Source organism: Burkholderia sp. LA-2-3-30-S1-D2, from assembly GCF_001523915.2.
GTDB classification, from domain to species: Bacteria; Pseudomonadota; Gammaproteobacteria; order Burkholderiales; family Burkholderiaceae; genus Burkholderia; species Burkholderia diffusa.
Genome location: NZ_CP013384.1, coordinates 3143064 through 3199144, shown reverse-complemented (window position 1 = coordinate 3199144; position 56081 = coordinate 3143064). Strand labels below are relative to the sequence as shown.

The 56081-nt window shown below is 67.8% G+C and carries 54 protein-coding genes (2 of these 54 cut by a window edge); 25 read left to right on the top strand and 29 right to left on the bottom strand.

The features are described from left to right. The 8 genes from bioD to aceK form a co-directional block, all read right to left on the bottom strand. Positions 1 to 66, bottom strand: the start of a protein-coding gene (gene bioD / locus WS66_RS27830; RefSeq protein WP_059600005.1) for a dethiobiotin synthase. 654 nt of this gene lie to the left of the window's left edge; 66 of the gene's 720 nt are visible here — the first part of the coding sequence; it begins with the start codon at positions 64 to 66; its stop codon lies beyond the left edge, outside the window. Further along, a complete protein-coding gene (bioF, locus tag WS66_RS27825) occupies positions 63 to 1295 on the bottom strand; it encodes an 8-amino-7-oxononanoate synthase (RefSeq protein ID WP_059600006.1) in 1233 nt (410 codons plus the stop codon). Before bioF ends, bioD begins: the two co-directional genes overlap by 4 nt. Positions 1296 to 1318: 23 nt before the next feature. Beyond that, positions 1319 to 2665 (bottom strand): adenosylmethionine--8-amino-7-oxononanoate transaminase, encoded by a 1347-nt coding sequence (gene bioA / locus WS66_RS27820; RefSeq protein ID WP_059600007.1) that lies wholly within the window; start codon positions 2663 to 2665, stop codon positions 1319 to 1321. 549 nt (positions 2666 to 3214) lie between these two features. Continuing rightward, positions 3215 to 4462 carry a dienelactone hydrolase family protein gene (locus WS66_RS27810; RefSeq protein ID WP_059600008.1) on the bottom strand — a complete coding sequence of 416 codons (1248 nt, stop codon included), beginning with the start codon at positions 4460 to 4462 and terminating at the stop codon, positions 3215 to 3217. 107 nt (positions 4463 to 4569) lie between these two features. Next, a complete protein-coding gene (locus tag WS66_RS27805; RefSeq protein WP_059600009.1) occupies positions 4570 to 5007 on the bottom strand; it encodes a YchJ family protein in 438 nt (145 codons plus the stop codon). Positions 5008 to 5046: 39 nt separating this feature from the next. Further along, on the bottom strand, positions 5047 to 5724 hold the full coding sequence (locus WS66_RS27800) for an SDR family oxidoreductase (protein ID WP_059600010.1): 678 nt from the start codon (positions 5722 to 5724) through the stop codon (positions 5047 to 5049). Positions 5725 to 5859: 135 nt separating this feature from the next. After that, on the bottom strand, positions 5860 to 6627 hold the full coding sequence (can, locus tag WS66_RS27795; RefSeq protein WP_059600043.1) for a carbonate dehydratase: 768 nt from the start codon (positions 6625 to 6627) through the stop codon (positions 5860 to 5862). A 67-nt stretch (positions 6628 to 6694) separates the two neighbouring features. Beyond that, positions 6695 to 8524, bottom strand: a complete 1830-nt coding sequence (aceK, locus tag WS66_RS27790; protein WP_059600011.1) for a bifunctional isocitrate dehydrogenase kinase/phosphatase — start codon at positions 8522 to 8524, stop codon at positions 6695 to 6697. A gap of 326 nt (positions 8525 to 8850) precedes the next feature. Between aceK and WS66_RS27780 the strand changes: the two genes are divergently transcribed. Further along, a complete protein-coding gene (locus WS66_RS27780) occupies positions 8851 to 9930 on the top strand; it encodes an MBL fold metallo-hydrolase (RefSeq protein WP_059600012.1) in 1080 nt (359 codons plus the stop codon). Between the two features lie 16 nt (positions 9931 to 9946). Here the strand turns inward: WS66_RS27780 and WS66_RS27775 are convergent, their stop codons facing one another. From WS66_RS27775 to argS, 7 genes are all read right to left on the bottom strand, one after another. Then, complete coding sequence (locus WS66_RS27775) at positions 9947 to 11587, bottom strand: ABC-F family ATP-binding cassette domain-containing protein (protein WP_059600013.1); 1641 nt, start codon at positions 11585 to 11587, stop codon at positions 9947 to 9949. A gap of 190 nt (positions 11588 to 11777) precedes the next feature. Further along, positions 11778 to 13373: an ABC transporter substrate-binding protein gene (locus WS66_RS27770; RefSeq protein WP_059600014.1), complete on the bottom strand. Its 1596-nt coding sequence runs from the start codon at positions 13371 to 13373 to the stop codon at positions 11778 to 11780. A 98-nt stretch (positions 13374 to 13471) separates the two neighbouring features. Then, on the bottom strand, positions 13472 to 13789 hold the full coding sequence (locus WS66_RS33820; RefSeq protein WP_159086589.1) for a hypothetical protein: 318 nt from the start codon (positions 13787 to 13789) through the stop codon (positions 13472 to 13474). Between the two features lie 131 nt (positions 13790 to 13920). Beyond that, complete coding sequence (locus WS66_RS27760) at positions 13921 to 14694, bottom strand: SDR family oxidoreductase (protein ID WP_044846187.1); 774 nt, start codon at positions 14692 to 14694, stop codon at positions 13921 to 13923. A gap of 19 nt (positions 14695 to 14713) precedes the next feature. Further along, entirely contained in the window at positions 14714 to 15355 is a 642-nt protein-coding gene (locus WS66_RS27755) for a thiol:disulfide interchange protein DsbA/DsbL (RefSeq protein ID WP_059523964.1), read from the bottom strand. Between the two features lie 69 nt (positions 15356 to 15424). Then, positions 15425 to 16324: an SPOR domain-containing protein gene (locus tag WS66_RS27750; protein ID WP_059600016.1), complete on the bottom strand. Its 900-nt coding sequence runs from the start codon at positions 16322 to 16324 to the stop codon at positions 15425 to 15427. 89 nt (positions 16325 to 16413) lie between these two features. Next, positions 16414 to 18195, bottom strand: coding sequence for an arginine--tRNA ligase (argS, locus tag WS66_RS27745; protein WP_059600017.1), 1782 nt, complete (start codon positions 18193 to 18195; stop codon positions 16414 to 16416). A 201-nt stretch (positions 18196 to 18396) separates the two neighbouring features. Here argS and WS66_RS27740 point away from each other — a divergent pair, with 201 nt between their 5' ends. Then, on the top strand, positions 18397 to 18720 hold the full coding sequence (locus WS66_RS27740; protein ID WP_044846191.1) for a DUF1840 domain-containing protein: 324 nt from the start codon (positions 18397 to 18399) through the stop codon (positions 18718 to 18720). Between the two features lie 117 nt (positions 18721 to 18837). Here WS66_RS27740 and metH read toward each other — a convergent pair whose 3' ends face one another. The 5 genes from metH to WS66_RS27710 form a co-directional block, all read right to left on the bottom strand. Next, positions 18838 to 21555: a methionine synthase gene (gene metH / locus WS66_RS27735; RefSeq protein ID WP_059600018.1), complete on the bottom strand. Its 2718-nt coding sequence runs from the start codon at positions 21553 to 21555 to the stop codon at positions 18838 to 18840. A 46-nt stretch (positions 21556 to 21601) separates the two neighbouring features. Further along, positions 21602 to 22669, bottom strand: coding sequence for a homocysteine S-methyltransferase family protein (locus tag WS66_RS27730; RefSeq protein ID WP_059600019.1), 1068 nt, complete (start codon positions 22667 to 22669; stop codon positions 21602 to 21604). A 177-nt stretch (positions 22670 to 22846) separates the two neighbouring features. After that, positions 22847 to 23104, bottom strand: coding sequence for a BTH_I0359 family protein (locus WS66_RS27725; RefSeq protein WP_006477667.1), 258 nt, complete (start codon positions 23102 to 23104; stop codon positions 22847 to 22849). 245 nt (positions 23105 to 23349) lie between these two features. Continuing rightward, positions 23350 to 24627: a DUF3108 domain-containing protein gene (locus WS66_RS27715; protein WP_059600020.1), complete on the bottom strand. Its 1278-nt coding sequence runs from the start codon at positions 24625 to 24627 to the stop codon at positions 23350 to 23352. 117 nt (positions 24628 to 24744) lie between these two features. Next, entirely contained in the window at positions 24745 to 25620 is an 876-nt protein-coding gene (locus WS66_RS27710) for an IclR family transcriptional regulator (protein ID WP_059523979.1), read from the bottom strand. 126 nt (positions 25621 to 25746) lie between these two features. On the opposite strand from WS66_RS27710, the gene WS66_RS27705 reads away from it, so the two are divergent. The 6 genes from WS66_RS27705 (at position 25747) to rfaE2 (ending at position 31792) form a co-directional block, all read left to right on the top strand. Then, positions 25747 to 26739 carry a fumarylacetoacetate hydrolase family protein gene (locus tag WS66_RS27705; RefSeq protein ID WP_059600021.1) on the top strand — a complete coding sequence of 331 codons (993 nt, stop codon included), beginning with the start codon at positions 25747 to 25749 and terminating at the stop codon, positions 26737 to 26739. 118 nt (positions 26740 to 26857) lie between these two features. Beyond that, positions 26858 to 27685 carry an enoyl-CoA hydratase/isomerase family protein gene (locus WS66_RS27700; protein WP_059600022.1) on the top strand — a complete coding sequence of 276 codons (828 nt, stop codon included), beginning with the start codon at positions 26858 to 26860 and terminating at the stop codon, positions 27683 to 27685. Between the two features lie 79 nt (positions 27686 to 27764). Next, entirely contained in the window at positions 27765 to 28529 is a 765-nt protein-coding gene (locus WS66_RS27695) for a PhaM family polyhydroxyalkanoate granule multifunctional regulatory protein (protein ID WP_059600023.1), read from the top strand. A gap of 24 nt (positions 28530 to 28553) precedes the next feature. Then, positions 28554 to 29780, top strand: coding sequence for a patatin-like phospholipase family protein (locus WS66_RS27690; protein WP_059600024.1), 1227 nt, complete (start codon positions 28554 to 28556; stop codon positions 29778 to 29780). Between the two features lie 485 nt (positions 29781 to 30265). Beyond that, a complete protein-coding gene (locus tag WS66_RS27680; protein WP_059451551.1) occupies positions 30266 to 31144 on the top strand; it encodes a ferritin in 879 nt (292 codons plus the stop codon). A gap of 162 nt (positions 31145 to 31306) precedes the next feature. Then, a complete protein-coding gene (gene rfaE2 / locus WS66_RS27675; RefSeq protein ID WP_059600025.1) occupies positions 31307 to 31792 on the top strand; it encodes a D-glycero-beta-D-manno-heptose 1-phosphate adenylyltransferase in 486 nt (161 codons plus the stop codon). 16 nt (positions 31793 to 31808) lie between these two features. Here the strand turns inward: rfaE2 and WS66_RS27670 are convergent, their stop codons facing one another. From WS66_RS27670 to WS66_RS27650, 5 genes are all read right to left on the bottom strand, one after another. Further along, the gene (locus WS66_RS27670; protein ID WP_059600026.1) at positions 31809 to 32051 is read right to left on the bottom strand and encodes a hypothetical protein; all 243 of its coding nucleotides are present in this window, start codon (positions 32049 to 32051) and stop codon (positions 31809 to 31811) included. A gap of 238 nt (positions 32052 to 32289) precedes the next feature. Then, entirely contained in the window at positions 32290 to 33078 is a 789-nt protein-coding gene (locus tag WS66_RS27665; RefSeq protein ID WP_059600027.1) for a type III pantothenate kinase, read from the bottom strand. After that, complete coding sequence (locus WS66_RS27660) at positions 33075 to 33995, bottom strand: biotin--[acetyl-CoA-carboxylase] ligase (RefSeq protein ID WP_059600028.1); 921 nt, start codon at positions 33993 to 33995, stop codon at positions 33075 to 33077. Before WS66_RS27660 ends, WS66_RS27665 begins: the two co-directional genes overlap by 4 nt. Positions 33996 to 34098: 103 nt before the next feature. Further along, entirely contained in the window at positions 34099 to 34944 is an 846-nt protein-coding gene (locus WS66_RS27655; protein ID WP_059600029.1) for a tetratricopeptide repeat protein, read from the bottom strand. A 14-nt stretch (positions 34945 to 34958) separates the two neighbouring features. Next, positions 34959 to 37022, bottom strand: coding sequence for a bifunctional 2',3'-cyclic-nucleotide 2'-phosphodiesterase/3'-nucleotidase (locus tag WS66_RS27650; RefSeq protein WP_059600030.1), 2064 nt, complete (start codon positions 37020 to 37022; stop codon positions 34959 to 34961). A 319-nt stretch (positions 37023 to 37341) separates the two neighbouring features. On the opposite strand from WS66_RS27650, the gene WS66_RS27645 reads away from it, so the two are divergent. The 10 genes from WS66_RS27645 to WS66_RS27595 all read left to right on the top strand — a co-directional run bounded on the left by WS66_RS27645 (position 37342) and on the right by WS66_RS27595 (position 46479). Beyond that, on the top strand, positions 37342 to 38466 hold the full coding sequence (locus tag WS66_RS27645; protein WP_059600031.1) for an MlaE family ABC transporter permease: 1125 nt from the start codon (positions 37342 to 37344) through the stop codon (positions 38464 to 38466). After that, complete coding sequence (locus tag WS66_RS27640; protein WP_059600032.1) at positions 38463 to 39407, top strand: ABC transporter ATP-binding protein; 945 nt, start codon at positions 38463 to 38465, stop codon at positions 39405 to 39407. Before WS66_RS27645 ends, WS66_RS27640 begins: the two co-directional genes overlap by 4 nt. A gap of 27 nt (positions 39408 to 39434) precedes the next feature. Then, on the top strand, positions 39435 to 40370 hold the full coding sequence (locus WS66_RS27635) for an MlaD family protein (protein ID WP_059600033.1): 936 nt from the start codon (positions 39435 to 39437) through the stop codon (positions 40368 to 40370). Between the two features lie 95 nt (positions 40371 to 40465). Further along, positions 40466 to 41089, top strand: a complete 624-nt coding sequence (locus tag WS66_RS27630) for an ABC-type transport auxiliary lipoprotein family protein (protein ID WP_059600044.1) — start codon at positions 40466 to 40468, stop codon at positions 41087 to 41089. 19 nt (positions 41090 to 41108) lie between these two features. Then, positions 41109 to 42260 (top strand): VanZ family protein, encoded by a 1152-nt coding sequence (locus WS66_RS27625; protein ID WP_059600034.1) that lies wholly within the window; start codon positions 41109 to 41111, stop codon positions 42258 to 42260. A gap of 159 nt (positions 42261 to 42419) precedes the next feature. Further along, positions 42420 to 42737: a (2Fe-2S) ferredoxin domain-containing protein gene (locus WS66_RS27615; RefSeq protein ID WP_006485233.1), complete on the top strand. Its 318-nt coding sequence runs from the start codon at positions 42420 to 42422 to the stop codon at positions 42735 to 42737. 13 nt (positions 42738 to 42750) lie between these two features. Next, positions 42751 to 43395 carry an alpha/beta hydrolase gene (locus WS66_RS27610; protein WP_059524004.1) on the top strand — a complete coding sequence of 215 codons (645 nt, stop codon included), beginning with the start codon at positions 42751 to 42753 and terminating at the stop codon, positions 43393 to 43395. A gap of 484 nt (positions 43396 to 43879) precedes the next feature. Continuing rightward, entirely contained in the window at positions 43880 to 45196 is a 1317-nt protein-coding gene (locus WS66_RS27605; RefSeq protein ID WP_059600036.1) for a D-alanyl-D-alanine carboxypeptidase family protein, read from the top strand. Between the two features lie 48 nt (positions 45197 to 45244). After that, positions 45245 to 46171, top strand: a complete 927-nt coding sequence (locus WS66_RS27600) for a D-amino acid aminotransferase (protein WP_059600037.1) — start codon at positions 45245 to 45247, stop codon at positions 46169 to 46171. Further along, positions 46171 to 46479 (top strand): HP0495 family protein, encoded by a 309-nt coding sequence (locus WS66_RS27595; RefSeq protein WP_057928637.1) that lies wholly within the window; start codon positions 46171 to 46173, stop codon positions 46477 to 46479. Before WS66_RS27600 ends, WS66_RS27595 begins: the two co-directional genes overlap by 1 nt. Here the strand turns inward: WS66_RS27595 and WS66_RS27590 are convergent. After that, positions 46463 to 47452 carry a transcriptional regulator GcvA gene (locus WS66_RS27590; protein WP_059600038.1) on the bottom strand — a complete coding sequence of 330 codons (990 nt, stop codon included), beginning with the start codon at positions 47450 to 47452 and terminating at the stop codon, positions 46463 to 46465. The genes WS66_RS27595 and WS66_RS27590 overlap by 17 nt on opposite strands. 102 nt (positions 47453 to 47554) lie before the next feature. Here WS66_RS27590 and WS66_RS27585 point away from each other — a divergent pair, with 102 nt between their 5' ends. From WS66_RS27585 to WS66_RS27570, 4 genes are all read left to right on the top strand, one after another. Beyond that, entirely contained in the window at positions 47555 to 47881 is a 327-nt protein-coding gene (locus WS66_RS27585) for a DUF2917 domain-containing protein (protein WP_059600045.1), read from the top strand. An 83-nt stretch (positions 47882 to 47964) separates the two neighbouring features. Beyond that, on the top strand, positions 47965 to 48720 hold the full coding sequence (lipB, locus tag WS66_RS27580) for a lipoyl(octanoyl) transferase LipB (protein WP_059600039.1): 756 nt from the start codon (positions 47965 to 47967) through the stop codon (positions 48718 to 48720). Continuing rightward, entirely contained in the window at positions 48713 to 49705 is a 993-nt protein-coding gene (lipA, locus tag WS66_RS27575; RefSeq protein ID WP_059600040.1) for a lipoyl synthase, read from the top strand. Before lipB ends, lipA begins: the two co-directional genes overlap by 8 nt. Before the next feature lie 147 nt (positions 49706 to 49852). After that, positions 49853 to 51175, top strand: coding sequence for an IS4 family transposase (locus WS66_RS27570; RefSeq protein ID WP_108064754.1), 1323 nt, complete (start codon positions 49853 to 49855; stop codon positions 51173 to 51175). A gap of 69 nt (positions 51176 to 51244) precedes the next feature. Here the strand turns inward: WS66_RS27570 and icmH are convergent, their stop codons facing one another. The 3 genes from icmH to tssJ form a co-directional block, all read right to left on the bottom strand. Continuing rightward, positions 51245 to 52027 carry a type IVB secretion system protein IcmH/DotU gene (icmH, locus tag WS66_RS27565; RefSeq protein ID WP_059607861.1) on the bottom strand — a complete coding sequence of 261 codons (783 nt, stop codon included), beginning with the start codon at positions 52025 to 52027 and terminating at the stop codon, positions 51245 to 51247. Then, the gene (tssK, locus tag WS66_RS27560; protein WP_059607862.1) at positions 52024 to 53370 is read right to left on the bottom strand and encodes a type VI secretion system baseplate subunit TssK; all 1347 of its coding nucleotides are present in this window, start codon (positions 53368 to 53370) and stop codon (positions 52024 to 52026) included. Before tssK ends, icmH begins: the two co-directional genes overlap by 4 nt. Before the next feature lie 103 nt (positions 53371 to 53473). Next, positions 53474 to 54085, bottom strand: a complete 612-nt coding sequence (gene tssJ / locus WS66_RS27555; protein ID WP_059607863.1) for a type VI secretion system lipoprotein TssJ — start codon at positions 54083 to 54085, stop codon at positions 53474 to 53476. Positions 54086 to 54462: 377 nt separating this feature from the next. Here tssJ and WS66_RS27550 point away from each other — a divergent pair, with 377 nt between their 5' ends. The 3 genes in view from WS66_RS27550 to tssC are tightly spaced (at most 44 nt apart) and all read left to right on the top strand, a layout consistent with a single transcriptional unit that may run on beyond the window. Beyond that, positions 54463 to 55098 carry a tetratricopeptide repeat protein gene (locus WS66_RS27550; protein ID WP_059607864.1) on the top strand — a complete coding sequence of 212 codons (636 nt, stop codon included), beginning with the start codon at positions 54463 to 54465 and terminating at the stop codon, positions 55096 to 55098. Positions 55099 to 55142: 44 nt separating this feature from the next. Then, complete coding sequence (tssB, locus tag WS66_RS27545; RefSeq protein ID WP_044845930.1) at positions 55143 to 55658, top strand: type VI secretion system contractile sheath small subunit; 516 nt, start codon at positions 55143 to 55145, stop codon at positions 55656 to 55658. Positions 55659 to 55673: 15 nt separating this feature from the next. Then, positions 55674 to 56081, top strand: the beginning of a protein-coding gene (gene tssC, locus WS66_RS27540; RefSeq protein ID WP_039320274.1) for a type VI secretion system contractile sheath large subunit. It continues 1083 nt past the right edge of the window; only the first 408 of its 1491 coding nucleotides appear in the window; its start codon is at positions 55674 to 55676; its stop codon lies off the right edge, out of view.

The window sequence follows — 56081 nt, the reverse complement described above, 5'->3', positions numbered from 1 at the left end:
CGACACGAAGGTCTTGCCGATCTCGGTGTCGGTGCCGGTGACGAAGAGGGAAAGCGGGGCCGTCATGCTGCAGCCTCATCGGGGGGCAGCGAACGCGCGTGAGCGTCGGGGTGGTCCGCTCCTTCGCTGGCTTCGATCAGCGCGGTTTCGAGCCGCGCGAGATCGTCGAACGAATGCGCGGCCGACAGCGAGATGCGCAGCCGCGACGTGCCGGCGGGCACCGTCGGCGGCCGGATCGCGGGCACCCACAGGCCGTGCGCGTCGAGCGAGCGCATCGCCGCGAGCGTCGCGTCGTTGCTGCCGATCACGAGCGGCTGCACGGCCGTGTGCGAGTCGACCGGCTGCCAGCGCGTCATGCGCAGCAGCGCGCGCGTGCGCTCGATCAGCGCTGCGAGGTGTGCGCGTCGCGCATCGCCTTCGTCACCGGCGATGACTTTCAGGCTCGCCGAGACGGCATGCGCGACGGCCGGCGGCGCGGCCGTCGTGAAGATGTAGCTGCGCGCGCGCTGGATCATCCATTCGATCACGGTCTCGTGCGAGATGACGAATGCACCCGCGACGCCGGCGGCCTTGCCCAGCGTGCCGACGTACACAAGGTTCGGCGAGCGTAGCGCGGCGGCCGCGAGCGTGCCGCGGCCTTGCGGGCCGAGCACGCCGAAGCCATGCGCGTCGTCGACGACGAGCCACGCGCCGTGGCGTTCGGCCAGCGCGACGAGTTCGGCGAGCGGCGCGATGTCGCCGTCCATGCTGAACACGGTGTCGCTGACGATCAGTTTCGTTTCGGCCTCCGACGCATCGAGCAGCGCCGCGAGCGCGGCCATGTCCGCATGCGGGTAGACCTGCACGGTCGCGCGCGACAGCCGGATCCCGTCGATCAGCGAAGCGTGATTCAGCGCGTCCGAGAAGATCGTCGCGTGCTTGCCCGCAAGTGCCGTCATCGCGGCGAGGTTCGCCATGTAGCCGGTGCTGAAGTACAGCGCGCGCGGTGCATCGGAGAAGCCGCCCGCGAAGGCGGCGAGTTCGTCCTCGAGCGTCGCGTGCGCGCGCGAATGGCCGCCGAGCAGATGCGAGCCGCCGCTGCCGGAGCCGTAGCGCTGCGCGCCTTCGGCGAACGCGGCGACGAGCGCGGGATGCGCGGCGAGGCCGAGGTAATCGTTGCTCGCGAAGCCGACGATGTCGCGGCCGTCGACGCGCATGTGCGCGTCGCACGCGGTGTCGGCGGTGCGGCGCACGCGTCGCAGGCCCTGCGCATCGAGTTCGGCGAGGCCGCGCTGTAGCGTGTCGAGCAGGGGCATGGTCGTTTCCCGTGAGGATTGCTTCATCGCGCCACCTCCGCGAGCGTCGCGTCGAGCGTGTCGCGCGTGCGTTGCGCGAGCCACGCGATGTCGTCGTCGCTCATCACGTACGGCGGCATCAGGTACACGGTCGTGCCGATCGGGCGCAGCAGCAGCTCGCGTTCCAGCGCGCGTTCGAAGAAGCGCCGCGAGAAGCCGCGTGCCGCGTCGCCGTCGAGCGCGACGTCAAAGGCGAACAGCGTGCCGCGCTCGCGCAGGTGACGCACCTGCGGGTGCGCGTCGAGCGGAGCGAGCGCCGCGCGCATCGCGGCCGACTTGCGCGCGTTGCTCGCGAGCACGTCGTCGCGGGCGAACAGGTCGAGCGTCGCGACCGCCGCGCGGCACGCGAGCGGGTTGCCGGTGTACGAATGCGAATGCAGGAAGCCGCGCGTCGTGTCGTCGTCGTAGAAGGCCGCGAACACGTCGTCGCGCGTGAGCACGAGCGACAGCGGCAGGTACCCGCCGCTGATGCCCTTCGACAGGCACAGGAAATCGGGCCACACGCCTGCCTGCTCGCATGCGAAGAAGGTGCCGGTGCGGCCGCAGCCGACCGCGATCTCGTCGGCGATCAGGTGCACGCCGAATTCGTCGCACAGCGCGCGCAGCCCGCGCACGTACGACGGATCGTGCATCGCCATGCCGGCCGCGCATTGCACGAGCGGCTCGACGATCAACGCGGCGATCCGGTCGGCGCGTTCGGTGAACAGGCGCCGCACGTCGTCGAGCGCGTGGCCCGCGACGTCGGCGGCCGTCTCGCCCGGCAGCGCGCCGCGTGCGTCGGGCGACGCGACCACGTGCGCGTGGCGGATCAACGGGTCGTACGCGTCCTTGAACAGCGCGACGTCGGTCACGCCGAGCGCGCCGATGGTCTCGCCGTGATAGCTGTTTGCAACGCACACGAATTCGCGCTTGTCCGCGCGGCCGCGGTTGCGCCACGCATGGAAGCTCATCTTCAGCGCGATCTCGACCGCCGACGCGCCGTCCGACGCGAAGAACGCATGGCCGAGCGTGCGCGCGGTGAGCGCATGCAGCCGCTCGGCGAGCTCGATCGCCGGCTCGTGCGTGCAGCCGGCGAGCATCGCGTGCTCGAGCGTGTCGAGCTGGTCCTTCAGCGCCGCGTTGATGTCCGGGTTCGCATGGCCGAACAGGTTCACCCACCACGAGCTGATCGCGTCGAAGTAGCGGCGCCCGTCGCGGTCGTACAGCCACAGGCCCGCGCCGCGCGCGACGGGAATGAGCGGCATGCGCTCGTGGTGCTTCATCTGGGTGCAGGGATGCCAGACCGCGCGCAGGCTGCGCGCGACCCAGTCGTCGGTGGCTGGCGTACTCAAGGCAACTCCGGGGGTAAAACGGCGGCGGGCATCGAACGGGATGCCGCGCGGCGACAGACGGAAAACGCGGTGAGATTAGCGTGTTCCGCCGCACGTTGCACTACCGGTTACAAACACCGCAAAGCCTTGCTGGACGGGAGTTCGGCGCAGATACGGGGTGCTCGGGACGGTACGCGCCAGATGCCCAGAAATGACCGCAGATGACGACGTTCGAGTGACACCCCCCGACAGAAAAAAATCGCGGCGCTGGCGGTTGCCGACGGGCGAAAAATCGGGGCGCGAATAAAAAGGGGCGGAAGCGCGATGCGATGTGCGCGGTCGTAGGCGAATGGCGTGCGGACTCAGGCGCGGCCGCGGTTCAGGAAAGACCGGAAAGCGACCCCGGAGGGCGTGGCGGGCGGGGCGCTCTTCGGCGGCTCATGCGGCCGCCTGAACGGGCGTGGAACGGGCGTGCGAACGCCGCCACGGGCCGCGCGAGCGTTCACGAAACGGAGAAGGGAGAAGGGCAGACGCAGGCCGCGCCCGCCCCGGAGCGCCGCGGCTCGCGCGTCAGCGCGAAGCGAGTGCGCGCGAGTTGGCGTTGCCGTCGTCGGCCGTCTGCGTCGCGTTCCACACGACGCGGTCGTTGACCGCATACAGCCGGCATGCGCCCGCACCCTGCTTCGAGCAGTTGTCGAGCGCGAGCGCCATCGGATCGTCGCCGCCTTCGGCCCACGACCACGCGCCTTCGGCGGACACCGCGAAGGCACGGCTCGGATGCTGGTTCAGGAAGCGGCGATAGCCTTCGCGGCCGGCCTCGTCGAGGAACGGCACCGCGTCGATCGCATCGATCGACGCATAGCCGGTCGCCTTCGGTTCGTGCGGGTTGGCGACCGCGTAGCGCACCGAGGTCGGCAGGTTCAGTTCCGCGAGGAACGCGTTGACGGCCGGCCACCACACGGGCACGCCGTCGCGATCGACGATCAGCCGGTGCGCGTCGTCCTTGTAGCGGCCGAAATCGATGAACTGCGCCTGCGTGCCGTGCGACACGTACGCGTCGTGCATCTGCGCGACGAGCGCGGGGGTCCACACCGAATCGTTGTCGCCGTACAGCCACAGCGAACGTACGGCCGTATGCGCGCCGTACTGGTCGAACGCATCGACGAGATTGCGCTGCCAGCCGTCGCAAAGATCCTGGCGCAGCCCGCCGGAGAAGTTGATGATGCCGCGCACGCCGGGCGCCGCTTCGGTGCCGTACGCGACCGACACGAGGCCGCCGTGCGACGTGCCCGCGACGACGATGCGCGACGCATCGATGTACGACTGACGCGACATGTAGCGGACCGTCGCGTCGACGTCGGCGGCCTGCGTGAGCCCGTTCTTGCCGACGTTGCAGCCTTCCTGCTGGTACGAGCCGCCCGACCCGGCGAAGCCCTGGCGGTTCGGTGCGATCACCGCATAGCCGCGGCGCACGAATTCGCGCGCGAACGCGAGCGGCCGGCTGCGCGGCTGCTGATGGAGGTCACCGGTGTTCTTGCCGTGGTTGAAGACGACGAGCGGGAAGGGGCCGGGGCCGTTCGGCTTGAACAGCGTGGCCTCGAGCATCACGGAACCCGACGCATCGGCCGGAATGCTGACGATTTGTTCGTTGAGGTTCGCGGCGACTTGCGGGAGGCCCGAATCGCCGTAATCGAAGCGCTCGGCGTGGGCGAGCGAACCGCTTGCCGTGGCCGCGCCGACGTTCGGCAGCGCACCGGCCTGAGCGGCCGACAGCGCACAGGCCGCCATCCATCCCACCAATACCTTGCTGAACGCCATTCGTAAGCCCTGCCATGCAACATGACCAATCTGAGGGCCATCCTAGCCCGACAAATTCAGGTTGTGCAATGCGGGAATTACCCGGCGTCTGACACAGCAACTATTTGTCAGCGTTCACTTACTTCACCGTCGACATAGCGCCAGAACCCGTGCTCGTCGCGGGTGAACCGGCTCGTCTCGTGGAGCTGGTAAGCGCGCCCGCCGACCTTGTAGCGGGCCACGAATTCAACCTCCGCGTGCCGTTCGTCGAGCGGCGCATGGCGCTTGATCGCGAGGCCGAGCCAGCGCGGCGCGTCGGGCGCATCCGGGTCCGCATCGAGATCGGCCGGGCAGGTGCGCGCGTCCCAGGTCGCGCGCAGGTAGTCGGTCGCGCCGAGCACGTACGCGCTGTACCGCGAGCGCATCAACTCGAGCGCGGTCGGCGCGGCTTCGCCGCCGTCGATGAAGCGGCCGCAGCAGGCCGCATAGCGCGGTGCCGGGGCTTTGCCGGCAGGCGCGGGGGACGCGCCGCCGCACGGGCACGCGTCAGGTCGGTTCAAAATCATGCGAATCGTGAATTAACGACGCCGGGTTGTGATGTCGGCTCACCAGCTGAGCTCGACGCCGTCGTACTGGAAGAAACGGCCGTTGGACCGCGACACGTCCGCGCCGGCTTCCGCGATCACGCGGCGCATGCCGGTCACGCTGGTTTCCGGATCGATCGCGGCCTGCGCGCCGCCCATGTCGGTGCGCACCCAGCCGGGATGGAGCGAAATGCATGCGGCGTGGCGCGTCTGCAGCGACGCGATGCGCAGCACGTCGTTCAGCGCGGCCTTGCTCGCGCGGTACAGCCAGCCGGTCGTGCCGGTCGCCTCGGCGATGCTGCCCATCCGGCTCGAGACGACGGCGAGCACGCCGCGCGCGTCCTCGACGAGCGGCAGCAGGATCGGCAGCAACTGCATCGGCCCGCGCACGTTCGTATGCATCACCGCGTCGAAATCCTCGGCGCCGATCGTTTCGACGCCTTCGGTGCGCGGCCCGTACACGCCCGACACGAGCACCGCGGCGTCGAGCCGTTCGCCGTCGAGCTTCCAGCCGAGCGCCGCGATCTGTTCGGGCCGCGCGATGTCGAGCGCGTGCGCGTGGGCGCCGAGTTCGCGCAGCGCGGCGAGCGACGCGTCGTCGCGCGCGGTCGCGATCACGTTCCAGCCGTCGCGCCGGTATTGCCGGACGAATTCGCGTCCGAGGCCGCGCGATGCGCCGACGATCAATACGGTTTTCATGTTCGCCGCTCCTTCTCAGTGCACCGCCGTCGCGGCAGTGTCGGTGTCAGATCAGTGCGATGCCCGTCGCGGCCAGGCGCGTGATGCGTCTTCGGCCTGGCGCCGCGCGGCGCGTGCGCGCCGCGCCGGCGGACGTTACTTCGCGTCGCCGCAGGGCTTCAGCGTGTCGGCGACCGCCTGCGCGACGTCGTCGAGCCGCGCGGCATCCGCCGCGACCATGTCGTTGTCGGGCGCGTGCTGGCCACGCGCGGTCAGCGCCGCGACGCAGCGCTTGTAGGTCGCATCGAGCGCGTCGAAGTTCGACACGGACATCCCGAGGTTGCGCATCCGCCCGTCGTGCACGCCATACACGAGCCCGTGCACGGTGAGCGACTGGCCGCGCGCCCAGGCGTCGTTGACGATCGTCGTGCGGCATACGTTGACGACCTGCTCGATCGAGTTCAGCTCGATCAGGCGGCGATAGCGCGCCTCCCCGACCGGCCAGTCGTCGAGCAGCGCCGCGTGGCGCTCGCGCACGTCCTGCACGTGATGCAGCCAGTTGTCCGCGAGGCCGACGCGGCGGTTGTGGAGCGCCGCGTTCACGCCCGAGCAGCCGTAGTGGCCGACGACCATGATGTGCTTCACGCGCAGGATGTCGACCGCGAACTGGATGACCGACAGGCAGTTCAGGTCGCTATGGACGACGACGTTCGCGATGTTGCGGTGCACGAACACTTCGCCCGGCGGCAGGCCGATGATCTGGTTCGCGGGCACGCGCGAATCCGAGCAGCCGATCCACAGATATTCCGGCGCCTGCTGATCGGCGAGACGCGCGAAGAAGTCGGGATCTTCGGCGAGCTGGCGCTTGACCCAGGCGTCGTTGTTGTCGAACAGATGTGAAAGCGGATTGTCTTGGGTATTCATCGGTGTGGATTCCGTTGGCGGAAAGCGGGTCGATAACGGGTTCGATTCGATCGGATCCGGTCGCGCGTCAGGCGGCGCGCTGCGCGTCGCCTGCATCGTCACCGGCGTCATCGGCGCCCGGCGTCGCGTCGAAGCGCGCGGGGTAGCGCACGCTGAAGCGCAGCGACGCGTCGTACGGGAAAAAATCGGGCAACTCGCCCTGCAGCAGCTTGTCCTTGCTGGACTGCCACAGCGCGGGGTCGAAAAAGTCCGCGTGATGCTTCATGAAGACCGTCCGCACGCGCGGGTCGCCGAGCAGGAACGGTCCGTAGGTTTCCGGAAAGATGTCGTGCGGGCCGACGGTATACCACGGCTCGCCGGACAGTTCGTCTTCCTCGTTGCGCGGCGGCGGCACGCGCCGCACGTTGCAGTCGGTCAGGTACTCGATCTCGTCGTAGTCGTAGAACACGACGCGGCCGTGGCGCGTGACGCCGAAGTTCTTGTACAGCATGTCGCCCGGGAAGATGTTGGCCTTCATCAGCTCTTTCACCGCGTTGCCGTATTCCTTCACGCCGTGTTCGATGTCCGCGTCGGTGCCGTTCTGCAGGTACAGGTTGAGCGGCGTCATCCGGCGCTCGATGTACAGGTGCTTGATCACGAGATTGTCGTCCTCGTATTCGAGCAGCGACGGCACTTCCTTCTCCAGCTCGCGCACGAGCGCATGGTCGAGCCGCGACAGCGGCAGCGCGACACTCGAATACTCGAGCGTGTCGGCCATCCGCCCGAGACGGTCGTGGCGCTTCACGAGCTGGTACTTCTCCATGATCTGCGCGCGCGTCGTTTCCTTCGGCGGCGGGAAGTGATCCTTGATGATCTTGAACACGTACGGGAACGACGGCAGCGTGAACACGAGCATCACGAGGCCCTTGATGCCGGGCGCGATGATGAAGCGGTCGCTCGAATGCGACAGATGGTGCAGCAGGTCGCGGTAGAACAGGTTCTTGCCCTGCTTCTGCAAGCCGACCGACGTGTAGATCTCGGCCTTCGGCTTGCCCGGCATGATCGTGCAGAGGAAGTCCACGTACGCGGACGGCACGCCCATGTCGACGAGGAAATACGAATGCGAGAAGCTGAAGATGATCTGCAGCTGCTCGCGGCGCAGCAGCACGGTGTCGAGCGCGAGCAGGCCCGGGCGCACGTGGCGGATCGGCACCGCGAACGGCAGCACGCGATCGGCGTTGATGATGCGGCCGACGATGTACGCGCTCTTGTTGCGGAAGAAGAGCGACGACAGCACGTGGATCTGGAAATTCGGCGCGGCGTCGAACTCGCCGAATTCGTCGGTGATCGACTGCATCACGCAGCCGATGTCGCGCGTGAGATCCTCGAACGGCGGCTCGAGCTGGAAGTTCGTGACGATGCGCTCGAGCGTGGCCGCGAGCCCGTCGGTGCCCGGGTAGTACGCGCGATAGGTCGGCTTCGCGGCCGGCTCGTCGTTCTCGAGGTATTCGGTCGAGATCGCGGGCCGCACGAAGATGAAATCGTTGCTGAAATACGAGCGGTGCAGGATCTTGCAGCACACCGAATTGAAGAACGTCTCCGCGCACTCGGGCTGGCGGTGCGACGTGAGCAGGCCGATGTAGTGCAGCTTGATCTGCTGCCACACCTCGTCGTCGATGTTCTCCGCGTCGTATTCGTCCTCCAGCACCTCGACGCATTCCTGCACGCGATCGTCGTACGACGTGATCCGCTCGCGCGCCAGCCGCTGCAGGCCGTGCCAGTCGGTGCGCTCGTATAGCGTCTTCGCCTCGACGGCGGCTTCCCGGAAGATCCGGTAGTGGCGGTCGAAGTATTCGAGCATCGTCTGTGCGACGTCGAAACCGATCTGCGACGACAGCAGTTTGGGGAAGTGATTCATCGCGTGCAGGCTCGTTCGAGAGGGACTGTAAGCACTCGCCATTTTAGCGCCCAAGTCGGCGTTTCAATGACTTTCGGAGCCGGCGCCCAAGCGCCGTCAATGCGCGGGTTGTGCGCCGTTACATGCCGTTCGGTGCATCTTCGCGTAAAGATACGGGTACGGAATTGATTCTGGCACGAACTTTTTTTGCCCGTACGGCGCCGGCGCGGGCGCGCGTTTCGCGCGACGGCGATAGAATCGACGCGATCCCCGCGCGGCCTGCAGCCCGCGCGCGCCTGCCCCGCATTCGCACTTGCCTGCCCTGATAACGACGAGACGCCCCACCGATGAACGCACTGGAACACCAACTCGACTATCCCTTCGCCGACACGCTGCCCGCCGCGGGCGACACGTTCGAGGTCGCGCCCGGCGTGCGCTGGCTGCGCATGCCGCTGCCGTTTTCGCTGGATCACATCAACCTCTGGCTGCTGCGCGACGAGATCGACGGACAGGCCGGCTGGACGATCGTCGACTGCGGGATCTCGTCGGACGCGATCCGTACGCACTGGGAACAGATTTTCGACACGCATCTCGACGGGCTGCCGGTGCTGCGCGTGCTCGTCACGCATTGCCATCCCGATCACTTCGGCCTCGCGAACTGGCTCTGCGAAGGCGGCGACAAGGGCCGCTGGAACGTGCGGCTGTGGATGACGCTCGGCGAATACATGTTCGGCTGCCTGATGGCGGCCGGCAACGGTTCGAACGCCGGCGGCGCGGCCGCGGCCGATCATTTCGCGCGCCACGGCCTGACCGACCCGGTCGCGCTCGAGAAGCTGCGCAGCCGCCGCAGCTACTACTCGGACCTCGTGCCGGCCGTGCCGCCGCGCTACCGGCGCCTGCGCGAAGGCGACGCGGTGAAGATCGGCGCGCGCACGTGGCGGGTCGTTACCGGCTACGGTCATTCGCCTGAACATTGCGCGCTCCACAGCGAAGCGGACGGCGTGCTGATTTCCGGCGACATGGTGCTGCCGCGCATCTCGACCAACGTGTCCGTGTTCGATCTCGAACCGGAAGCGAACCCGCTCGCGCTGTACCTGGAATCGCTCGGCCGCTACGAGACGATGGCGCCCGACACGCTCGTGCTGCCGTCGCACGGCAAGCCGTTCCGCGGCGTGCGCACGCGCATCGCGCAACTGCGCGCGCACCACGACGCGCGGCTCGACGAAGTGCGCGTCGCCTGCGCGGAGAAGCCGGCGAGCGCGGCCGACATCGTGCCGATCATGTTCCGCCGCCGCGAGCTCGACATCCACCAGATGACGTTCGCGCTCGGCGAGGCGCTCGCCCACCTGAACCTGCTGTGGCTCGCGGGCGAACTCGTGCGCGAGCAGGGTGACGACGGCGTGCTGCGTTTCCGTACCGCGCGCTGAGCGCGCATCGTCACCGTCACGCGACGGGTTCGTAACGCCACCCGTCGCGCTGCCATTGCATCGTGTGCGTCGGTGCGAGCGCCGCGAGAAACGCGGCGTCGTGCGACGCGACCACGATCGCGCCGGGGAAGCCGGCCAGCGCGGCTTCGATCGCGCGCACCGATTCCAGATCGAGGTGATTGGTCGGCTCGTCGAGCAGCAGCAGCTGCGCGGGCGTGCCGCGCCACAGCGCGCATGCGAGCGCGGCCTTCAGCCGTTCGCCGCCGCTCAGGCGGTGCACCGGCTGCGTCGCGCGCGCGGCATCGAGCTGCAGCAGCGCGAGCCGGCTGCGCAGTTCGCCTTCGGAGAGCGGCGTATCGAGGAGTCCCAACTGCTCGACGATCGAGCGTTCAGGATCGAGCAGCGCGAGCCGCTGGTCGAGATACGCAGCGCTCACGTGCGTCGTGCAGGTCCCGGCGCGCGGAGCGAGTTCGCCGGCGAGCATGCGCAGCAGCGTCGATTTTCCGCAGCCGTTCGGGCCCGTCAGCGCGATGCGCACGGGGCCGCTGGCCGACCAGGTGATCGCGTCCGTGCGGCCCGCGGTGCGCCACGGCAATTGCGCGCGCTCGAGCGCGAACAGATGGCGGCGCGCGCTCACCTCGGTGCCCGGCAGCGATACGAGCACCGGCGCGTCGGCTGCGACGCGCGCGGCTGCTTCCTGCACGCGCGCATCGAGCGTCGCCTTGAATTCGCTCTGGTGACGGCGGACCGTCCCCATGATGCTGCGTGCCGCTCCCTTGCGGCTCTGTTTTGCCATCGACGACAGGTTGGCCGTCTTCGCATCGCGCAGCGAGCCGGCCGCATGACGCTGGATCGTGTCGTGTTCCTGTTCGAGCCGACGCCGCGCGCGTCCGCGCTCGGTGCGCGCATGCTCGAGCGCGGCCTGCGCGGCATCGTGCTCCGCGTCGCGCTGCGCGCGGTACAGCGCGTAGTTGCCGCCATACGTGCGCACGCCGTGCGGCGTCAGTTCGACGATGCGCTGCACGTGCGCGAGCAACGCGCGGTCATGGCTGACGACGACGACACCGCCGCGCCAGCCGTCGAGCGCCGCGCGCAGCCACGCACGGCCCGGCGCATCGAGGTGGTTGGTCGGTTCGTCGAGCACCAGCAGCCCGGCTTCCGACAGCAGGGCGCCGATCAGCGCGACGCGCGCGAGCTGGCCACCGCTCAGCGCGTGCGCCGGCGTGTCGGCGCGCACGTCGTGCAGGCCGGCTGCGTCGAGCGCCGCGCGCAGCCGCTCGGCGAGGTCCCAGCGATCGCCGATCAGGTCGAAGTCGTGCGCGTGCGCGCGGCCGTCGGCGAGGCGCGCCAGGGCCGCGAGCGGCCCATCCAGCGCGGCGATTTCCGCGACGGTCCGCGTGCCGGCCGGCGCGTCGTCGTGCTGCTGCGCGACGTAGACGACCGGCGTCTGCCGGTCGATCGTGCCCGCGCTCGGCGCGCGCCGGCCCGCGATCAGTTGCGCGAGCAGGCTCTTGCCGGCGCCGTTGCGGCCGACGATGCCCGTCGGCGTGCGATCGATGGACAGGTCGAGCGAGTCGAACAGCGTGACGCCGTCGTCGAAGCGGATGGAAACGTGATGAAGCGCGACGAGCGCGCCGGTCGGCGTGGCAGCAGCCATAAGCACCTCCGAAAATGCGTGAAACCCTTCGCGCGGCGTGCGTGGCACGGCGGCGAAAACATTTTTGGGAAGGCTTAGTTGTTCACTTCGGCTGGCGTCCGGTATGAGGAATGAGCGCGCAGTGTAGCAAGCGCGGCGCGCGCGCCGCAAGCGACGGGCGAGCATGCCGTCGCTTGCGCGCCACGCGCGGTTACTGCACCGCGACCGCAGCGAAGTTCTGGCGGCCGAACGGGCTCACGCGATAGCCGCTCACGTTCGCGCGCGTGAGCGCGGCCGCGGTCGGGTAGCCGAGCGGAATCCACAGCGCCTGGTCGTGGATGATCTTCTGCGCGGATTCGTACAGCTTCGCACGCTTGGCCTGATCGGCGGTCGACTTGCCGTCGGCGATCAGCTTGTCGAGCTGCGCGTCGCAAAAGCGTGCGAAGTTGATGCCCGACTTCACCGCGTTGCAACTGAACAGCGGCGACAGGTAGTTGTCCGGATCGCCGTTGTCGCCGGCCCAGCCCATGAACAGCATGTCATGCTGGCCGAGCTTCGCCTGCTTGATGAGCTCGCCCCATTCGATCACCTTGACTTCGGCCTTCACACCGATCTTCGCGAGGTCGGCCTGCAGCAGTTCCGCGCCGGCCTTCGGGTTCGGGTTCAGCACGCTGCCCGTCGGGCGCGTCCAGATCGTCGTCGAAAAGCCGTTCGGGAAGCCGGCCTGCGCGAGCAACTGCTTCGCCTTCGCGGGATCGTACGCATACGGCGCGATGTCCTTCGCGTAGCTCCACGTGTTCGGCGGATACGGGTTGTTCGCGGCCGTCGCGGTGTTGTCGAACACCACCTTCAGATAGGTCGCGCGGTCGAACGCGAGGTTCAGCGCCTCGCGCACCTTGTCGTTGTCGAGCGGCTTCTTCTGCGTGTTCAGCGCGACGAACGCGGTCATGAACGCGGGCGTCTGCACGACCGTCAGCGCGCTTTCGCCCTTCGCCGCGAGCACGTCCTGCGGCTTCGGCGACAGCGCGATCTGGCATTCGCCGGCCTTCACCTTCTGCATGCGCACCGACGCGTCGGGCGTGATCGCGTAGATCAGCCGGTCGACCTTCGGCTTCGTGCCCCAGTAGGCCGGGTTCACGTCGTAGCGGATCAGCGCATCCTTCGTGTAGCTCTTGAGCACGAACGGGCCGGTGCCGACCGGCTTCGCATTCAGGTCGGCCTGCTTGCCGGCCTTCAGCAGCTGGTCCGCGTATTCGGCCGAGTAGATCGACGCGAAGCCCATCGTCAGGATCGGCACGAACGTCGCATTCGGCTCGTTCAGCACGAACTTCACCGTGCTGTCGTCGACCTTCGTGACCGACTTCACGAGTTTCACGAGGCCCATCGACTGCGCGTGCGGGAAGCCGCTCGCGCCGGCCACCTTGTGCCACGGATTCGTATCGTCGAGCATCCGCGAGAACGTGAACACGACGTCGTCCGCATTGAGCGTGCGGCCCGGCTTGAAGTAGTCGGTGGTCTGGAACGCGACGTTGGGGCGCAGGTGGAACGTGTACGTCAGGCCGTCGGCGCTCGCTTCCCATTTGTCGGCGAGCGCGGGTACGACTTTCTTCGCGGCTTCGTCGTACGACACGAGCGTGTTGAAGATCACGTCGGCCGATGCGTTGGTCGTGACGAGCGAGTTGTACTGCACGACGTCGAAGCCGTCCGGGCTCGACTCCGTGCAGACGGTGAGCGGCTTGGCGGCGGCGAGGCCGGGGGCGGCGAGGGCGGCGGCGAGCGTGGCCGCGGCGAACAGCTTGACCTGCATAGGATCTCCCACGTGACTTGTGATTTTTTGCCGGGTGTCGGAATGCGGGCGCGGCCCGGAAGCGGGCGGGGCCGGCGCGGCTGGCGGATAGCATACCGTCAAAGCGTGCCGCGCGTGAAAAAAGGCGCCGGAACGCGGTGAGTTGAGCGAAAAACGGCTGCGTTGGCGACGGAATGCGTGTTGGGGCGGCGCAGCGGCGGGGGCAAGGCAGGTGCGGCGGCGAACGGCGGGCGGGCGAGACTGTTGCGCGGAGACTGCGAATCGAAGCGGGTCGGCGCGAATCTGTTGGAGCGACGGAAGCGGAAGAAGCGGAAGAAGCGGAAGAAGCGGAAGAAGCGGAAGAAGCGGAAGAAGCGGAAGAAGCGGAAGAAGCGGAAGAAGCGGAAGAAGCGGAAGAAGCGGAAGAAGCGCGGCACCGGCGTGCGACGCGTGGTACGGCCGACAGGAGGAAGTGGCGCGCGCTGCGTTGGCACCGAACCGTGGCGCTGCACCGGTCCGGCATGAACGGCGCGCCAGACGCCCGATGCCCCCGATGCCCTCGATGCGCTCAGTGCGCGCCGGCCTTCGGCTTGCGCGGCGCCTTTTCGAACAGACGGTCGTAAAGCCAGCGCGGCAGCACGTGCAGCACCTTCGCGACGACGCCCATCTGCCATGGAATCACGCGGAACGCGTGCTGCCGAGCGATCGCGCGTGCGGCGCGGGCCGCGAAGCGGTCGGCGTCCATCAGGAACGGCATCCGGTACGGGTTGTGCGCGGTCATCGGCGTGCGGATGTAGCCGGGCGCGATCGTCACGACGCCGACGCCGGCCGGGCGCAACTCGACGCGCAGCGCCTCGAGATACTTGATCGCGGCCGATTTGGACGCGCTGTACGCGCCGGAACCGGGCAGGCCGCGCACGCCGGCGACGCTCGCGACGCCCACCAGCGTGCCGTGGCGCGCGGCCGTCATCGGGCCGACGAACGGCTCGAACGTCGCGACCATCCCGTAGTAATTGATGTCCATGACGTTGCGGAACGTGGCGAGATCGCCTTGTCCGGTGACGGCGCCCTGGCTGATGCCCGCGTTCGCGATCACGACGTCGGGGCAGCCGTGCGCGGCGATGAACGACGCGGCGGCCGTGGCGAGCGCATCGGCGTCGCGCACGTCGGCGGAATAGACGGAGACGGACAGCTTGGGAAAGCGTCGCGCGAACGCATCGAGGGCATCGGTGCGGCGCGCGACGAGTGCGAGCGTGGCGCCCTGGCGGGCGTATTCCTCGGCCATCGCGAGGCCGAGGCCGCTCGACGCGCCGGTGATGAAGACCTTCAGCGGAGTAGTCATGCCGGCGCGCGGGCGGGGATCAGAGTTTCTTGTCCTGAACCTGCTTCACGAGGTAATCGAGCACCTGCGCGGTGCCCGGGATGCTGTTCGTGTAAGCCGGGCCCGTCTTGTACTTGCCCTGGACGATGACCGTCGGCACGCCGTCGATCGCGTAGTTCTTCAGCAGCTCGGCCGACTGCTTCACCTGGCCCTGCACGCTGAACGAGTTGTACGCGTCCATGAACTGCTTCTTGTCGACGCCTTGCGTCGCCAGGAAGTCGGCTTGCGCCTGCGGCGTGAGCAGGTAGTTCTTCTGCTTGTGGATCGCGTTGAAGATCGCCGGCGTGACCTTCTCCGAGATGCCGAGCGCCGACACCGCGTAGAACAGCTTCGAGTGCGGGACGAAATCGTCGCGGAAGGCGACCGGCACGCGCTTGAAGTCGATGTTGTTGCCCTGCTTCTTCACCCAGGCCTCGATCGTCGGCTCGAATTCGTAGCAGTGCGGGCAGCCGTACCAGAAGAACTCGATGACCTCGACCTTGCCGGCCGGCGCGGACACCGGCTGCGGCGACTTCATCACCTCGAAGTCCTTGCCGGACACCGGTGCGGCAGGCGTTGCCTGGGCGAAGCCTGCAGCGGCGAGGCCCAGGGACAGAAGGAGCGTGCTAAGCAGTTTTTTCATGTTGTAGACGTCGAATCAGTTGCTCGGGTTACGAAACGTAACGGGTTCTGCGTGGGCGCGGCCGGTTGCTTACTGCTTCGTGAAACGGATCACCGCCGTGTCGACACCTGCATCGGACAGGCGCTGACGGGCCGAGTTCATATCCTCGAATTTCGAGAACGGGCCGACGCGCACGCGGAAATAGGTCACGCCGCTGACATCGCGCTTCGACACCTTCGACTCGAAGCCCTGGAAGCCCAGGCGCGCGCGCTGCTGCTCGGCGTCGCCTTCCGTCTTGTACGCGCCGACCTGCAGGAAGTAGCCGGTGTTCGCGTCGTTCGCGGTCGGCGGCTTCGCTGCCGCGGCGGCCGTGGCCGACGAGGTCGGCTTCGGCGTGTTCGCGGCCAGTTGCTGTTGCTGCTGTTTCTGCGCGGCGGCCTGCTGCGCCTGCTTCTGCGCGGCGAAGCGCGCGAGATCGTCCTCGCCGCCTTGCTGCTGTTGTGGGTGTTGCTGCGCCTGCTGCGTCTTCTTCGGCGGCGGCGTGTTGTCGGCCGGCTTCGGCGCGACGGCGACGCCGTTGCCCGAAGACGCATTGTTCGACGCGGTGGTGTTGCTCGAGCCGGTCGTGCCGTTCGTGTCGCCCGACGGCGGCACTTCGACGATCTGCGGCTCGGGCAGCAGGCCGCCCTGGGTCTGGTTCGCGGCCTGGCCGGGCGCGGTATTGGGCGGCGCGGACTGCGCGGCCTGCGGCACCGGCTGGCCGGGTGTCTTGCCCTGCAGCGCGCGGTTCGGGTCGAACTGCTGCGGCTGGCTCGCGCCGTTGTCGGCGGGCGGCGGCGCGACCTTCGACACGAACGGCGACGGCGAACGCGTGATGTAGAGCGCCACCACCACCGCGATCGCGAGGCCGACGATCAGGCCCAGCACGATTCCAAGAAATGTCCCTCCGGCTTGTTTCGATTGCTTCGAAGTTCGGCGTGGTTGTGCCATTGCTTGAGTCACCTGCAAAAAGAATCGTGAAAAGGTCGCGGCGGGCGCTGCCGCGGCCATTCGCTGCCCGGTTCGGGCCGCTTGCATCGTTACATCTTGGCGGGCGCAGACACGCCGAGTACCGCCAGACCATTCTCGAGCACCTGCCGGGTCGCGGCGAGGAGCGCGGCGCGCGCGTTGCGCGGCGCTTCGTCGTCGACGAGCACGCGCTCCGCATTGTAGAACGAGTGGAATTCACCAGCGAGATCGCGCAGATAAAACGCGACCGCGTGCGGCGCCAGTTCGTTCGCCGCGTGCGTGAGCATGTCCGGATACTCGGCGAGCTTCTGCATCAGCGACACGGCCTGCGGGCTCGTGAGCTGCGACAGGTCGGCGCCCGGCAGTTGCGCCGCCTCGACGTTGTAGCGCGACTTCAGTTCGTTGAGCACCGAGCAGATCCGCGCATGCGCGTACTGGACGTAATAGACCGGGTTCTCGTCGTTCTGTTTCAGCGCGAGGTCGATGTCGAACACGAATTCGGTGTCGGCCTTGCGGGAGATCAGGAAGAAACGGACCGCGTCGCGACCGCGCGTGATGGTCGCCTCGTCGATCAGGTCGGGTGCCGCTTCCTGGCCCGGCGCCGCGCCGCCCGACCATTCGATCAGGTCACGGACCGTCACGTAGCTGCCCGCGCGCTTCGACAGCTTCACTTCCTGGCCGTCGCGCATCACGGTGACCATCTTGTGCAGCACGTAGTCGGGGTAGCCCTTCGGGATGCCGACGTGCAGGCCTTGCAGGCCCGCGCGCACGCGCGCGATCGTGCCGTGGTGGTCCGAGCCCTGGATGTTGATCACCTTCGTGAAGCCGCGCTCCCATTTCGTCACGTGGTACGCGACGTCCGGCACGAAGTACGTATACGTGCCGTCCGACTTGCGCATCACGCGGTCCTTGTCGTCGCCTTCGTCGGTCGTGCGCAGCCACAGCGCGCCGTCCTGCTCGTAGGTCATGCCGGCCTTGACCAGCGCGTCGACCGTCTTCTCGACCCGGCCTTCGCTGTACAGCGACGACTCGAGGTAGTACTGGTCGAATTTCACGCCGAACGCCTGCAGGTCCATGTCCTGCTCGTGACGCAGGTACGCGACCGCGAACTTGCGGATCGCGTCGAGATCGTCGATGTCGCCGGCGCCGGTGACCGGCTCGCCGTCCTTCGCGGCCACCGTCTCGCGGTTCAGGTAGTCGCGTGCGATGTCGGCGATGTATTCGCCGTTGTACGCGGCTTCCGGCCAGCCCGCGTCGCCCGGCTTCAGGCCGCGCGCGCGCGCCTGCGTCGAGATCGCGAGGTTGCCGATCTGCACGCCGGCGTCGTTGTAGTAGAACTCGCGGTGCACCGCGTAGCCCTGGCTTGCGATCACGTTCGCGAGCACGTCGCCGAGCGCTGCCTGGCGGCCGTGGCCGACGTGCAGCGGGCCGGTCGGGTTGGCCGACACGAACTCGAGCAGCACCTGCTTGCCCTTTTCGCGATCCGACGTGCCGAACGCGCGGCCCTGGTCGAACACGGCGGCGATCACCGCCTGTTTCGCGGCGGCCGTCAGGCGCAGGTTGATGAAGCCGGGGCCGGCGATTTCGGCTGCGTCGACGAGCCCTTGCGCGGTCGGCTGGGCCGTGAGGGCGGCGACGATCTTCTCGGCGAGCTGGCGCGGGTTCGTGCCGAGCGGCTTGGCGAGCTGCATGGCGACGTTGCACGCGACGTCGCCGTGCGCGGCGACCTTCGGGCGCTCCAGCGTGATGGCCGGGGTGACGAATGCCGCGTCGGCGCCTTTCAGCGCGTGTGCGACCTGCGTGACGCTATCCGCGAGCAGGGCTTCGAGGGTCTGTTTGTGTGCTGGCAGCATGCTGGTAGAAGGCTTCGTTGGTGGCGGCCGGAAACGCCGGCCGGCCGGCGCGCTTTTTAAGCGCGCGTTTCAGGGATCGCAGAATTTTAACAGGTGCTAATATGCCGCTCAGGCGCCCCGCGTCCGCGAGGCCGGACGCCGGTCTGCCGGCGTCCCCCCAACTGCGCCGCGCAGGCACAACAAGATGAAAAGGGAATTGTCATGATTACGTTCAAGAGCAAGGCGGCACAGGATCTCGACGTGCTGAAGGATTTCGCCGTGTACGTGCTGGGCCTCGTCGGCAAGCAGCTGGGCGAACGCGGTGTCATTACGCACGACGAACTGGACCACGCGATTGCGAAGCTGGAAGGTGCGGTCGCGCAGGCGAAGCAGGAGCGCGCCGAGCACGCCGGCCATTTCCACGAGGACGAAGACGACCACGCGCACCACGAAGTGCCGCCGAGCCTGGCGCAGCGCGTGGCACCGTTCCTCACGATGCTGCGCGAAGCGAAGGCCGGCCAGGCCGACGTGCACTGGGGCTTCTGAGCCTCGTTGTCCGGCGACGCCGGCCGCAAGATGGGTCCGGCAAGAAAAAGCCCGCTCGATGCGGGCTTTTTATTTGTCTGATCAAAAGGCGGCGAGGCCGCCCCGGTCGCGCATCGATCAGAGCTGCGGCGCGAGCGCGCGGCGCGCATCGTCGAGCGACAGCGCCATGCGTCGCGCGTAGTCCTCGAGCTGATCCTGACCGATTTTCCCGACCGAGAAATACGTGCTGTCGGGGTGCGCGAGGTAGAAACCCGACACGCTGGCCGCCGGCAGCATCGCCAGCGAATCGGTCACGCTCATGCCGATCTCGTTCGCCTGCAGCGCGTCGAACATGTCGCGCTTCACGAGGTGGTCGGGGCAGGCCGGGTAGCCGGGCGCCGGGCGGATGCCCGCGTACTTTTCGGCGATCAGCGCATCGTTGTCGAGCGTCTCGCCGCTCGCGTAGCCCCACAGCTCGCGGCGCACGCGCGCGTGCATCGCCTCGGCGAACGCTTCCGCGAAGCGGTCCGCGAGCGCCTTCAGCATGATCGCGCTGTAGTCGTCGTGGTCGGCTTCGAACTGCTTTTCCTTCACGTCGACGCCGAGCCCGGCCGTCACCGCGAACATCCCGATGTAGTCGGCGACACCCGATTCCTTCGGCGCGATGAAGTCGGCGAGCGAGCGGTTCGGGCGCATCACGCCGTCGACCACCGGACGCACGCTCTGCTGGCGCAGGTTGCGCCACGTCATCAGCACTTCCGAGCGCGAGTCGTCGGTGTAGATCTCGATGTCGTCGTCGTTGACCGTGTTCGCGGGCAGCAGCGAGATCACGCCGTTCGCGGTCAGCCAGCGGCCCTGGATCAGGCGCGCGAGCATCGACTTCGCGTCGGAGAACACGCGCCGCGCCGATTCGCCGACGATCTCGTCGTTCAGGATCGCCGGGTACGGGCCCGCGAGATCCCAGGTCTGGAAGAACGGGCCCCAGTCGATGTAGTTCGCGAGCTCGTTCAGGTCGTAGTTCTTGAACACGCGCCGGCCGATGAATTTCGGCTTCACGGGCTGGTAGCCTGCCCAGTCGACCTTCGTCTTGTTCGCGCGCGCCTCGGCGAGCGTGACCATCGGCTGCGCCTTGCGGTTCGCGTGCTGGTCGCGGATCCGTTCGTAATCGGATTTCAGCTCGTCGAGGTACTTCGCCGCGCCTTCGTCCGACAGCAGATTCGACGCGACCGACACCGAGCGCGAGGCGTCCGGCACGTAGACGACCGGGCCTTCGTAGTGCGGCGCGATCTTCACGGCCGTGTGCACGCGCGAGGTCGTCGCGCCGCCGATCAGGAGCGGAATCTTCTTCACGCGGAAGTAGTCGTCGCGCTGCATTTCGGACGCGACGTACGCCATTTCCTCGAGGCTCGGCGTGATGAGGCCCGACAGCCCGATGATGTCCGCGCCCTCGACCTTCGCCTTCGCGAGGATCTCGTTGCACGGGACCATCACGCCCATGTTGACCACTTCGAAGTTGTTGCACTGGAGCACGACCGACACGATGTTCTTGCCGATGTCGTGCACGTCGCCCTTCACGGTCGCGATGACGATCTTGCCCTTCGCGCGCACGTCGCCGCCGGCTTCCGCGAGCAGGCGTTTTTCTTCCTCGATGAACGGGATCAGGTGCGCGACGGCCTGCTTCATCACGCGCGCCGACTTCACGACCTGCGGCAGGAACATCTTGCCCTGGCCGAACAGGTCGCCGACGATGTTCATCCCGTCCATCAGCGGGCCTTCGATCACGTTGATCGGGCGACCGCCCGCCGCGTCGATCTTCGCGCGCACTTCCTCGGTATCCTCGACGATGAAGGTCGTGATGCCGTGCACGAGCGCATGCGAGAGCCGTTTCTCGACCGGCTGGTTGCGCCACTCGAGGTTCTCTTCCTTCTTCGCGCCGCCGGCCTTGAACTTGTCGGCGATCTCGAGCAGGCGGTCGGTGGAATCCGCGCGGCGGTTCAGGATCACGTCCTCGACGCGTTCGCGCAGCTCCGGGTCGAGATCGGCGTACACGCCGAGCTGGCCCGCGTTCACGATGCCCATGTCCATGCCCGCCTGGATCGCGTGGTACAGGAACACGGTGTGGATCGCCTCGCGCACCGGGTCGTTGCCGCGGAACGAGAACGACACGTTCGACACGCCGCCGCTCACCTTCGCGTACGGCAGGTTCTGCTTGATCCAGCGGGTCGCCTCGATGAAGTCGACCGCGTAGTTGTTGTGCTCCTCGATGCCGGTCGCGACCGCGAAGATGTTCGGGTCGAAGATGATGTCTTCCGGCGGGAAGCCGACTTCGTTCACGAGGAAGTCGTACGAGCGCTTGCAGATCTCGGTCTTGCGCTCGTACGTATCGGCCTGGCCCTTCTCGTCGAACGCCATCACGACCGCGGCCGCGCCGTAGCGGCGGATCAGGTTCGCGTGGTGACGGAACGCTTCCTCGCCTTCCTTCAGCGAGATCGAGTTCACGATCGCCTTGCCCTGCACGCACTTGAGGCCCGCTTCGATGACTTCCCACTTCGACGAGTCGATCATGATCGGCACGCGCGCGATGTCCGGCTCGGATGCGATCAGGTTCAGGAAGCGCACCATCGCCGCCTTCGAATCGAGCATCGCCTCGTCCATGTTGATGTCGATCACCTGCGCGCCGTTCTCGACCTGCTGGCGCGCGACGGCGAGCGCCTCGTCGAACTGGCCGTTGAGGATCATCCGCGCGAATGCCTTCGAGCCGGTGACGTTGGTGCGTTCACCGACGTTGATGAAGAGCGTCCCGGACGTGACGTTGAACGGCTCGAGGCCGGCAAGGCGCATCATGTGATCGGTCATGGCGGTGCGAATTCGTGTGATGTAGGGCGGGCGTTGGGGCGGTCGGTCAGGCGGCGTCGCTGTACTGGCTCGGCCAGCGGCGCGGTTTCACGTCGGCGAGCGCCTTCGCGATCTCGGCGATGTGCTCGGGCGTCGTGCCGCAGCAGCCGCCCGCGAGGTTCACGAGCCCGGCCTGCGCGAATTCCTTCAGGAGGCCCGACGTCACGTCCGGCGTTTCGTCGAAGCCGGTGTCGCTCATCGGGTTCGGCAGGCCCGCGTTCGGGTAGCACGACACGTAGGTGTCGCACAGCTTCGCGAGCTCGGCGATGTACGGGCGCATCAGCGCCGCGCCGAGCGCGCAGTTCAGGCCGAACGTGAGCGGCTTCGCGTGACGCAGCGAATTCCAGAATGCCTCGACCGTCTGGCCCGACAGGATGCGGCCCGACGCGTCGGTCACGGTGCCCGAGATCATGATCGGCAGGCGCTCGCCGGTGTTCTCGAACAGTTCGTCGAGCGCGAAGAGCGCGGCCTTTGCGTTCAGCGTGTCGAAGATCGTCTCGACGAGGAACAGGTCGACGCCGCCGTCGAGCAGCGCCTTCGCCTGCTGGTAATACGCGTCGCGCAGCTCGTCGAACGTGACGTTGCGCGCGCCCGGGTCGTTGACGTCCGGCGAGATGCTCGCCGTCTTCGGCGTCGGCCCGATCGCGCCGGCAACGAAGCGCGGCTTGTCGGGCGTGGCGTAGCGGGCGGCGGATTCGCGCGCGAGCCGCGCCGATTCGACATTCATCTCGACGACGAGGTCTTCCATCCCGTAGTCGGCCTGCGCGACCGTCGTCGCGCCGAACGTGTTGGTTTCGACGATGTCCGCGCCGGCCGCGAAATACTGGTCGTGGATCTCGCTGATGATCTGCGGCTGCGTGAGCGACAGCAGTTCGTTGTTGCCCTTGATGTCGCGCGGGAAATCCTTGAAACGCTCGCCGCGATACGCGGCCTCGTCGAGCTTGTAGCGCTGGATCATCGTGCCCATTGCGCCGTCGAGGATCAGGATGCGCGATTTCAGCAGCGCGGGCAGGTCGGCGCCGCGCGTGTAGGGCGCGTCGAGCGGGGCGGAAGCGGCGAGAGGGGTCGCGGACATGGCGGAAGAGCGGCGAAGACGGGAAAACCGTCATTGTAGCCGGTGCGCCAGGGCGCCGCCCGGCCCGCCCCAAATGAAAACCCCCGCCCGGCGAACCGGACGGGGGCTTGGATCGGAGTGCTCGCGGCGCCGCCCGAAAGCGGCGAATGGCCCGGCGATGCGCCGGGCCGCGGGTCGTCAGTGCAGGACGACGGGCATCATCATCAGACTGTCGAACTGTCCGAGGAATTCGTCCACTTCGTCGAGCGACGGTTCATCCTCGATCAGTTGCTTCACGTGTGCGCGGAATCGCTCGGCGAGCTCGCCGTCGATGAAGATCTCGCGCTGCGCGTTCTTGTCGACGATTTCGTATCCGCCGGCATTCATCAGATGGTGGCCGGCCTGCGGCGCAAATTCGACGACGCAGTAGTTGGGGCTGTTGTAGATCATTTGCATGGCGGCACTCCTCTTCGCAGTGGCATCTGGCCTTGTTGTCCCGTAGGTGGGGCAGACCTTGCCGGTTTCAAGGGGCTTGCGCTGCACACCCCGTTCTCCCGTTTGCGTGGGGTGTATCGGGTTAGAAGCCGATATCTATCAAACGTTTCTTATTGTGATCCGGTGCACCGAAATAGTTGTTAAAGAGTGTCATCGGCCATTTTGGCGAGAGCTTTAATCGGTCGAAATTGCCGATTGGTCGATCGTTACGGCGCGGGCTGCGACGCTGCCGGCGGCGCTGCGGGCTGTGCCGGCTCCATGGCCGGTGCGGCGGAGGCCGGCACGCTGGCGGGCGCGTTCGTTGCGTCTTCGTTCGTTGCGCCTCGCGTCGCGCCATCGGCGGGCGCACCGGGCGGGGCGAGCCGGCCGTGCCACAGCAGCTCGATCTGCGAGCCGTTCGGCTCCGATTGTACGAGCCGCGCGGGCAGCCAGTCGAGCGACGGCGCGAGCCACATGTCGATGCGGCGCGTGTCGCCGTCGCGGCGCGGCAGCCGCATGAAGTGGCGTGCGCGGACGATGCCGGCCTGCGTCTGCACGTCCTCGTCGCCGATCACCGTGATCGGCCAGGTCTCGCCGTTGTTGTTGTCGATCACGAAGAACTGCTGCGTGACGCCCGGCTGGTAGGCGGACGGATTGCCGCGCACGAGCCCCGACAGCTGCATCAGCATGCTGAAGCGATCCTGCACGCCGTCGGGCAGCGGCGCGTTGTTCGGCGTGCGCGTGAAGACCACCTGGCGGATTTCGCGGTTGAAGATCGCGATGTCCTCGGGCCGCTTGCCGCGTTTCTCGACATAGCGGTCGGGCGCGACGCCGAATGCGTCGATGCGGCCTTCGCTGCGGTAGGTGAACGGGCCGACGAACGGCACGGGCATGGACACCGACAGGTCGTAGGTGCGGCCGTCGGTGCGCCAGTGGATCGTGCCGATCATGTTCTGCATCCCGTTGTAGAACGTGTCGTACTGCAGGTCGCCGGGCGGCGGCGCCGCGAACTTCACGCCGCTCGTCGCGGGGCCCGGCGTCGCGGCACTGCCGGCATCGCCGGCCGATGCCGGGTGCGTGCCGGATGCGCTTGCCGCGCCGCTCGCGGCTGAGGCGGCTGAGGCGGCTGAGGCGGCTGAGGCGGCGGCCGGCGGCTCGCCTTGCTCGGCCGTTTGCGTCGACGTGAGGACCGGCTCGGGCGACGGCGCGGGCTTCGGTGCAGGCTTCGGTGCAGATTTCGGTGCGGCGGGGGCCGGCTTCGCCTGCGCTGGCTCGGCCGGTCGTTCTGCCGGCTTCGGCGCGGGCTGGCGCTCGATCGGCCGCGGCTTCAGCAGCTCGATCTGCACCGGTAACTCGGCGGGCGCGGGCGGCGTGAACGCGTCGCGGCTGCGCGCCAGCCACAACGCCGCGAGCGCGTGCAGCACCAGCACGACGACGAGCGCGACGCCCACGCGCAGCCAGTGGCGGGGCAGGGCGTGACGAGGACGGGTGTCGGCAGGCGGCATCGGCGAAACGGAACAGGGTTGGGGCGGTCGCGGCGCGCATCGCGCGTCACAGCCATCGGACCGCCGGGTGCGCCGCGCGTTCGCGGTACATCGCGCGGGTGTCACACGCCCCGCGTGTCAGGCGTCGCGCGCGTCCGGACTATAGCCGAGTTCGTAAGACAGTTTCTGCGCGCATGCACGCAGCGCGGTGTCCATCTCGCCGCCCCACGCGATGTCGAACATGCCTTCCTGGCCGAGCGCGACGATCGCGAGCGCGAGTTCGCCGACCGCATCGAACACCGGCATGCAGAACGCATGGATCGTTGGCAGCAGCATCCCTTCGACGCGTGCTGCCTGATGCGCGCGCACGTCGGCGAGCACCGCCTCGACCTCGTCGAGCGTGCGCGGGCCGCCGTGATGCGGCGAGCGGCGCGTGTCGGCGAGCTCGCGTTCGAGCATCGCCGCGGTCTTGCTGCGCGGCAGGTACGCGGCGAACAGCAGGCCCGTCGCGGAGCCGAGCAGCGGCATCACGTCGCCAAGCTTCAGCGACGCCTTCGCGGGATGGCTCGATTCCATCCAGTGCACGATCGTCGGCCCCTGGTTGCCCCACACCGCGATGCCGACCGTCTGGTCGACGCGGTCGCGCAACTCGGTCAGCGCGATCCGCGCGAGCTTCACGCCGTCGACGCGCGCGAGCCGCGCGAGCCCCATCTGCAGCGCGAAGCCGCCGAGTTCGTAGCGGCCCGACACGGGATCCTGCGACACGACGCCGAGCCGCGAGAAGCTGACCAGATAGCGGTGCGCCTTCGCCGGGCTCATGCCCGCGCGCTGCGCGAGATCGCGCAGCATCATCGCGCGCGGCTCGCTCGTCAGCACGTCGAGCAGGCGGAAGCCGACCTCGATCGACTGGATGCCGGAGCGGACCTTCTCGCCGCCTTCGCCATGCTCGCCGGAGCCGGTGTCGTCGGTGTCGGAATCGGCGAGATCGTCGTCGGGAAGCGGGCTGGCGGGCATGGGCAACGGGGCGCGACAAGGCGGCAAGGGTCGGGACGAAAACGGCGTGCACGATGGTGGCGCGCCGCGCGGATTCACCATCGTAAAATAGATTCCCTCCATCGTCACTACAACGGCAGATACCCCATGAAACTTGCATCGCTGAAGGACGGCACGCGCGACGGCCAGCTGATCGTCGTGTCGCGCGACCTGCACACCGCGGCGATCGCCGATGCGATCGCACCGACGCTGCAGCGCGTCCTCGACGACTGGGCGTTCTACGCGCCGCAGCTGCGCGACCTGTACGACGCGCTGAACCACGGCCGCGCGCGCAACGCGTTCGCGTTCGACCCGGCGAACTGCATGGCGCCGCTGCCGCGCGCGTTCCAGTGGGCCGACGGCTCCGCGTACGTGAACCACGTCGAGCTCGTGCGCCGCGCGCGCGGCGCCGAGATGCCGCCGGAGTTCTGGACCGATCCGCTGATGTACCAGGGCGGCAGCGACGATTTCCTCGGCGCGCGCGACGACATCGTGTGCCCGTCCGAGGCGTGGGGCATCGACTTCGAGGCCGAGGTCGCGGTGATCACCGGCGACGTGCCGATGAGCGCATCGCCCGACGACGCGCTGAAGGCCGTGCGGCTGGTCACGCTCGTGAACGACGTGTCGCTGCGCAACCTGATTCCGGCCGAACTCGCGAAGGGCTTCGGTTTCTTCCAGAGCAAGCCGGCCACCGCGTTCGCACCGGTCGCTGTGACGCCCGACGAACTCGGCGACGAATGGCGCGAAGGCCGCGTGCACCGGCCGATGATCGTTCACTGGAACGGCAAGAAGGTCGGCCAGCCCGACGCGGGCACCGACATGGTGTTCCACTTCGGCCAGCTGATCGCGCATGCGGCGAAGACGCGCAACCTGCGTGCCGGCTCGATCGTCGGCTCGGGCACGGTGTCGAACAAGGACGCGAAGCGCGGCTACTGCTGCATCGCCGAGAAGCGCTGCCTCGAGACGATCGAGCACGGCGCGCCGCAGACCGAATTCATGCGCTACGGCGACACCGTGCGCATCGAAATGTTCGACGCGGCCGGCAAGTCGATCTTCGGTGCGATCGAGCAGGCGGTCGCCCCGCCCGACGGCGCGGCCTGACGTCCGCGCGAAACCCGGTCCCGGCCCGCGCGCCGGGTTTCGCCTGATGTTTGCCCGCGCGGGCTTGGCTACACTCGATTCAGGCGTTTCAAGCATTTCACGAACCCGGGAGCTGCGCATGGCCGATCTCGCCGCATACGGCGGTTACGAAGCATTGAAGGTGACGCGCCGCGATCATGGCGTGCTCGACATCGTGATGAGCGGCGAGGGCGCCAACCGCAGCGGCCTCGCGACCGCGAACGAGCGCATGCATCGCGAGCTCGCCGACATCTGGCGCGACGTCGACCGCGATCCCGACACGCGCGTCGCGGTGATCCGCGGCGAGGGCAAGGGTTTTTCGGCGGGCGGCGATCTCGCGCTCGTCGAGGCGATGGCGAACGACTTCGACGTGCGCGCCCGCGTGTGGCGCGAGGCGCGCGACCTCGTCTACAACGTGATCAACTGCAGCAAGCCGATCGTGTCCGCGATGCACGGCCCGGCCGTCGGCGCGGGCCTCGTCGCCGGGCTGCTCGCCGACATCTCGATCGCCGCGAAGGATGCGCGCATCATCGACGGCCATACGCGGCTCGGCGTCGCGGCCGGCGATCACGCGGCGATCGTGTGGCCGCTGTTGTGCGGGATGGCGAAGGCGAAGTATTACCTGCTGCTGTGCGAACCGGTGAGCGGCGAGGAGGCCGAGCGGATCGGCCTCGTGTCGCTCGCGGTCGAGCCGGCGGACCTGCTGCCGAAGGCGTACGAGGTCGCGGAGCGGCTCGCGCATGGATCCCAGTCGGCGATCCGCTGGACCAAGTACGCGCTGAACAACTGGCTGCGCAGCGCCGGGCCGACCTTCGATACGTCGCTCGCGCTCGAATTCATGGGCTTCTCGGGGCCCGACGTTCAGGAGGGCATCCGCTCGCTGCGCGAGCGGCGCCCGCCAGACTTCCCCGGCGACGCACCGTTCTGACGCGCGTTATGATCGGACCAAGGGCGGCCGCACGACTCGTGCCGACCGCTTCGCCCACCCAGCCAACCAGGATGCCCGTATGACGACCGATGCCCCCGGCTCCAATCCTTTTGCCGGCTTTGCCGGTTTCAAGCCTGCCGACATGCTCGACCGGATGTGGGACATGATGCGGATGTCGCCGTTCGGCGGGATGGCGTCGTTTCCCGGCGCCGCGTCGGGGCTGCCGCCGTCGCTGTCGAGCATGTCCGACATGATGGCGCCGCTCACGAGCGTCGAGGAGCTCGACAAGCGAATCACCGATCTGCGCGCGGTCGAGCAGTGGCTCAAGCTCAATCTCGGCATGCTGCAGTCCGCGATCCAGGCGCTCGAGGTGCAGCGCGCGACGCTCGCGACGCTGCGTGCGTTCGGCGCGTTCGCGCAAAGCTCGATGTCGGCGGCCGAGGAAGCGGCGGTCGCGGCCGCGCAAGCGGCGTCCGCGCCGCGCGCCGATGCGCCGCAAGCGCCGGATGCCGCTGGCGCGGCTGACGCACCGCCGGCAGGCGACGCCGCGCAGCAGGCGTTCGATCCGGCCGGCTGGTGGAACCTGCTGCAGGCGCAGTTCAACCAGCTCGCGAGCCTCGCGATGACGCAGCCGGGCGCGCAGCCCGCGGAGCCGGGCGCCGCGCCGTCCGGGCAGACCGCATCGACGGCGCGGGCGGAGCAGCCCGCACCGGCCGCGGCCGCGGCCGCGGCCGCCGCGCCGCGCAAGCCGGCCGCGAAGCGTGCGAAGCCGGCAGGATCGGCTGCGGCGCGCGCGGCGGCCGCCTCGTCGCCCGAAACGCGTCCGCCGAAGCGCTCGACGTGACGCGAACCGGATAGCAGGTCGATCATGCGGCTCGCGCTCGTGCTGATGGGGGGCGGCGCACGTGCCGCCTACCAGGTCGGCGTGCTGAAGGCGCTGGCCGAGATCGCGCGCGAGGCCGATCCGAACCGGCACACGGTACCGTTCACGGTTGTCTGCGGCTCGTCGGCCGGCGCGATCAATGCGACGTCGATCGCGAGCCACGCGGACGACTTTTCGCACGGCGTGCGGCGTCTGCTCGAATTCTGGGAGCCGCTGCGCGCGGACTACGTGTATCGCACCGACTGGCTCGGCATCGCGGCGGCGGGCGCACGCTGGCTCGCGACGATGTCATTCGGCTGGGCGGCGCGCCGCTCGCCGCGCGGGCTGCTCGACAACGCTCCGCTCGCGCACCTGCTGCAGCGCGAGCTGAGCTTTCACCGGATCGAGCAGATGCTCGAGAGCAGGCTGCTGCACGCGCTCTCGGTGACGGCGCTCAGCTATTCGAGCGGCCGGCACCTGACGTTCTACCAGGCCACCGAGCCGATCCAGGCATGGCGGCGCGCGCAGCGCACCGCGCGGCTCGTCGATCTGTCGGCATCGCACCTGCTCGCGTCGTCGGCCATTCCGTTCGTGTTTCCGGCCGTGCCGCTCGTGCTCGACGGCCAGATCGAATATTTCGGTGACGGCTCGATCCGGCAGGTCGCGCCGCTGTCGCCGGCGATCCACTTCGGCGCGCACCGGATCGTCGTCGTCGGCGCGGCCGACCCGCGGCCGGAGATTCCGGCCGCGAACGGCTCGGGACGGGTGCGCGGCTACCCGACGCTCGCGCAGATCGGCCAGCAGGTGCTCGCGAGCGTGTTTCTCGACTCGATCGGCTCGGACATCGAGCGGATCGAGCACATCAACCGGATGATCGAGCACCTGCCGCACCAGGTCGAAGTGGACAGCGGCTGGCGGCACGTCGACGTGCTCGCGATCGCGCCGTCCGAGCGCATCGAGCTGATCGCCGCGAAACACCTGAAGCAGATGCCGGCGACGATGCGCGGGCTGCTCGGTGCGATCGGCGGCAGCCAGCCGGCCGGCGCGTCGTTCGCGAGCTACCTGCTGTTCGAGGAAGCCTTCACGCGCGAGCTGATCGAGCTCGGCTACCGCGACGGGCGCGCGCAGCGCGACACGCTGGCGAACTGGATCGCGGGAGCCGACGGCGGCAGCGCGCCGGCATCCGGCATGCCGCCGGAGAGCGGCCGCGCGATCGGTGAAATACGGGTCTGACGCGAGCAGAGCGGGGCCGAAACGGATGAAACTTACATATCGGTTGCGTTTTCGCGACGGCCGCCCGCGACCGATCGCCGCACCGCAGGTGGCGGCGCGCGACCGGTTCCGCGTCTCGGAACCGTCATGCGCGCGTGCTATCATGGCCGCCGCCGTATACACCATATCGAGCAGCCCGCCGGTCTGGCGGTCGCACGGGAACCCGTCCGGGAACCGCGTGGCGCCGGGCGGGCTCGCCACCGAGCCGGCCTGCGCCGGCCCCCACATCAGGCACGCGCGGCCGGTTCCGTTCGAGCGGAGCGGGGTCGCGGCGTGCTTCAAGGCGGCGACGCGGCCGCCCGGCTGCCGGAGGCGGAAACTGCGTCCCGGGGGCTGGATACACGCGTAAAATTACAGTCTTGGCTGCGAAAGGCGCGCTTGCGCGCCGACGCGGCAACAGTCACGTTTAGAGAAGTCGCATTGCGCAGAACAGGGGTGGGACCATCATGAACACCATGCTTTATCCGGAACTTTACAGGTCGCTCGAAGCTGTCCGCTGGGACATGGAGAAGGACATTCCGTGGGACAAGTTCGACGCTTCGCTGCTCACCGACGAGCAGGCGAAGACGATCAAGATGAACGCGATCACCGAATGGTCGGCGCTGCCCGCGACGGAAATGTTCCTGCGCGACAACCAGCACGACAGCGACTTTTCCGCGTTCATGAGCGTGTGGTTCTTCGAGGAGCAGAAGCATTCGCTCGTGCTGATGGAATACCTGCGCCGCTTCCGGCCGGAAATGGTGCCGACCGAAGAGGAACTGCACGCGGTGCGCTTCGAGTTCGATCCGGCGCCGCCGCTCGAGACGCTGATGCTGCATTTCTGCGGCGAGATCCGCCTGAACCACTGGTATCGCTGCGCGGCAGACTGGCACACCGAGCCGGTCATCAAGCACATCTACGAAACGATTTCGCGCGATGAAGCGCGCCATGGCGGCGCCTACCTGCGCTACATGAAGAAGGCGCTGAACAATTGCGGCGACGTCGCGCGCGCGGCGTTCGCGAAGATCGGCGTGCTGATGGCGTCGGCGCGCCGCACCGAGAAGCCGCTGCACCCGACCAACCTGCACGTGAACCAGGCGCTGTTCCCGCGCGACACCGTGCAGTCGCGCCTGCCCGATCCGGAATGGCTCGAGCGCTGGCTCGACGAGCAGATCCGCTTCGACGGCGAGTGGGAAAAGAAGGTCGTCGAACGGATCCTGCACAACCTGTCGATCCTGTTCGAGCGCACGTTCGCGACCGCCCAGGAACTGAACCGCTACCGCAAGGAAGTCACCGGACGCCTGCAGTCCGAAAGTGGCCCGTCGTCGGCCGCGCAACCGGCTTGAGGCTGCGCGGCATCGCAGCCGGCGTGAAGCGCCGCCGGTCGAGATCGCCGCAGTGTAGTCCCGCATGAAGCCCGCCCGGCCATCCGGCGGGCTTTTTATCTGGCGCCGCCGTGTTCCGTCGCGACGTGCACCGCGCGCCGCTCACGCCATCCGAAATTCATCATGTCCGCTACCTTCGAACGAAAGCTGATCACCCGCGACGCCCTGGTTGCCCTGCGCGCTTCGCTGCCTTCGCCCGTCGTGTTCACGAACGGCGTGTTCGACATCCTGCACCGTGGCCACGTCACGTATCTCGCCGATGCGAAGGCGCTCGGCGCATGCCTGATCGTCGGCGTGAACAGCGATGCGTCGGTGCGTATGCTCGGCAAGGGTGACGACCGGCCGATCAACCGCGAGGAAGACCGGATGGCGTTGCTCGCGGCGCTGGAAAGCGTCGACTGGGTCGTGAAATTCGAGGAAAAGACGCCGGTGTCGCTGATCGAGGCCGTCCGTCCGGACATTCTCGTGAAGGGCGGCGACTACGACATGGACGCGCTGCCGGAATCGGCCATCGTGCGCAGCTGGGGCGGGCGTGCGCTCGCGATTCCGTTCGAGCACGACCGCTCGACCACCGCGCTGCTGAAGAAGGTGCGCGCGCAGCAGTCCTGATGCGGGTGCCGCGCCGTCAGGGCGCGGAAGCCGCGAGCGGCTCGGCCGTCACGGCCGGCGGGCCGATCGGACCGCCGATCACGGGCTGATCGCTCGCCTGCGCGAGCGGCATCGCATGCAACGCATCGGGCCGAACCTGCCGGGACAGCACGCCCGGTTCGCGCGGGCCTGCCGCCGGCAGCGGCCCGAACACGCCGCGCACGGCGACGAACGCAAGCAGGTTCGCGAGAATGAGAACAGCGATCAGCCAGCGCAGCATCGTCGACACTCCTCGTCGTTGTTCAGTCGTTTAACCGTTCGGTCGGGCCGGCCGCGCGGCGCGTGCGGTGGTTGCCGCCGGCGAGCGCACGTGTCGGCCGGGGCGCATGCATGTGCGGCCGGCTGTCTGCATGGGCGCCCGCACCGGCGCCCGCTTTCCATCCTCACCGTGACGAAGCCCGCAGTCGGGCCTGCATCGACGCGGCCGGCGCGGCCGGCGCGATGCCGACCGGTTTCCGTCAATTCTGCGCCGCCGCTTCCGCGGCGATCAACGCAAGCCCCGACAGGATCAGCGCGTCGTGCCGCGTATGCGGCAGCGTCAGCGCGCGTGCGACATCGTCCGCCGCGCCGCCTGCCAGCACGAGCCGCACGGGTGCCTGCCACGCATCGGCGAGATCGCGCCATGCGCGCTCGATCAGCCCCGCCTGCGCGTACAGGCAGCCCGCCGACAGCGAGCGCGGCGTATCGACCTGGAACGGCTCGGCCTGCGCGCCCGCGAACAGCCCGCTCGCGATGTCGGTGGTCAGCGTCGGCAACTGCGCGGTGTGCGTGCCGAGCGCGCGCATCATCAGGGCCCAGCCCGGCGCGATCAGCCCGCCGGTGAAGCGGCCGTCCGCGCGCAGCGCTTCGAGCGTCGTCGCCGTGCCGAACGTCGCGATCAGCAGATGCTCGCCCGGAAACGCCGCCCGTGCACCGATCAGGCCGGCCCAGCGATCGCTGCCAAGCTGCTCGGGCGTCGTATAGCCGTTCGTCACGCCGCATTGCGCGGGCCGCGAGCGGATCGTCGTGCGCGCCAGGCCCGGCCAGCGGGCGTCGAGCAGCGCGTCGAGCCGCGCGGCCACGTCGGCGCCCGCGACGTTCGAGATCCATGCGCCATGCGGACGTGGCAGGGTCGACCAGTCGGGATCGGCACCGCCGTCGCGCGTATGGCCGAATGCGCCGGTCTCGACGAGCGTGCGCTGCGCGTCGGCGAGCGCCCACTTGATCCGGCTGTTGCCGGCGTCGATCAGCAGATGCGGTTCGTTCATTGCGCTTCGCGCAGCGATATGTCGCCGGCCGCGATCGCCTTGATGCCGTCGGGCGTGTCGAGCAGCAGCTGGCCGGTCGCGTCGATGCCCGTCGCGATGCCGCGCACGCGTTCGACGCCCTGTTCGAGCAGCACGACTTCGCGTCCCGCGTACGCGTGCAGCGCGTGCCAGCGCGGCAAGAACGGCGCGAGCCCGTCGGTGCCGAACTGCGCGAGTGCGGGCGTGAGCGCGTTCAGCGCCGCGGCGAGCGTATCGGTGAGGTTCGCCGATGCGCATGCGGCCGACAACGCGGCCGGCGGCAGCCCGCTCGCGAGCGCCGCTTCGCGCGCACGCAGCGCATCGACCTGCGCGGCGACGGCCTCCGCGCCGCGCACGTTGATACCGAAGCCGATCACGACGGCGGTCGCGTCGGCGGTGGTCCAGACGGTTTCGATCAGGATCCCGGCAAGCTTGCCGACGATGCGCGACGTGCCGTCGTCGGTGGTCGTCAGCAGCAGGTCGTTCGGCCACTTGAGCGCGACGCGCGAGCGGGCGTCGAGCGGCAGCGTGGCGAGCCCTTCTGCAAGCGCGACGCCGATCGCGATGCTGAGGCCGCCGAGCGCATCGACGGGGCGCGGCACGATGCAGCCGACCGAGCACAGCAGTGCGTTGCCGGGCTGCGCGAACCAGGGACGGCCTTGCCGGCCGCGGCCCGCCGTCTGCTCGAACGCGACGCGCACGAGCGGCGCGGGCAGCGCGTTCGCGGTGCGCGGCAGCGCCTTGAGGCGCGTCGCGACGTCGGCGTTGGTCGAGCCGGTGGCGGCGACGATGTCGAGCGGCCACGCGCGCGGCGCGGCGTCCAGGTGCGCCTCGAGCCGGTTGCGCGCGATGTGCGCGTCGCCGGAATCGGGCGTGTCGGAGGAGGTGGGGGCGTTCATGGCGCCTATTGTAGCGACAGGGGGCAGTGCGTGACGGGCGGCGCGCCAGGTCATGCCCGTCGCGCCGCCGCCGCGCGTTCGTGCCCGCGCCGCCGACGCACCGCTACGGCGCGACGACCGGATGCTTCAACGCATGCGCGGTCTCGATCCACTGCGCGTGGAACGCGTCCGCGTCGGGTCGCAGCCCCAGCTCGCCGTTGCGATAAGCCATCGCGAGCGTCTGCACGGCTTCCGGCAGCTCGTGCTCGGCCGCACGGCGATACAGCGCGAGCGCGCGCGCTTCGTCGCGCGGCACGCCGCTGCCTTCGCGGTATGCGTTCGCAAGCATGAAATCCGCGGCCGGGATGTCCGAGCGCGACGCGATCTCGAACCAGTGCGCGGCCTGCACCGGATCGGCTGCGACGCCATAGCCGCTGCGATAGATCAGCCCGAGGTAATACGCGGCGGCTGGATCGCCTTGGCCGGCCGCTTCGCCGAGCAGCGTGCGGGCGCGTGCGTAGTCCTTCGGGATGTCGCCGCTGCCGAGCAGCAGCGCCTTGCCGAGTGCCAGCTGCGCACGCCGCGCGGCCGGCGTGCCGGCTTTCGTGTCCGCCTGCGCGGCGGTTTCGAGCCAGCCGCGTCCCTCGTCGCGCAGCCCCGGCTCGCGCGCATCGACGAGCGCGATGCCGAGCGCCGCCTGCGCGTCGCCCGAGCCGCGCCGCGCGAGGGTGCGCAACTGAGCGAGCGCGTGCGGCTCGACGGCCTGCGCGACCATCGCCTGCCATTCGTCGAGCTGCGCGGCGCTCGGCGCGGGGCCGGCGGCGCGCCAGCCGGTCGCAGCGACCACGGCCGCAACGGTGATGGCCGCCGCCGCGAGCAACGCGGCCGGCGGGAGTTTCGCGCGAAGCAGGCGCTGCGCGGCGGTGGTGAAGCCGGCTTCGGCAGGCCGCATCGTCCGGATCGGTTGCATCGCGGGTCTCGTGGTCATTGCGTGAGGTCGATCTCGTAGATGGCGAGGTTCTTGCCCGAGCCGTCGTCGGCCGCGACCTGCGTAAGGCCGGTCAGGCCGGCTGCCGCCGCGTCGCCGAGCCGGTTCGGCGCGGACGTGAACTGCACGTGCGCGACCGAGCTCGCCAGCTTCGTGAAGCGCCAGCTGCGCTGCGCGCCGTCCGCCGCGCGCGTGATCGCGCCGCGCTTCTTGATGAACGCGATCAGCACGTCGCGGTTCGCGTCGGGCGATGCGAAGATCGTCTTGCTGCCGTCGAGGCCCGGGAAGTTGCCGCCACCGCTCGCGCGGTAGTTGTTGGTCGCGACGATGAACTGCGCGTTCGGGTCGATCGGCGCGCCCTTGTACGTCAGGTTCCTGATCCGGCTGCCGACCGGCTGCGTGACGTCGATCTCGTAAGCGAGATCCGCGGACGTGAACATGTCGAAGTTGTAGCCGGGGAAGCTGCTGACGAGCGGTTGCACCGTCGCCTTGGTCGGATCGATCGTGTTGAAGCGCTTCGCGGCCGTCTCGAGCCAGTTCTTCACGTCGCTGCCGCTCACCTTCACCGCGTACACGGTGTTCGGATACAGATACAGGTCGGCCGCGTTGTTGATCGCAAGTGCGCCGGGCGCGACGTCGGTGTAGTCGCTGCCGCCGCCGAAGCCGCTCTTGAACGGCGCGCTGACCGACAGCACCGGCAACGACGCGTATTGCGGCAGGTTCGCCTGCACGTAGGTCTTCACGTAATCGGCCTGCGCCTCGTTGACGATCTGGATCGCGCCCGGATCGCCGACGTCCGCGAAGTACGAGTTCATCCGGTAGTCGGTCGAGCCGATCGGCGTCTTCACGTAGTCGATCGTCGCCTGGTGTTCGGCGGCGATCGCGGCGGACACCGACGGATCGGCGGCGACGTAGCTCTTGTCCGCGTTCTGGATCGGCCGCGCCTCGACGGTCGTCTGCGACTTGTCGACGCTCCACGTCTTGCCGTCGAACGTCAGGCCGAGCTTGATCACGCCGAGATGCTTGCCCCAGTAGTTGGCCATCACGGTCGGCACGCCGTTGACGGTGCCCTTCGCCTTGTCGACGCCCGGCAGGTTGAACTGCGCCACGGTGCTGTTCGCGTCCGGGAACACCTGGTGCGAGTGGCCGATCAGCATCGCGTCGATGCCGGGCACCTTCGACAGCCACCAGCTGCCGTTCTCCATGGTCGGCGAATACGCGGTGTTGTCGAGGCCGCCGTGCGAGATCGCGACGACGAGATCGGCGCCCTTCGCGCGCATCTCCGGGATGTACTTCTCGGCCGCTTCCTTCAGGCCGGTCGTGTAGACCTTGCCGTCGAGCCAGCGCTTGTCCCAGCTCATGATCGCGGGCGGCGTGAAGCCGATGATGCCGATCTTCACCGGCGCGCTGACCGTCTTGCCGTCGGGCGCGACGGCCGTCACCGTGCGGGTCAGGATCGTGTACGGCGTGAACAGCGGCGCGTTGGTCCGCGCGCTGATCACGTTCGCGAGCACCTGCGGGAAGTTCGGACCCGCACACTTCTTCTGCTGCGCGGGGGCCGGCAGCCCGTCGACGTCGAACGTGTTGCCGGTCACCTGCGACAGGTACGGCAGCCCGTAGTTGAACTCGTGGTTGCCGATCCCGCCGCCGTCGAACTTCGCCGCGTTCATCACCTTGTAGATCGCGAGCGTCTGGTCGCAGCCGATCGGGTTCACGAGCGCCTGGTAGTCCGACAGCGCGGTGCCCTGGATCGTGTCGCCGTTGTCGAGCAGCAGCGTGTTCGGGTACTGCGCGCGCGCCTGCGCGATCAGCGTCGACACGCGCTCGAAGCCGAGCGACTTGTCGGCGGCGAGCTTGAAATAGTCGTACGACAGCACGTTGGTGTGCAGGTCGGTCGTTTCGAGCAGCGCGAGCGTGGCCGTCGTGCCGGCGGGCGCCTGCGTCTGCGACGACGGCGGGGCGGTGACGTCGTCGCCGCCGCAACCGGCGAGGGCGAAGGCGAGGCTGGCGAGCGCGGCGGCGGCGGTCACGCGGCGGCGGGAAAGCGGGGGGAGACGCATCGATTGTCCTGTTCTGTGTTCTGTTCTATGAATCGCGAGGAGCGCAGCGAAATGGCGGCGCGGGCGCCGACGGCCTGACGTGCGGCGCGTGAGAGTATCGAAAGGAAACGTGACGGAAGAATGAAAGGTCGCGTGCCCGGCACGCCGTTCCGGCGGCGAACCCCGTGCCGTGGCGGGGCGGGCATGCGCAAAGAGGCGCCTCTCGCCCGGCATTTCCGCCGGACGCCGCCGGCTGCGCGCCCCGACGGAAATCCTCACGTCGCGGCGCCGGACGGTTCGCTACAATGGCCGCTGTCATCCTTTTGCAAACAACCCGCCCTTGGACTTCGAGACACCTCCCGGCCTGTTGGTCGACGCCGGCGGCCAGGGCCAGACGGTGCGCCTGACCGGTCAGTGGACCGCGCTCGCGCTCGCACGCAATCGCGGCGAGGTCGCGCGCCGCATCGCGGGCATCGCGTCCGGACGCGTGAACGAATGGGATCTGTCCGGCATCGAGCGGCTCGACCACGTCGGCGGCCAGGCGCTGTGGCGCGTATGGGGCCGCAAGCTGCCGGCGGGCGTCGAGCTGACCGACACGCAGCGCACGATCTTCGAGCGGATCGAACGTCTCGACAGCCAGCGCGAGGCACCCGAGCGCGTCGTGCGCTTCGATCCCGTCACGCGCCTCGGCCAGGCGATCTTCGCGTTCGGCGAACACCTGCAGGGCGGCATCGCGATGTTCGGCCTCGTGATCCTCGACGCGCTGTCGGTGCTGCGCCGTCCGCAGACGATGCCGTGGAAGGAAACCTCGGCGAACATCTACAGCGCCGGCGCGCAGGCGCTGCCGATCACCGCGCTGGTCGCATTCCTGATCGGCATCGTGCTCAGCTATCTGTCCGCGCAGCAGCTGGAGATGTTCGGCGCGAACCGCTACATCGTGAACATCCTCGGGCTGTCGGTGATTCGCGAACTCGGGCCCGTGCTGTCGGCGATCCTCGTCGCGGGCCGCTCGGGCTCGGCGATCACCGCGCAGATCGGCGTGATGCGCGTGACCGAGGAGCTCGACGCGATGCGCGTGATGGGCATTCCGCACGGGCTGCGGCTGATCCTGCCGCGCGTGCTCGCGCTCGGCGTCGCGATGCCGCTGCTCGTGATGTGGACCAACATCGTCGCGCTGACGGGCGGCGCGCTTGCCGCGAAGTTCGTGCTCGGGATCGACGTCAACTATTTCGTGCGCTCGCTGCCGGGCGTCGTGCCGATCGCGAACCTGTACATCGGCCTCGGCAAGGGCGTCGTGTTCGGCATGCTGATCGCGCTGGTCGCATGTCATTTCGGTTTCCGGATCAAGGCGAACTCGCAAAGCCTCGGCGAAGGCACGACGACGTCGGTCGTGTCGTCGATCACGGTCGTGATCCTCGCCGACGCGGTGTTCGCGATCCTGTTCCAGAACGTGGGGCTCGGATGAACGCGTCGAATGAATCGCCGGCCGGTGCCGCGCCGGCCGATGGCGCCAGCGCACATGCCACGCCAGCCGGCGCGGGCACGGCCGGCATGCCGCCGGCGGCGGCCGCGCATGGCGGCGACCTCGTGATCGAGGTGCGCAACCTGACCAAGCGCTACGGGCGCAACATCATTCACCAGAAGCTCGATTTCGACGTGCGGCGCGGCGAGATCGTCGCGATCGTCGGCGGCTCGGGCTCGGGCAAGACGACGCTCGTGCGGCAGATCCTCGGCCTCGATCGGCCGACGTCGGGCACGATCAAGGTGTTCGGCGAAGACACGTCGAAGATAGACGACGCGACCGCGCGGCTGATGCGCACGCGTTCGGGGATGCTGTTCCAGCAGGGCGCGCTGTTTTCGTCGATGACGGTGTTCGACAACGTCGCGCAGCCGCTGCGCGAGCTCGGCCGCGTGCCGTCGGACCTGCTGCACGACATCGTGATGCTGAAGCTCGAGATGGTCGGGCTGCCGTGCAAGCACGCGTCGAAGATGCCGGCCGCGCTGTCGGGCGGGATGGTGAAGCGGGTCGGCATCGCGCGCGCGATCGCGCTCGAGCCCGAGCTGCTGTTCCTCGACGAGCCGACCGCTGGCCTCGACCCGCAGGCGTCCGACGAATTCGTCGAGCTGATCGCGACGCTGCATCGCACGCTCGGGCTGACCGTCGTGATGGTGACGCACGATCTCGACACGATGGTCGCGCTGTCGACGCGCGTCGCGGTGCTGGCCGATCGCAAGGTGCTGGTCGCGGCGCCGGTCGAGGAGGCCGCGAACGTCGACCATCCGTTCATCCACGAATATTTCCTGGGGCTGCGCGGGCGCCGCGCACTGCAGGCGCTGCCGCCCGAGCGGCGCGCGAAGCTGCCGAAGGCGGCCCTCGAGCCGGCGCTGTCGAGCGTCGAATTGTAGGAAAGGCAAGAAGCAAGGAACCCGCGAATGGAAAACAAATCACATGCGTTCTGGGCCGGCCTGTTCACGATCGCGCTGACGCTGGCGATCGCGGGCACCGTGTTCTGGTTCAACGTCGACCGCACCGTGCGCGTGCCGTACGACCTGCTCGCGCGCACCAACGTGACGGGCCTGTTCCCGGACGCGGCCGTGCGCTTTCGCGGCCTCGACGTCGGCAAGGTGCAGTCGATCGGCTTCGACCGCACGCACCCGGGCCAGATCCGGATCCGGATTCTCGTCGACCACGATGCGCCGATCACGCAGTCGACCTACGGCAGCCTCGGCTTCCAGGGCGTGACGGGCATCGCGTTCGTGCAGCTCGAGGATACGGGCCGCGACCTGGCGCCGCTGCCGTCGTCGCCGAAGGCGATCGCGCAGATCCCGATGCGGCCGAGCCTGTTCGACCAGATCCAGGCGCGCGGCGACGTGCTGCTGCGGCAGCTCGAACTGGCCGCGAAAAGCGCGAACGCGCTGATGTCGCCCGAGATGCGCGAGCAGTTGCGCGCGACGGCCGAAAGCCTGCAGCACGCGGCCGATGGCGCGACGACGCTGTCGAAGCAGCTCGCGCCGGCGGTGGCCGCGCTGCCGGAAACGATGCGCCAGGTCGATCGCGCGATGGCGTCGGCGAACACGCTGCTGCAGCCGAACGGGCCGCTCGTGTCGAACCTGAACAAGGCCGGCTCGGCTGCCGAGCAGGTCGGCGTCGCGCTGAACGACCTGAACGCGCGGGTCCAGTACGACACGCTGCCGCGCTTCAACGCGCTGGCCGGCAGCGTCGGCGATGCGTCGCGGCAATTGAAGGACGTCGCCGGTGAACTCGGCCGCAATCCGAGCAGTCTGTTGTTCGGTTCGCCCGGCTCCGCGCCCGGCCCCGGCGAGGCGGGCTTCGTCTGGCCGGGGGCGGGGAGCGCGGCCGGGAAGTGAAGCAGATCGTCAGCCCATCGACGTTGATCGGCCGGCCCGGCGCGAGACCGGACCACGACGCCATCGAAACCGGAAACATCATGCAGGAACATGCCATGCCACGAATCCCTGATCGCGGGCTGCGTCCCGCCGCGACCGCGCTCGCGATGCTGACGCTCGTGTTCGCCGCCGGCTGCGCCGGCAACAGTGCGGCGCTGTCGAACGTCCGCTACGACCTCGGGCCGGCCGCATCGGCCGTCACGGCCGGCACGGGCCCCGCGCTGAAGGTGCTCGACGTCGCCGCGTCCGACGCGCTCGACACGGACAAGTTCGTCTACCGGCTCGCGTATGCGGATGCGCAGCGCATGGCCGTCTATCGCGACAGCCGCTGGATCGCGCCGCCCGCGCAACTGCTCACGCAGCGGCTGCGCGGCGCGTTGTCGTCGCGCGGCGCGGTGCTCGAGGGTTCCGACGGCGTGCGCGCGCCGACGCTCAAGGTCGACCTGAACGAATTCGAGCAGGTGTTCGACGGGGAGTCGAAGAGCCACGGCGCGGTCACCGCGCGCGCGACGCTGTTGCAGGGCGGCAAGGTGCTCGGCCAGCGCACGTTCGTCGCGCGCGCGCCGTCGAGCACGCCCGATGCGGCTGGCGGCGCGCGGGCGCTCGCGGCCGCGAGCGACGAGCTCGTGTCGCAGATCGCCGCGTGGGTCGGCGTGCAGGCGTACGCGGGCAACCCGTGACGCCGCACGCGCAGCCGCGATGAGCGCGCCGGGCACGTCGCGCGCGTCGTCGCTGGCGCGGCAGGCGTTCGCCGCGTATGCGGCGCTCATCGTCTATGCATCGCTGTATCCGTTCGGCGGCTGGGTATCGCTCGGCATCGGGCCGTTCGATTATTTGTTCGCCCCGATGCAGCGTTATGTGACCGCGTTCGACGTGGTCACCAACGTGCTCGGCTACATGCCGTTCGGCGCACTCGGCGTGCTCGCGCTGCATCCGCGCTGGCGCGGCGTGGCCGCGACGCTGATCGTGGGCGGCCTCGGCGTGCTGCTGTCGGGATCGATGGAGGCGCTGCAGACCTACCTGCCGACGCGCGTCGCGTCGAATCTCGACCTCGCGGCCAACGCGCTCGGCGCGCTGCTCGGCGCGGCGCTCGCGGCACCGGCCACCGGCGCGCTGCTCGACCGCGGCGCATTGCGCCGGCTGCGCTTCGCGTGGTTCGAGACCGACGGCGCGACGCCGCTGCTGCTCGCCGCGCTGTGGCCGTTCGCGATCCTGTTTCCTTCGCCGTTCCTGTTCGGCATCGGCGACTGGCCGGCCGTGCTGTGGGAGCGCGCCGACGGCTCGATGCAGGACGCGCTGCTCGCATGGCTGCCGGCCGCGTGGCGCGTGAGCGAATGGCCCGAGCGCGTCGACGGCTGGCTGTCCGACTCCGCGTGGGAAGCCGCGCTCGGCGGGTTGATGCTGTTCGCCGCGCTGGCGATCGCGTCGCTGGCGATGCGTGCCGGCGCGCCGCGCGTGCGGCTCCTGATCGCGTTCGTCGGCGCGACGCTCGCGCTGAAGGCGGCCGCGACCTTCATGCAGTCGAGCACCGGCCTCGTCGTCGTGTGGGCGACGCCCGGCGCGCGGCTCGGCATCGAGCTCGGCTTCGCGGCGGCGCTGCTCGCGTTGCGCGTGCCGGCCGCGTGGCGCGCGCTGCTCGCGGCGCTCGCGCTGCTGGCCGGTGTGGTGCTCGTCAACCTGCTGCCCGTCAACCCGTTCTTCGATTTCACGCTGTCGGGCTGGCGGCAGGGCCGCTACGTGCACTTCAACAGCATCGCGCGCTGGCTTGCGTGGATCTGGCCCTACGCGGCGCTGATCTGGCTCGGTCAGCGGGTCGAGCACGCGTGGCTGCCGGCCGCGCGGCGGCGCTGACGCCGCAGGAGCGGCAACGGGGCCGCGCGGCCGCGCCTCGCGGCGATCGCGGGCAGCCGTGCGCGCCGGTCGCTATAATCGACCGCACATCCGTTGCCGTGCGCAACGGCAATCGCCCTTCTTTCCGCCCGGCACCGCACCGGGCCGCTCGTCACCATCATGGATTCCTACTACCAGCACCACGTCTTTTTCTGCCTGAACCAGCGCGATCCGGGCGCCGAGCGTCCGAGCTGCGCGCAATGCGATGCGCAGACCATGCAGGAGTACGCGAAAAAGCGCGTGAAGGAACTCGGCCTCGCGGGGCCCGGCAAGGTGCGCATCAACAAGGCCGGCTGCCTCGACCGCTGCGAGGAAGGGCCGGTGATGGTCGTGTATCCGGAAGGCACGTGGTACACGTACGTCGACCAGGCCGACATCGACGAGATCGTCGAATCGCACCTGCGCGACGGCAAGGTCGTCGACCGCCTGAAGATCTGAGCGGGCCGGCCGAATGAACGTTCATACGCAGAAGTCGCTGATCCCCGGCCCGGTCGGGCAGATCGAAATCGCGGTCGACCTGCCCGACGCCGTGCGCGAAGGCGGCGCCGCGCCGCGCGGCATCGCGCTTGTCGCGCATCCGCATCCGCTGTTCGGCGGCACGATGGACAACAAGGTCGCGCAAACGCTCGCGCGCACGCTGGTCCAGCTCGACTACGTGGTGTACCGGTCGAACTTCCGCGGCGTCGGCGCGACCGAGGGTGTGCACGACAACGGCATCGGCGAGGCCGACGACCTGCTCGCCGTGCTCGCGCACATGCGCGCGCAGCCCGCCTATGCGGACCTGCCGCTCGTGCTCGCGGGCTTCTCGTTCGGCACTTTCGTGCTGTCGCACGTCGCGAAGCGGTTGCGCGACGCGGGCGAGACGATCGAGCGGATGGTGTTCGTCGGCACGGCCGCGAGCCGCTGGCAGGTCGCCGACGTGCCGGAGAACACGCTCGTGATCCACGGCGAAACCGATGACACGGTGCCGATCGGATCGGTCTACGACTGGGCGCGGCCGCAGGAACTGCCGGTCGTCGTGATCCCCGGCGCCGAGCATTTCCTGCATCGCAAGCTGCACGTGCTGAAGCGCATCATCGTCGACGCGTGGCGTTGATCCGCTGAACCCGGCGTGCGGCGCCGCCGCCGCACGACCGCGATGCCGCCGCGCGCGCGACATCGCGCCGCGCCGTGTCACGACACGATCGCACATGCCCGCTCCAGCGCGGCGCCACCCGGCTTGCACGGCGCCTGCGCACGCCTTTCGCGCGGCTTCGCGCACGATTCTCCCGAGCGAAGCCGCGCTATCCTCTCGAAGCCTGGGTGTGGCCACCTGAGCCCTGGTTCGCGAAAACGCCGTTCGCGGCCACGTATAATGGCCGCATTTCGCGTCGCCCGCGGCCCGGCCGGGCCCATGCGGCGCTCGTTTCGCCGCCTGTCCGCCCGCTCGCGACGGCCGCGAACCGAACGCGTCCGCATGAGTCCAACCGGCGCGTTTCGTGCCGTCCGACGCAGTCGGACGAACGCCGGAACGCTCGCCGCCTTGCCGTTCAACCCTGCGCGTTTCGCGCCGCACTTTCTGCCATCAGCCTGAATCGATCATGCGTCTGTCTTCCCAAGGCCTCAAGTCCCTCGCTTCTTCCATCGCCTTCGGCACCGCCGCGCGCAACGTCGCGCTGGGCGTGATGCTGCCCGTCGCACTCGCGTCGACGATCGTCGTCGCCGAGGCGAAGCCGGCCGCCAAGGCAAAGGCCGCGCATGCCGCGCCGGCCGCCGCCACCGAGCAGTTCACCGGCGCGCCCGCGACGTTCATGCCGGGTGCGGTGCCGCCGCCGGGCGTGAACGCGCGCTCGTGGGTGCTCGTCGATGCGACGAGCAACACCGTGCTCGCATCGGGCAACGCCGACGAACGCGTCGAGCCCGCGTCGCTGACGAAGCTGATGACGGCCTACCTGGTGTTCGAGGCGCTCGACAAGAAGAAGATCTCGATGGAGCAGATCGTCACGCCGAGCGAAGCGGTGCGCCGCGTCGGCCGCGACGAGTCGCGCATGTTCATCGAGGCGAACAAGCCGGTGTCGGTGCACGATCTCGTGTACGGGATGATCATCCAGTCGGGCAACGACGCCGCGATCGCGCTGGCCGAGCTGGTCGGCGGCAGCGAAGGGCAGTTCGTCACGATGATGAACGACGAGGCGGCGCGCCTCGGCATGAAGGGCACGCACTTCGCCGACGTGAACGGCATGCCCGACCCGAACCACTACACGACGGCCGGCGACCTCGCGAAGCTGTCCGCGCACCTGATCCGCGATTTTCCGCAGTACTACAGCATCTTCTCGGAGAAGGAATTCAAGTACAACAACATCCGCCAGGGCAACCGCAACCGCCTGCTGTGGCTGGATCCGACGGTCGACGGCCTGAAGACGGGCCATACGCAAGCGGCCGGCTATTGCCTGATCGCGTCGGCCAAGCGCGCGATCCCGGGTGTCGACAGCCAGCGCCGTCTCGTGTCGGTGATGATGGGCGAGCAGAAGGAAGGCGAGCGCACGCAGGACAGCATGAAGATGCTGAACTACGGCTATAGCGCGTTCGACGCGGTGCGCCTGTTCAAGGGTGGCCAGGCGATGTCGACGCCGCGCATCTACAAGGGCAAGGAAAACACCGTGCAGGTCGGCGTGAAGGGCGACCAGTGGGTGACCGTGCCGCGCGGCCTGGGTGACAAGGTCAAGCCGGAAGTCGAGGTCAACGCGCCGCTGATCGCGCCGCTCGCGGAAGGCCAGCAGGTCGGTACCGTGAAGATCGTCGCCGACGGCAAGACGCTGTCGGAGTTCCCGGTCGTCGCGCTGCAGGCGGTGCCGGAAGCGGGTATCTTCGGCCGTATCTGGGACTCGATCCTGCTGATGTTCAGCAAGAAGAAGTAAGCACGACGGGCCTTTGTTTTCACGACTTCATCCCCATCTGTCATAGCCATGAGCCAAGCCGAATTCGAACCGATCGTCTACCTCAGCGTGTCGTCGCAGGAGGAGCTGGTGCCGCTGTCGCAAGCCCGGGTGCCGGTGCTCGACCGCGGGTTCATCTTCGGCGATGGCGTGTATGAAGTCGTCCCCGTTTATGCGCACGACGGCGCGCACGTGCCGTTCCGAATCGAACAGCATCTGGAGCGGCTCGCGCGCAGCCTGAAGAAGATCGGCATCGACGATCCGCATGACGCGGCCGGCTGGCGCGCGTTGATCGAGCGCGTGGTCGCCGCGAACGCGGAAGGCCTCGGCGACGGCCATGCGCTCGTCTACCTGCAGGTGACGCGCGGTGTCGCGAAGCGCGGCCATGCGTTCCCGGCGAATGTGGTGCCGACGGTGTTCGTCATGACGAGCCCGCTGCGGCTGCCGTCGGAAGAGGAACGCGCGCAGGGCGTGCGCTGTGTGACGGCGGAGGATCGCCGTTGGCTGCATTGCGACATCAAGTCGATTTCGCTGCTCGGCAACGTGCTGATGGCGCAGCATGCGGCCGAACGCGACGCGTTCGAGACGATTCAGCTGCGCGACGGCAACGTGACCGAAGGTTCGTCGTCGAACGTGTGGATCGTGAAGAACGGCGAGCTGATGGCGCCGCCGCGCAGCAACAAGATCCTCGAGGGGATCCGCTACGCGCTGGTCGAGCAGCTGGCCGACGAATGCGGCATCCGGTTCGTCGCGCGCGAGATCAGCGAGGTCGAGTTGCGCTCGGCGGACGAGATCATGATCACGTCGGCCACGAAGGAAATTTTGCCCGTCACGTCGCTCGACGATCTGCCCGTGCAGGGCGGCAAACCGGGCCCCGTGTTCGCGGCGTTGTACGACGCATACCAGCGTGCGAAGGCACGCGAGTTTGAACAGTTTGACCTAACCCGGAGAAAATGATGAGCGAACCGACCAAAACCATCGAGGTCACCGGCGCGATCGATACCCGGAAGGAGTCGCTGCTGGAGTTTCCGTGCGATTTCCCGATCAAGATCATGGGCAAGGCGCACCCGGAATTCAAGGACACGATCTTCAAGGTCGTGGCCGTCCACGACAACGAGATCGACGTCGAGAAAATCGAGGAGCGTGCATCGAGCGGCGGCAACTACACCGGCCTCACGATCACCGTGCGCGCGACCAGCCAGCAACAGCTCGACGACATCTACCGCGCACTGACCGGCCATCCGATGGTCAAGGTCGTGCTCTGAGCGCCGCTTTCCACCCGCCTTCCTGCGCGCACTCGGCGGGGGTCTTCCCCGCCGCGCGCCGCGCGTCCAGCTCGTCGCACAGCAGCTTGTATTCGGCGACTTCCTGAAGCAGCCAGGTCCTGAACGCCTGCACGCGCGGCGTGTTCAGGAGCGGCGGCGGACACACGAAAAAATAGTGCCACGGGCTCTGCCCGTCGATGTCGAACAGGCGCACGAGGCGCCCGTCCAGCAGGTCGTGCACCGCGAGCGAGCGGCGCACCAGCGCGATGCCCTGGCCGTCGATCGCGGCCAGCAACAGGTTCGACGAGTCCTGGTACAAAATTCCCCGTTTCGGCTCGGTCAGCGTATCGAGCCCGGCCGCGTCGAACCACGGCCGCCACAGCTCGTCGTCCGAGCGCAGCAGCTTGTAATGCACGAGATCGGCGGGCGTCTGCGGCAGCTTGCCGCCGTTCAATGTTGGCGAGCACGCCGGAAAGAACACCTCCTCGAACAGCGGCTCGACGTGCAGCCCCGGATAGCTGCCCGAGCCGAACCGGATCGCGAGGTCGACGTCGTCGCGCGCGAAATCGGTGAGCGAGTTGGTCGACTGCAGCTCGACGTCGATTTCCGGATGCCGCTCGATGAACGTGCCGATGCGCGGCGTGATGAAGCGTGCGGCGAACGACGACAGCATCGACACCACCAGCCGTCGGCTGCGGTCGCTTGCGCGCACCTCGCGCGTCGCATCGGCGATCACCATCAGCGCGCTGCGGACCTGCTGCGCGTAGCGCATGCCGGCGTCGGTCAGGCACAGCCGCTTGCCGTTGCGCGTGAACAGCTGCACGCCGAGCTCCTCCTCGAGCGCGCGAACCTGGTGACTGACCGCGCCGTGCGTGACATACAGCTCGTCGGCGGCGCGGGAGAAATTCTCGTGGCGGGCGGCGGCTTCGAACGCGCGAATCGCGTTCAGCGCAGGCAGCTGGCGGAGGTCCATTTGCTAATTTTCCTCACATCGACGTGAAAATTGGTCGTTTGGTCGAGTGCCTTCAAATGACTACGATTGTAGCCATCGAAGCATTTATTGGCGGAGTCGATCATGCAAGAAATTTCTTCAAGCATCACCTTCGAAATTCCCGCGGGCGAAACCGTGCCGATGAAGGTGCAGCGCAGCACCCGCCTGACGGTGCAGTGCGGGCCGGTATGGGCGACGCGCAGCAATGACGTCGAAGACTACTTCCTGGTCGACGGCGAGACGCTCCGGCTGCATCGCGGCGAGCGGCTGTGGCTCAGTGCGGAAGGCCGGCAGGGCGCGCAGGTCGCGTTCTCGGTGTCGCGGCCGGCCGGGGAAGTCGCGCGCGGCGCGCTCGCACGGCTGCGCAATCGCTTGAATGCGCTGCTCCACGACGGCTGGCGCACCGTCTGACGGGCCTTTCCTCCGACGGATACTCGCGATCCGTCCCCTTCCAGAGCCGGCGAGACGCATGGGTTTTCGGTAAACTACCGGCCATGTCCGTCTCGCCGGTTGCCATCGTGTCCACGCCTGTCGCTGTTTCCGAATCGCCCGCCGGGTCTCCGGTTCAGCCCGTCGCGCCGGTCACCGTGCGCTGGCGGGGCAGCGAGGCCTACGAGACGAGCTTCGACGCGATGCGCGCGTTCACCGACACGCGCACGGCCGACACCGGCGACGAAATCTGGGTCGTCGAGCATCCGCCCGTCTACACGCTCGGCCAGGCCGGCGACCCGGCCCACCTGCTGGTGGCCGACAGCGGCGTGCCGCTCGTGAAGGTCGACCGCGGCGGGCAAATCACCTACCACGGCCCCGGCCAGATCGTCGTCTACCTGCTGCTGGACCTGCGCCGGCGCAAGCTGATGGTGCGCACCCTCGTGACGAAGATCGAGGAGGCCGTGATCGAAACCCTCGCGGCGTATAATCTCGCTTCGGTCCGCAAGGCGGGCGCGCCGGGAATCTACGTGGCATCCGGCGTGCACGAGGGCGCGAAGATCGCGGCCCTCGGCCTGAAGATCCGCAACGGCTGCAGCTATCACGGCCTGAGCCTGAACGTGAAGATGGATCTGCGCCCGTTTCTCGCGATCAACCCGTGCGGCTATGCCGGACTGGAAACCGTCGACATGGCGAGCCTCGAGGTTGCCGCCGACTGGAACGACGTCGCCCACACGCTGGTGGGGCGTCTGATCGCCAACCTCGACGGCGAATCCGCGGCCGCCGACAAGCCGCAGGCACTGGAACAATCGAATGACTGACGTTACCGCTTCCCCCGCACCGGCCGATTCGGCCGCGACCCCTGCCTACGATCCGACCGCCAAGCAGAAGGCGCAGGCGAAGACGGCGCGCATCCCGATCAAGGTCATTCCGATCGAGAAGCTGAAGAAGCCGGAATGGATCCGCGTGAAGGCGGCCACCGGCAGTTCGCGCTTCAACGAGATCAAGACGATCCTGCGCGAGCACAACCTGCACACCGTGTGCGAGGAAGCGAGCTGCCCGAACATCGGCGAATGCTTCGGCAAGGGCACCGCGACGTTCATGATCATGGGCGACAAGTGCACGCGCCGCTGCCCGTTCTGCGACGTCGGCCACGGCCGTCCCGATCCGCTCGACGCGGATGAACCGAAGAACCTGGCCCGCACGATCGCCGCGCTGAAGCTCAAATACGTGGTGATCACGAGCGTCGACCGCGACGACCTGCGCGACGGCGGCGCCGCCCACTTCGTCGAGTGCATCCGCGAAACGCGCGCGCAGTCGCCGGAAACGCGCATCGAGATCCTGACGCCGGACTTCCGCGGCCGTCTCGACCGCGCGATCTCGATCCTGAACGCGGCACCGCCCGACGTGATGAACCACAACCTCGAGACGGTGCCGCGCCTGTACAAGGAAGCGCGCCCGGGTTCGGACTACGCGCATTCGCTGAAGCTCCTGAAGGACTTCAAGGCGCAGCATCCGGACGTCGCGACGAAGTCGGGCCTGATGGTCGGCCTCGGCGAGACCGAAGAGGAAATCCTGCAGGTGATGCGCGACCTGCGCGCGCACGACGTCGACATGCTGACGATCGGCCAGTACCTGCAGCCGTCCGAGCACCACCTGCCGGTGCGTGCGTATGTGCATCCGGATACGTTCAAGATGTACGAGGAAGAGGCGTACAAGATGGGCTTCACGCACGCGGCCGTCGGCGCGATGGTGCGGTCGAGCTATCACGCCGATCTGCAGGCGCATGGGGCAGGGGTGGTCTGAGCGCCATTGGCCTGTTCCGCAGAAGTCATGCAATCGAAAAAAGCCCGCAGCAATGCTAATGCCGTTCAGTTAAGCGACTGAACGGCATTTTTGTTTTGGGGAAGGAATGGTTGTAAACGCTGCGCTGAGATGTTAACTTTTGGCGCGATGCTGACCGACCACCTGACCTTCATGCTGGATGCCGGACCAACCGACCTGAGCCGGTTGGCGGAGCATCTACCGCATGCATGGATCGAGCAAGCCGTCGAAGCGACCGGCACGGCGAGCATCCGTCGCCGTCGGTTGCCCGCCGAACAGGTGGTCTGGCTGGTGATTGCGCTGGCGATCTATCGTCATTGGTCGATCAGTGAAGTGGTGGACAGCCTTGAGCTAGTGTTGCCCAACGAGGCCACCTTCGTCAGCAAGAGCGCCGTTACCCAAGCCCGGCAACGCTTGGGCCAAGCCCCGATAGCTTGGCTGTTCGAGCAAACCGCGCAGGCATGGTGCAAGCAGGACGCTGTTCGTCATGGCTTCAAAGGCCTCAGCCTATGGGCCATGGATGGCACCACGCTACGCACGCCGGATAGTGCCGCGAATCGGGAACATTTTGGGGCCCAACGCTACGCGAGCGGCAAGGTGGCGAGCTACCCACAAGTGCGGGCTGTCACGCTGACCTCGATCCCGACGCATCTCGTGGCGAACATCGCGTTTGGCCGCTACGACACCAACGAGATGATCTACGCCAAGGATCTGCTGGCGCAGATTCCCGACCATTCGCTCACGGTCTTCGACAAAGGCTTCCTGGCAGCCGAGATCCTGTGCGGCCTGAGCTCGGGCGAACGCAATCGCCACTTCCTCATTCCGGCAAAGTCCAATACGCGTTGGGAGGTGCTGTCCGGCAAACCGGACGATGCACTAGTGCGCATGCGCGTCTCGCCTCAGGCTCGGCAGAAATGCCCCGATCTGCCGGAGTGGTGGACGGCACGTGCGGTGCGCATTCAGGATGCACAGGGGCGGCAGCGAGTACTGCTGACGTCCTTGACCGATCGGCGCCGCTTCAAGTTGGCCGATCTGGTGGCTTGCTACGAGCGGCGCTGGCAGATCGAAACCAGCTACCGTGAACTGAAGCAGTCCATGCTGGGTAGCGAACTGGCGCTACGCAGCCGAACCGTCGAGGGCATCTATCAAGAGATCTGGGGCGCATTGATCGCCTACAACCTGATTCGTCGAGAAATGGCCTGCGCCGCCTTCGAAGCCAAGTGCGAGCCGACCGAACTGAGCTTCGTTCGCTCGTTCCATCTGATCCAGCACGAGATGATGTGGGCTGCGCGAACGCCTGCCTTCGCCAAGTTGCCCGCCGTCCTCAAGCGACTTCGCGAGCACCTCAAGTTGCTCATCAACGTAAAACGCCCCGATCGCAAATGCGATCGGGCCGTCAAGTCCCGTCCTGCTCGTTACGCTGTCCGGTTCCTCAGAAAGAACCTTAACTGAACGGCATTACCGCCGGGCGGTCCTTTTCCACGAAGCAGCAGCTGCGTTAAAACGACGACTCAACGCCCCTCAAGGCAACGAAATCGTCAAATTCGCCGACTCCGGGCCCACCTTGATGACTTGCGAATAAGGCGCCAACGCCTGCAGCGTCTTGTCCTTCAGATAGGTATTGAGCCCGAGATACCCGAGCAGGGCCACGAGCGCGAACACCGCCCCGATCGCCCAGACCGGCACCTCGCGCTTCAACCGATGCGCGATCTGATCCGGCAGCGGCCAATGCGGCGCGAACGCCGCGCGCTTGCCCTTCATGTGCGCAATCTCGTCCCCCAGCCGTGCGGTGAGATACGCGAGCTTCTCTGGCCCCTCGAGCAGATACTTGCCCTGGAACCCGAGCAGCAGGCACATGTGAAACACCTCCAGCGACTGCAGCCGCGCCGCGCCCTGCGCGCGGCATTCCTCGAGATACTGGAAGAACTTCTCCCCCGCGAGCTGCTCGCCGAACAGCACGAGTTGCAGCGGCCGGCGCTCCCAGTCGGTGCGGATCTTGAATTGCGACGACAGCACCATCTCGTCGACGGCCGCGCAGTACGCGAACTTCGCGCCATACACGTCCTCGGCCGGAATGTTGAGCTTCTTCGCGCCGCGCTCGAAATCCGACAGAAACTCCTGGATCTTCGTGCTGAATTCGCTCGCGCTGTCCGGCTCGCGACCGTTCTTGAGCAGGAACAGCATGAAGAACCCGTCGTACAGCAGGTCGAGCAGCGAACGGGCCTGGAACGCGGCGTCGGTCGACGCCGGGGTATGCAGCGGGGCCGGCGCGTTGTCGCCGAACAGGGAAGGCGCGTAGCTCATGATGTGACCGCGATCAGTTCGAATTTCAGGTCATTGATGCCAGTCGGCGCGTAGATCATCGCGGACTGGGCCTGCAGCATGCGCTCGTACAGCGCGCCGCGCGAATCGAGCTGGAAATAGCATGCACCGGGCCGCACCGGAATCGCGGGCGGCACTTGCGGCATGTACGACAGCCGCACGCCGGGCATGGCCGACAGCACCAGCTTGTCGACGTCATCCGGCGCGCCGACCTTGAAGCGGGCCGGCACCGCGTCGATGAGCTCGACGTTGGGCATGTCCGCGGACACGGCCAGGTAGAACTCGGTCTTGTCGTCGATCTTGCCCGAATCGAGGCGGCCGAGGTGGAACGACGGACGCACCTCGTCGAGCGTGATCGCGAAGTAGCGCGTCGAGATCACCGTGTCGAGCAGTTCGCGCAGCATCAGGTCGAGGCGCGCGAAGCTCGGCCCCGGATCGTCATGGCGATACACGGGCAGGTCGGCAAGCGTATAGCCCTTCGAAAACGTCATCAGCTGGCCCGCGAGGCGCAGCAGCTCCTGGAATAGCCGCTCCGGATGCAGCGCCGCATGCTGGTGCAGGTGCGCGAGCGTCGCGAACGCGGCGTTTGCGGTGTGCAGCAGCCAGAACGACGCGATGTCGCCCGAACGGAATTCGATGATGTTCTTCGACGGCTCGCGGTGAAAGCCGTACAGCGCGTTCACCTTCGCCTGCAGCGCGTCGACGAGCTGGCGCAGCCGCTGGTGCAGGATCGGCGAAGCGTCGATCGCGAGGCACGGCGGCACGAAGCTGTCGTCGATCTCGAAGCCGGACGTCGCGGTGCGGCGCACGCGCACGAGCGGCACCGACAGCAGCTGGTCGCGCGGCTCGCTGTGCGCGATCAGCTTGACCTGCGTCTTGAGGAACGTGATGTCGGCTTCGGCGGCGTCGGTGAAGTTGTCGGCAACGCTCGCCTGCTCGCTGACGAAACGCGTCATGAAGCCGGCGGCCGGATCGTCGCTGTAGTTGGTGCCGTTCTCGCGCAGCGGGTGCAGCGCGAGGTAGAACACGAATTCGTTGATGCCGTCGGGCAGCGTGTCCAGCGCGATCGGCGGCGGCAGGTCGTCGGCTTGCGGCGCGGCATACAGCGCGCCGTCCGGGAACACGAGCGCAAGCTCGGCCACGCGCAGCACGTTGCTGCCGAGCGCATCGCGGTCGATGCGCACCGAGCGCACGCCCCAGTTGTACGGCTGGATCGCCTGGATGGATTCGAACAGGCGCGCCTCGTGGTAGGCGTCCTGCCGCTGAAAATGTTGGGGCCGGAGGAACAGCCCTTCCCCCCAAAGCACCTTGGCCGAATAACTCATGTCAAATCCGGTTAATGTCGCGTTGCGATGTAATCGATTTGTTCGTGCCCGAATTAAATCGCCAATTTGTTAACTCTTGTTAATTGACATTCGTGCGTCATGCTTAACCGCAGGTGACCGATGAAAGCAAATTCAGCGGTTGTGAAGGCGCACCCTGTTGCGGTGCGATGACGGAGCCGTCGGTGACCGTCATCGCGCAATTATGCAGGCCGATGATTATGCCGGATTTCTCCGACTTCGCCGGGTCGAACGTCAGTTTCCAGCGCTGGATGGCGGGATCGCGGAACAATGCGACGATGCCGAATGCCTGCGCTTCGCGCGACACTTTTTCGGTTGCCGTATAGCGCTGGCCCGGAATCAGCGTGATTTCACGCACGTTCAGCAGATCGGTGCCCAGTGCGGCCTTTTCCTTGGTCGGATCGGTGAATGCATCGAACGGCGCCTGCTGGAACGAAGTCGGATCCTTCAACGCGTAGAGCCTTACTACTAATGCGAGCGGCTTGCGATCGTTCGCGGCGTTGAGGTTGGGCGCGGCGGCGAGCGTGAGCCCGATGTTGCGCGGCGGCTTCTGGGCATCCGGCAGTTCGGGCTTGCCGATGCCGGCGGCCTGCATCACGGCGCTCGCGGCGGAGCCGAGCAGCGGGGCGGCCGCGCATCCGGCCAGGAGCGCGCAGGCGATCAGCGGCAGCGCATAGCGAATCATGGACGATCTCATCGTGTTTCCGGCGTGCCGCCTTTAACTCCCCTGTCAAAACTACCGGGCATTTCCGCGTTCACCGCGAATGCCGGCTAATCTGCCGTTCAACTATTAAGCACACGTGCGGCGCATTGCGGTTCCGGAATTTTTTTCCGGTGCCCGCGCGCAGCGTTGTCGAGCAAGTAAAACTTGCACATTCCCGTCGATGGAAAAGCCGCCGCCGGGCCGTTGCCGAAGACGTTTCGAGGGGGTAGCACATGGTTTTAAAAGGAATTACTCTGCACGCAGCGATTGAATTATGAAAAATTGATCGGTACTATACCCGCGCGCTTCTTGCAAAGCAAAAGAACCAGATTCTCAACGATTTTAATACTCACGCGCCGGTGGATATAACGATGAAAGACCGTCTCTTCGCAAAATTGTCTGGGGTAGTGCTGGCCTGCGGCGTGATCGCCGGTTGTGCGAACCAGCCGCCTGCGCCGCCGACTGCCGAGGTGTTCAACAAGTCGCTTGCCGATGCGGACGCCGTTGCGAAGTCGGGTGACCAGGACAAGGCGCTCGGCCTGTACCAGCAGCTCGCGAAATCGGATCCGACGCGCGAGGAACCGTGGTCGCGCATCGCGCAGATCCAGTTTGCCCAGAACCACTATGGCCAGGCGATCGTCGCCGCGCAGGAGGCACTGCAGCGCGACGCGACCGACCGTCAGGCGAAGAGCGTGCTCGCCGTCGCGGGGCTGCGGATCGCGACGCAGTCGCTCGGCGAGCTGCGCCAGGATGCATCGCTCGCGGGCGATGCGAAGTCGGACGCGCAGGCACTCGCGAAGCAACTGCGCGACACGCTCGGCGAATCGGCGCTGTTCCCGCCGGAGCAGCGGACCACGAAGACGCGTACGACGCGCCGCGTGATTCACCGTCCGAAGGCCGGCGCGGCGCCGGCAGCCGGGGCAGCCGCAGCAGCAACCACCGCGCCGACGCCGCCGGCCGCGCCGCAAAAGGGCGGCGCCGATCCGTTCAGCGCGCTGCGCAACTGACCGCAACTGACGCGATAACCACAACTAACCTGGGAGCCGTCGAGATGGCCAAGAAAGAAAGCATTCAGAAAAGCTTGCAGAAAATACGGCCGCCGCGCGTCCAGCTGACCTACGAGGTCGAGAAGGGCGACGCGATCGAGGTGAAGGAACTGCCGTTCGTCGTCGGGGTCGTCGGCGATCTGGCAGGCCAGTCGGAAGTCGAGCAGCCGAAGCTGCGCGACCGCAAGTTCGTCAACATCGACCGTGACAACTTCGACGACGTGATGAAGGCGATCGAGCCGCGCGCCGCGTTCCAGGTGGAAAACCGCCTGAGCCCGGAAGGCGGCAAGTTCGCGGTCGACCTGAAGTTTCGTTCGCTGTCGGATTTCAGCCCGGACGAAGTCGTCGAACAGGTCGAGCCGCTGCGCCGCCTGCTCGAGGCGCGCTCGAAGCTCGCCGACCTGCGCAACAAGCTCGCCGGCAACGACAAGCTCGAGGATCTGCTGTCCGAGGTGCTGAAGAACACGCAGCAGCTGCAGGAGCTCGCGAAGGGCACCGGCGGCGACAAAGACGGCGAATGACGACGGAGTGTTGAGATGAACCAGCAAACGGCTGCGGCCCAAGCGAGCGGCGCGGAATACGCCGCCGGGACTTCGTTGCTCGACGATATCGTCGAGAAGAGCAAGGTCGCGAAATCCGATTCCGAGCATGCGCGTGCGAAGGACCTGATCGGCGAACTCGTGCACCAGGTGCTCGACGGCACGGTGATCGTGTCGGACAACCTGTCGGCGACGATCGATGCGCGCGTCGCGGAACTCGACCGCCTGATCTCCACGCAGCTGTCCGCCGTGATGCACGCGCCGGAATTCCAGCGCCTGGAAAGCACGTGGCGCGGGATGGACTACCTGGTCAAGGAAAGCAATACGGGCCAGACGATCAAGATCAAGGCGCTGCACGCACCGAAGCGCGACCTCGTGCGCGACTTCAAGGGTGCGAGCGAGTTC

Coding starts and splice junctions, on each gene's coding strand:
- tssB (WP_044845930.1), top strand. CDS start 55,143: ATGGCCAAGAAAGAAAGCATTCAGAAAAGCTTGCAGAAAATACGGCCG.
- WS66_RS27730 (WP_059600019.1), bottom strand. CDS start 22,669: ATGTCCGCGACCCCTCTCGCCGCTTCCGCCCCGCTCGACGCGCCCTAC.
- lipA (WP_059600040.1), top strand. CDS start 48,713: ATGACTGACGTTACCGCTTCCCCCGCACCGGCCGATTCGGCCGCGACC.
- metH (WP_059600018.1), bottom strand. CDS start 21,555: ATGACCGATCACATGATGCGCCTTGCCGGCCTCGAGCCGTTCAACGTC.
- icmH (WP_059607861.1), bottom strand. CDS start 52,027: ATGAGCTACGCGCCTTCCCTGTTCGGCGACAACGCGCCGGCCCCGCTG.
- WS66_RS27550 (WP_059607864.1), top strand. CDS start 54,463: ATGAAAGACCGTCTCTTCGCAAAATTGTCTGGGGTAGTGCTGGCCTGC.
- WS66_RS27625 (WP_059600034.1), top strand. CDS start 41,109: ATGAGCGCGCCGGGCACGTCGCGCGCGTCGTCGCTGGCGCGGCAGGCG.
- WS66_RS27710 (WP_059523979.1), bottom strand. CDS start 25,620: ATGCCCGCCAGCCCGCTTCCCGACGACGATCTCGCCGATTCCGACACC.
- WS66_RS27615 (WP_006485233.1), top strand. CDS start 42,420: ATGGATTCCTACTACCAGCACCACGTCTTTTTCTGCCTGAACCAGCGC.
- WS66_RS27695 (WP_059600023.1), top strand. CDS start 27,765: ATGACGACCGATGCCCCCGGCTCCAATCCTTTTGCCGGCTTTGCCGGT.
- WS66_RS27780 (WP_059600012.1), top strand. CDS start 8,851: ATGAACGCACTGGAACACCAACTCGACTATCCCTTCGCCGACACGCTG.
- aceK (WP_059600011.1), bottom strand. CDS start 8,524: ATGAATCACTTCCCCAAACTGCTGTCGTCGCAGATCGGTTTCGACGTC.
- WS66_RS27640 (WP_059600032.1), top strand. CDS start 38,463: ATGAACGCGTCGAATGAATCGCCGGCCGGTGCCGCGCCGGCCGATGGC.
- WS66_RS27670 (WP_059600026.1), bottom strand. CDS start 32,051: ATGCTGCGCTGGCTGATCGCTGTTCTCATTCTCGCGAACCTGCTTGCG.
- WS66_RS27725 (WP_006477667.1), bottom strand. CDS start 23,104: ATGCAAATGATCTACAACAGCCCCAACTACTGCGTCGTCGAATTTGCG.
- WS66_RS27610 (WP_059524004.1), top strand. CDS start 42,751: ATGAACGTTCATACGCAGAAGTCGCTGATCCCCGGCCCGGTCGGGCAG.
- WS66_RS27690 (WP_059600024.1), top strand. CDS start 28,554: ATGCGGCTCGCGCTCGTGCTGATGGGGGGCGGCGCACGTGCCGCCTAC.
- rfaE2 (WP_059600025.1), top strand. CDS start 31,307: ATGTCCGCTACCTTCGAACGAAAGCTGATCACCCGCGACGCCCTGGTT.
- WS66_RS27630 (WP_059600044.1), top strand. CDS start 40,466: ATGCCACGAATCCCTGATCGCGGGCTGCGTCCCGCCGCGACCGCGCTC.
- WS66_RS27800 (WP_059600010.1), bottom strand. CDS start 5,724: ATGAAAACCGTATTGATCGTCGGCGCATCGCGCGGCCTCGGACGCGAA.
- WS66_RS27755 (WP_059523964.1), bottom strand. CDS start 15,355: ATGAAAAAACTGCTTAGCACGCTCCTTCTGTCCCTGGGCCTCGCCGCT.
- argS (WP_059600017.1), bottom strand. CDS start 18,195: ATGCTGCCAGCACACAAACAGACCCTCGAAGCCCTGCTCGCGGATAGC.
- WS66_RS27635 (WP_059600033.1), top strand. CDS start 39,435: ATGGAAAACAAATCACATGCGTTCTGGGCCGGCCTGTTCACGATCGCG.
- WS66_RS27605 (WP_059600036.1), top strand. CDS start 43,880: ATGCGTCTGTCTTCCCAAGGCCTCAAGTCCCTCGCTTCTTCCATCGCC.
- WS66_RS27740 (WP_044846191.1), top strand. CDS start 18,397: ATGATTACGTTCAAGAGCAAGGCGGCACAGGATCTCGACGTGCTGAAG.
- WS66_RS27770 (WP_059600014.1), bottom strand. CDS start 13,373: ATGCAGGTCAAGCTGTTCGCCGCGGCCACGCTCGCCGCCGCCCTCGCC.
- WS66_RS27600 (WP_059600037.1), top strand. CDS start 45,245: ATGAGCCAAGCCGAATTCGAACCGATCGTCTACCTCAGCGTGTCGTCG.
- tssJ (WP_059607863.1), bottom strand. CDS start 54,085: ATGAGATCGTCCATGATTCGCTATGCGCTGCCGCTGATCGCCTGCGCG.
- WS66_RS27595 (WP_057928637.1), top strand. CDS start 46,171: ATGAGCGAACCGACCAAAACCATCGAGGTCACCGGCGCGATCGATACC.
- WS66_RS27760 (WP_044846187.1), bottom strand. CDS start 14,694: ATGACTACTCCGCTGAAGGTCTTCATCACCGGCGCGTCGAGCGGCCTC.
- WS66_RS27660 (WP_059600028.1), bottom strand. CDS start 33,995: ATGAACGCCCCCACCTCCTCCGACACGCCCGATTCCGGCGACGCGCAC.
- WS66_RS27665 (WP_059600027.1), bottom strand. CDS start 33,078: ATGAACGAACCGCATCTGCTGATCGACGCCGGCAACAGCCGGATCAAG.
- WS66_RS27655 (WP_059600029.1), bottom strand. CDS start 34,944: ATGCAACCGATCCGGACGATGCGGCCTGCCGAAGCCGGCTTCACCACC.
- WS66_RS27700 (WP_059600022.1), top strand. CDS start 26,858: ATGGCCGATCTCGCCGCATACGGCGGTTACGAAGCATTGAAGGTGACG.
- WS66_RS27805 (WP_059600009.1), bottom strand. CDS start 5,007: ATGATTTTGAACCGACCTGACGCGTGCCCGTGCGGCGGCGCGTCCCCC.
- tssK (WP_059607862.1), bottom strand. CDS start 53,370: ATGAGTTATTCGGCCAAGGTGCTTTGGGGGGAAGGGCTGTTCCTCCGG.
- WS66_RS27750 (WP_059600016.1), bottom strand. CDS start 16,324: ATGGCACAACCACGCCGAACTTCGAAGCAATCGAAACAAGCCGGAGGG.
- WS66_RS27680 (WP_059451551.1), top strand. CDS start 30,266: ATGAACACCATGCTTTATCCGGAACTTTACAGGTCGCTCGAAGCTGTC.
- WS66_RS27570 (WP_108064754.1), top strand. CDS start 49,853: ATGCTGACCGACCACCTGACCTTCATGCTGGATGCCGGACCAACCGAC.
- WS66_RS27650 (WP_059600030.1), bottom strand. CDS start 37,022: ATGCGTCTCCCCCCGCTTTCCCGCCGCCGCGTGACCGCCGCCGCCGCG.
- WS66_RS27715 (WP_059600020.1), bottom strand. CDS start 24,627: ATGCCGCCTGCCGACACCCGTCCTCGTCACGCCCTGCCCCGCCACTGG.
- lipB (WP_059600039.1), top strand. CDS start 47,965: ATGTCCGTCTCGCCGGTTGCCATCGTGTCCACGCCTGTCGCTGTTTCC.
- can (WP_059600043.1), bottom strand. CDS start 6,627: ATGAATACCCAAGACAATCCGCTTTCACATCTGTTCGACAACAACGAC.
- WS66_RS27810 (WP_059600008.1), bottom strand. CDS start 4,462: ATGGCGTTCAGCAAGGTATTGGTGGGATGGATGGCGGCCTGTGCGCTG.
- WS66_RS27585 (WP_059600045.1), top strand. CDS start 47,555: ATGCAAGAAATTTCTTCAAGCATCACCTTCGAAATTCCCGCGGGCGAA.
- WS66_RS27705 (WP_059600021.1), top strand. CDS start 25,747: ATGAAACTTGCATCGCTGAAGGACGGCACGCGCGACGGCCAGCTGATC.
- WS66_RS27775 (WP_059600013.1), bottom strand. CDS start 11,587: ATGGCTGCTGCCACGCCGACCGGCGCGCTCGTCGCGCTTCATCACGTT.
- bioF (WP_059600006.1), bottom strand. CDS start 1,295: ATGCCCCTGCTCGACACGCTACAGCGCGGCCTCGCCGAACTCGATGCG.
- WS66_RS27590 (WP_059600038.1), bottom strand. CDS start 47,452: ATGGACCTCCGCCAGCTGCCTGCGCTGAACGCGATTCGCGCGTTCGAA.